The following is a 55,462-nucleotide window of genomic DNA, read 5'->3' on the forward strand; positions in this document are numbered from 1 at the left end:
CATGCGTGGCTGGCAGCGTTTGGCAAGCTGCGCGTCCGATTCGAGCGCCAAGTTGAGACGCACGTTGCCTTGCTCAGCCTGGCTTGTTGCGTCATCTGCCTGCGCACGCTGATTCGGTTTTGTTAGTTGCTCTTAGATCACGCGTTCGCGCCGGGTCCGCACCAGGCACAGGCGGGCATCGCTCAATTTCCGCAGATTTTCTCCGATCTCCCCGGCGGGATGTTCCGGGGGGAGCCTCCTGCCGTTTCCGGGCTGCTCAGCCCGTCGAGCCCCGATCGGGGCAGGGAGGTACGACACATGAGCACTGGTGCATCCGGTGGCGTTCAAGCCGCCTCGCACACGCTCTACATCACCGCCGGCGCTGGCACGCCTGCGGGGCACGGCCATCCGGTCGTTCTGCAGCCGCTGGCCTGAGCGGGGAGTGCGCCGATGCAGGCTCTGACCCTCGAGTCCGCGCTGGTCGACGCGGCAGCGCTGCTCGACCGGCTCGATCATCCGGTGTGGATCTTCGACATCGACCGCGGCCGGGTGCACTGGGCCAATGCCGAGGCGGTGCGGATGTGGCAGGCCGGCAGCCTCGAGGACCTGCGCGCCCGCGACATGGGCCGGACCATGTCGGTGGCGGTGGCGCGGCGGCTGCGCCAGTACCAGGCCGACTTCCAGGCCGGCGAGCGCTTCGGCGAGCAGTGGACGCTGTATCCGGCCGGCGTGCCGGTCACGCTGTGGGTCGACTTCAGCGGCTGGCGGCTCGACGACGGCCGCATGGCGATGCTGTGCGACGCCCGGCGTGCCGAGACGGCTGCGTCGCCGGACTCGCTGCGCAGCGTCGACGCGCTGCTGCACACCGAGGTGATGACCACGCTGTACAGCCGTGCCGGCCGTGCGCTCTACCGCAATCCAGCCTCGCGCGCCAGCGTGGTCGAGGGTGCGGAGCGGCTGTCGTCCCGGCTGGTCGACCGCGAGGACCTGCGTGATCTGGTCACCGCGCTGCAGGTCCGCGGCGAAGGCAAGATCATCGCGCGGGTGCGCACCGCGGCGGGCGAGCGCTGGCACGATCTGTCGGCGCGGCTGTGCAGCGATCCGGTGACCGGACGGCGCGCGCTGCTGATCACCGAGATCGACATCAGCGGCCTGAAGCAGGCCCAGGCCCAGGCGCAGTACCTCGCCGACCATGATCAGCTCACCGGCCTGCCCAACCGCAACCAGGTCATCAAGGACTTCTCGCTGACGCTGCGTGCCTGCCGGCTGCGTGGCGACGAGGCCGCGCTGATCTTCATCGACCTGGACCATTTCAAGCGGGTCAACGATTCGCTCGGCCATGCGGTCGGCGACGAGCTGCTGGTGCAGCTGGCACGGCGCCTGAACGATGCGCTCGAGCCGGGCGAGCGGGTGGCGCGGCTGGGGGGCGACGAGTTCCTGCTGCTGCTGCCGCACCGCGAGGCCGCCGCGCGGGCAGAGCGGCGTGCCGCCGGGCTGGTGACGCTGATCTCCCAGCCGGTGGTGCTGCCGCAGACCGAACTGCGGGTCACGCCTTCGATCGGCATCAGCGTCTTCCCGCACGACGGCGAGGACATCGACACGCTGATGCGCCACGCCGATCTGGCGATGTATGGCGCCAAGGCGGCCGGGCGCGGCAGCGCGATGCGCTTCCGTCCCGAGATGACCGCCTCGGCGCAGTCGCGCCTGGAGCTGGAGGTGGAGCTGCGCCGGGCGCTGGCGCAGGGGCAGATCAGCGTCCATTACCAGCCGCGGGTCGATGTGGCCAGCGGCCGCATCGTCGGTGCCGAGGCCCTGGTGCGCTGGCACCATCCCGAGCGCGGCATGGTCCCGCCGGATGTCTTCATCTCGGTCTGCGAGGACTGCGGCCTGATCTGCGAGCTGGGCGCGCTGGTGCTGGAGAAGGCCTGCGCGCAGCAGGTCGCCTGGGCGGCGGCCGGGCGCGAGCTGACCGTGTCGGTCAACCTGTCGCCGCGCCAGTTCTTCCACGCCGGCCTGATCGACGAGATCGACGCGATCCTGAAGCGCACCGGCTGCGATCCGCGCCGCATCGAGCTGGAGATCACCGAATCGGTGCTGCTCGGCCATGACGACCGCACGGTGGCGGCGCTGGAGGCGCTCGGCCGCATGGGCCTGCGCATCGCCATCGACGACTTCGGGACCGGCTACTCCAACCTGGCCTATCTGCACCGCTACCCGGTCGACACGCTGAAGATCGACCGATCCTTCATCCGCGCGCTCTCCGACCGGCCCGCGATCACCGAGATGATCGTCACCATGTGCCGCATGCTCGGGGTGACGATGGTGGCCGAGGGCGTCGAGCTGGCCAGGCAGCTCGACTGGCTGCGCGACCATGGCGTGCACGAGTATCAGGGCTGGCTGTTCGGGCCGGCGGTGCCGCCGGACGCGTTCGACAAGCGCTGGCCGATCCCCGCCCTCACAGCTGCGTGCGCAGTGCCCACAGCTCCGGGAACAGTTCCGTGTCCAGCATCCGGCGCAGGTAGCTGACGCCGCCGGTGCCGCCGGTGCCGCGCTTGAAGCCGATGACCCGCTCCACCGTGGTCAGGTGACGGAAGCGCCAGAGCCGGAAGGCGTCCTCCAGGTCGGTCAGCTCCTCGCCGAGCTGATAGAGATCCCAGTGGCGCTGGGGATCGCGGTAGACGGTGAGCCAGGCCTGCTCGACCGCGGCGTCGGGCGTGTAGGGCTGCGTCCAGTCGCGCTCCAGATGGCTGGCGGGCACCGCGATGCCGCGCCGCGCCAGCAGGCGCAGCGCCTCGTCGTACAGGCCGGGCGCCCGCCAGGCCGCCTCCACCGTGGCCAGCAGGTCCGGCCGATGCGCATGGGGCTGCAGCATCGCCGCGTTCTTGTTGCCCAGGCTGAACTCGATGCAGCGGTACTGCCAGCTCTGGAAGCCGCTCGAGTGGCCCAGATAGGGCCGGATCGCCGAGTACTCGGGCGGCGTCATCGTGGCCAGCACATCCCAGGCGTGCACCAGCTGCTCCATGATCTTCGAGACCCGCGCCAGCATCTTGAAGGCTGGCTGCAGCTGGTCCCGGGCGACTGCGCCCACCGCGGCGCCCAGCTCGTGCAGCATCAGCTTCATCCACAGCTCGGACGTCTGGTGCTGCACGATGAAGAGCAGCTCGTTGTGGTCGGGCGAGAGCGGCTTCTGCGCGTTCAGGATCCGGTCGAGCTGCAGATAGTCGCCGTAGCTCATGTCGCCCGAGAAGTCGAGCTGCGCGCCCTCGTCGCGCACGATGTGCTCGCCGCGCGGGGCGGCGTGGGGGCAGGTCATGGTCTGGTCTCCGTTCGGGGGGCAGGATGTCAGGTCACCGCGGACTTGCGGGTGAAGCGCTCCTCGCGCCACTCGCCGCGGGCCAGCACCTCGGCCAGCGCCTCGACCGCGTCGAAGACATCCTGGAAGCGGGTGTAGAGCGGCGTGAAGCCGAAGCGCAGCAGATGCGGCTCGGCGGCGCTGCCGTCGCCGGCGCGGTAGTCGCCGATCACGCCGCGCGCGATCAGCGCCTGCACCACCGCATAGCCGTCGACCGAGCCGTCGGCCGGCACGCCCAGCGAGACCTGGCTGCCGCGCCGCGCCGCGTCCAGCGGCGTGTGGATCGTCAGGCCGCTGCCGGCCAGATGCCGGCGCACCAGGGCGATGAACAGCTCGGACAGCGCCACCGACTTGGCGCGCAGCGCCGCCATGCCGCCCAGCGGTTCGGCCGCCAGCACGGTGTCGACGCCGCATTCGAGCGCCGACATGCCGATGACCTGCGGCGTTCCGCACAGATAGCGCCCGATGCCCGGCGCCGGCCGGTAGCCCGGCTCGAAGACGAAGGGCGCGGCATGGCCCATCCAGCCCGACAGCGGCTGCCAGAAGCGCTCGGCATGGCGCGGATGCGCCCAGCAGAAGGCCGGCGCGCCGGGGCCGCCGTTCAGGTACTTGTAGCCGCAGCCCACCGCGAAGTCGGCGTCGGCGCCGTTCAGGTCCACCGGCACCGCGCCGGCCGAGTGCGCCAGATCCCACAGCATCAGCGCGCCGGCGTCATGGGCCAGCGCGGTGACGGCCGCCATGTCGGCCATGCGACCGCTGCGGTAGTTCACCTGCGTGAGCATCAGCACCGCCACATCGGCGCCGGCCCCCGGCGCCAGCCGGGCCGGGATCGCGTCGATGTCGAGCAGCTCCAGCGTCATGCCGTGCTGCGCGGCCACCGACTCGGCGATGTAGAGGTCGGTCGGAAAGTTGCTGCGCTCCGAGACGATCACCCGGCGCGCCGCATCGTCGGCCTGCGCGATGCGGGCGGCCGCGCTCAGCACCTTGAAGAGGTTGACCGAGGTGGAGTCGGCCACCACCAGCTCGCCCGGCGCCGCGCCGACCAGCCGGCCGATCTTGTCGCCGACGCGGCGCGGCAGCTCGATCCAGCCGGCGCTGTTCCAGCTGCGGATCAGGCCCTGGCCCCATTCCCGGGTCACCACGTCGTGCACGCGTGCGGCGGTGGCACGCGGCAGCACGCCCAGCGAATTGCCGTCGAGGTAGTTCACGCCCGGCGGCAGCTCGAACTGCTCGCGCAGCGCGGCCAGCGGGTCGGCGGCATCCCGGGCGGCGCAGGCGGCGCGGCTCAGGTCCTGGGGGTCGAGAGCGGTCATGGATCGGATCTCCACGGAGTCGGGTTCAGAGGGTTCGCAGCACCGCGCGCACCGGCGAGGCGCAGGCGCCGGCCAGCTTCAGCGGCAGCGCGATCAGTTCGTAGTCGCCGGCCGGCACCGCATCGAGCACCAGGTTCTCCAGCACCCGCAGCTCGCGCTGGCGCAGCACCTGGTGCGCGTCGAGCGTCTTGCTGTCGCCGGGATCGACGCTGGGCGTGTCGATGCCGACCAGCCGCACGCCCTGATCGGCCAGCCAGGCCAGGGTCTCGGGTGCGCAGGCGCTGAAGTCCGGGTTCCATGCGGTGTCGGCGCGCTCGCAGGTGCGCAGCAGCACGCGCGGCGGCAGGTCCTGCGCGGCATGGCGCAGATGCTCGACGCGCACCAGCGGTCCGCAGCCGATCACATGGATCACCCGGCACGGGCCGAGGTAGGCGTGCAGGTCTACCGCATCGATCGAGGCGGCGCCGTCGGCGTAGTGCAGCGGCGCATCCGCATGCGCGCCCACATGCGGCGACATCGTCACCGCGCTCAGGTTGACCGGGCAGCCGGGGCCCAGCCGCGCGGTCCAGCGCAGTGCGTAGGGCTCGTCACCGGGAAAGATCGGCGCCGCCGCGCTGACCAGCGGCGAGATGTCGTGCAGGGTGGGCGGGTTCATGGCGGCGGCACGTTAAGGGCGTTCCGCAGGCCGTGGTGTCGGTTGTTTGCAACGGGGAGGGGAAATACGGGGTGGCGGGCGCGGCCTGCCATGACCGTCGTCGACATGACGGTGCTGTACGCCGTGGCCGTGGCGCTGCGGCAGATCCGCGCCCGCGGCTATGCCGACAAGTACCGCGATCGCGGCGAGCCGAGCCACCTGATCGGGGTGGAATTCGGCCGTGCTGTGCCGGGCGGAATGTGGGACGGATGGTGTGAACTGATCTGATGCACCACCTCGATGAAGTGGTGTAGTTTAGGTTTGAGATCGTCTCTAGTGCTGAGCGTGTGAACGGCTAGAGGGGTTTGCCGAGGTCGTGGTAACAGGCACCGGTGGCACAAAACGAACTTCCACACGGCGATTCTTGCCATCGCTGCTTGTGATGTGCGGCAACGGTTGTGAGTCACCATACCCGGCTACCACCACACGCCGGGCGGTGTCTGTGTCCAATGCTCCAATTAGCAGCTTGCGAGCTTCGCGTGCTCGTGCTGCGGATAGCGTGTAGTTGTCGTCATAGACAGTACAGAAGCGGCTGAAATCAGTGACAGGGTTTCCAACTGGCAGATTATCAGTGTGCCCTTCCACAAAAATCTGCCCCCCCTTGACTTCGGTCATGAAGGCGGCAATCTTTTGTTCGACACTGACGAACGCTGATTTCGCCTGTGGGGTGATGCAGGCACTCCCCCGGCCAAAGATGTTGTCACGCAACGTGATCTTGCCTGCTTCGATATCGAACGATGCAAAACCATCCGCACCTTGCTGCGTGATGGAGGTTTTTAGTTCTGTCATGATTCGCGCTACTACCTGCCGTTGTGACGCCGCACCTTGCTCCATTTCCTTTTTATGTTTGGCATCAGAAAACATCTTCTGTAGAACCGACATGACTAGCAGTAGCATCACTACCGCCATCACGCCAGCCATCAGGTCTGCGATGGAGACCCATTCGTTTGACTTTTCTTTCATTGTCAGAAGCCGCCACTAAATACGCGACTTGTTGCCGTCTCTGTTGTTGCTGACGGTACTGCCACTGATGCTTCGATATTGTTGTTCGATGCGGAATCCTTCGAGTTGATATTTTTTTTCCTGACGGAGTTTAAAGACAACTCTGTCTTCATCGCCGTTACGGTTGACAAGAGCTGATGCAGACTTCCAACCATTGCCCGTCGATCGTTGTCGGCGTCTGTGTTGGGGTTTGCTCCTGTCTTGAGCTGATGGGTCAAGTCATTGACGGCCAATGCTGTCTTGTCCGCGTTAATCTGAATGCGATTGACCAACTCGGAGATAGACTTGGCTGAAACTTCTGCGCTTTCGCTAATCGTCTTGTAGCGGTTGTCAAGTTGCACCATGCGACGACCGCTATCAGATACTGCCGCCAGCCCTGCAGTGATATCGTCACTGAGTTTCATCACGAGATTGGTCATTTCCGTGACTTGGGTGTTCAGCGTGTCACTGGTCAACAAGAATTCAGCGTGAGCCTTTTGCTGGATGTCCACTGATCCTTTAATGGATTTTTCGACCTGTCCCATGGTGTCCCCGACATTCCGAGACAACGTGTTCACAGCCACACTGATGTCGGTCGTGGCACCCGAAAGCTTCACGGCGATCTGTCCCATGTTCTCGCCGAAACTTTCGTTCATGTCCTGGATAGTGCGGCCGAGATCCTCCTTCATGATCGTCATGACCTCGGCTACGTTTTCCTTGAAAATTTGGATGGCAGACTGCAGATTGATTGCCGAATGCCCCATGTCGCTGGCGGCTGTCGCCATCTGCGATGCCGATTCCTGCATGGCGGATATATTGGATTGATTTGCCTCGACGAAACTCTCCAATGCAGCCTTAGTAGCTCGATTGCTGGACTCAATGGCAATTGACTGCTGTAGCTGATTTTCCATCAAAACCGAGGCGGATCGAATTTCTGCCTGGGTGGCCTGATGGCCGTCTAGACTGCGCTGCAGGAGCTGTTGGATTACATCGAAAGCGTTTTCCAGCGTCGATTTTGTTGCAAGACTGCTGGTTGCAATGGCTGAGGAAATGGCCTCAGATTTTTGAATCTGTGCGGTCAAAAGCGTCGATGCGTTGCGAAGACCCGCCTCGGTCGCCGCGTGTCCAGCTAGGCCGCGCTCTTGCAGTTGATGACTAACAGAAAAAGATTTGTCTAGTGCGCTGCATATTTCGATGCCAACACTTTGCAGACCTTGAAGCATCTGAGTATGGACTGTCTTCGCATCGTTCTGTTCTGCCTGCTTAGCCGCGTCGATGTCTTGCTTCATGCGCTTGATGCACCAGCGCAGGCGCCGCTCTTCATATCCATTGGCCGCCGACCATGATTTCAGCGCTAGAAAAGCCAAGATGCCCCAAGTCGATGTTTTAAACTTGGTGCCTAGCCCCTGCATCATGCCCATCAGGTTGACCATGGCGTCATCCATGCCTGAGCCCCCATTGGCCTCGACCAAAATGGTAGAAGCCTTGTTTAGTGCCAAACCCAACCCTAAGAATGTACCCAGCAATCCGATGATAAGCAGGATTCCGGGCATGATTTCCGCTATCTGCTCAGATTTGGTGGCCACGACATGGCAGATATCCGTGACTGAACCATGCCCGGCATCAAGATCATCCGATTTGTCGTTCTGATTACTTCCGGTCCAATGATTTTCCCATCGGGTTGGATTCGCATCACGGCGAACCATGAAAATGGTGACAAAAAGCGGACCGAAGATCAATAAACCGAAAGTGATCTGAATGGCATCGATCTGCGGGATGAGGAAAATTGCGGCATCGATAATCATGCGCCAACCTCGACTTCAACCAGTTGCGCGGCGCGAGCCTTGCTCGCCTTCTCGAAAATATTGGCGTAGTCCGTGATGAGACTGCGATCTTCCGGCGTCAGGTCTGTCCAGCGTTTGCCATTCTGTGCGCAGTCAATAATTATCATCCCCACACGGCTACCTTCGTCAGCAAGATATTCTTGACCGTCCGCCTCGAGTTCTTGGGCGGTTTTTTCCAGTGTCTGCAGAAAACCTTCTGCTGCATGGACATAGTTTCGTTGCTCTCGACACTTCTGGCCCAGTGATTCGAGCTTGGCTTTGTTTTTAGGCAGTAGCGTTATATACTCCTGCAGAATGGCGTCTTCCTCCGGCGGAAGTTCAGATAGCCGTTTCGTGACTTCCAGGCGTCGCTTCAGAACCTCATCCTTTGATAGCTTGGCATTGTATGCTTTCCATTCGCTCTCCATCTGCTGGAGATTTTGTCCCCAAGCCATTACCATTTCTTCAAATACGAATGGAATGAGTTTTTTGCCGAAACGCTGATATATAATATGGTCCAGCTTGATCGCATCAGCATTTGACAACTCAGGATTGGGTGCAAGTAAAGATGACCCGACCTGCAGCAGGAAAATATCATCTGCAGTGATTTCTTCGATGCTGGTTGCCGTCGCAAGAATTTTCTCAGTTCCCTTGAGCAACTTCTGGCTGGCTTGCAGACGCAGGTAGTGCTCAAAATCCTTGACCGTGTTCGACTCCATGATATCTGCGATGGCGGTTTGAACCATGGCGTAATCATTTATGAGTGCAGCCAAGTCAATCGAGTGACGATCGGCTTCCGGGACAACTGCGGCCGCCTTTTTCAAATCACGCTTACGTTGCTCGGCTTCTTCCATCTCGTCGGCAGACAGATAGGTTTCTTTGAGTTTTCTTGCGGTTTTGATAGCCCATTTGACGGCGTTATCTAGCTTCTTTGCAAGACTGCTATCTTCGAATTTCTCTATGAAATCAAGTGCCTTTTCGAAAGATAGGATGGCGATCTTCAACCACGGCCATGGAGCCACTGTTGCCGCCATTTTCAAATATGGGCGAACATGCTTCTCGATGAACGGGCGGACTTTTTTCCAGACTTCTTTTACCTCGCCCACAAAGCTTTCTGCTTTGTCTGCCATCCAGGTCACGGCATTTTTTGCAACATCCTTGGCTTTTTCCCAAACACTGCTGGCTACTGATGAAATGGCTGAGCCTACTGATGAAACTGCACTACTGACAGCACTGCTAACAGAGCTGCAAAAACTGGAAAACCAACCCATGATCGCTCCAAAAGTCGTTATTAATTCAATCCCAGCAGATTTTTTGCGGTCTGCGCATCCCGATTTGTTGTGGACTCATGTCCCGATGATGTAGCTACTTCGCGGTGTGCCAGCCTGATGTCCGCGATCGCAGAAGCGATATGCTCGAATTTCAGCTTGGCGTCCTCGCCTTGGGCGGCTATCACTGCTTTTGGCAGAGCTAGGCGCATCCCTGTTCTTATTTCTCGGCCAGACATACCAGCAGATGCTTCCGCGCATTGCTGTAGCATAAAATCTCGGTCTTCGCCAAGGGGGATTTCGTGCACCATCATCCGATCCCACAACTTGATCCTTGTCTCCATGTCAGGTAACTCGAATCGAACGTGATACCCGATACGACTGCGAAATGCTTCATCAAAATTTCGCGCAAAATTGGTCGCAAAAATGACGATGCCGTCAAAACGCTCTAACTCAATCAGCATGGTCGAGCGCATTGCATTGACCTCGTTGTCAACACCCTGTGTCACGGATGAAAGCCGTTTCCCAAGCAGGGTGTCGGCCTCATCAAAGAACAGTACTGCCCCGTTCTCGCGTGCTGCAGAAAATGCGGCCTGAATATTCTTTGCTGTTTCTCCCATGAATTTGCTTTCAAGCTCCGCGATACCAAGGGAGATGATTGTCATACCCAAGGTTCCTGCCAATGCTTGGGCGGTGAGTGTTTTTCCGGTTCCTGGTGCGCCAAAAAAGTTGAGTACAGCACTCATCCCCATCGGATCGACGGAGCGGAAATTCCAGTCTACATAAATTTTTCGGTGATACTTGAGTCGGGCTAGGCATTCATCAATTTGATTTCTTGTGGATTTTGGGAGAATGACGTGGGTATCTAGTGTTAAATTTGGTTGGTGGGCATCAAAATGACTTGGTGTTGCTGATTTGCTTGTTGTTTTTTCTTGTGATTTGTGCGTCGGGTGCGCCATTTGATTTATTTGGTTGAGTCTTAAGTGAATTAAATATTTTTATTGATTGGATGCCGCTATGCCAATCAACCCGCCTAAAATGGCTCCAAAAATAGCCCATCCTGTCCCGCCCACGCTCCCGATGGCGAAGCCAATACCGCCTGCTATCATGGCGGCAATGAGACGACCAAGTCCGATTTGTGAAAGCAGTACAATTCCAAAGAAGATGCCGATTACACCTAAAAATATTCCCATGATGACCCGGTGTTAGAAGTGAAAAAACTTGATAAGCGATTTTATGAAAATCACTCATTCGCTTGGGGCGTGTTATGAAATTGCTGGCGCCGCCAGCACTGCTGCGGCTTGGCTGTGTTGCACTTTAAGTTTGACGTCGCTAACCTTTCTGATTGACTGGTCAAGAGCGTTGCAATTAAGGTCTGAGACCGCCCACACCAATGAGAATTTGCGTTTTGGAGGGTGAGGTTTTGTGGTTAACGGCGTGCAAGGTAATTTTGCAGCTGCGCTTCTAATTCCTCCTGCCACCCCTCCGGACTCACGATCCGCACATTCGGCACCCAGTACCGCACGATCGGCAGGATCTGGTTCGGGTGGGCGACACGGGACGACACCAGCAGGCTGCCGTCCTCGAGATGGCGAACGGTCTCCTGGGCGGGCACGAGCTTGCGGCGCAGGAAATAGGGCGCGGCGTCGCGCGAGACCTTCAGGACCACCTCGGTCTTGGTCTCGTTGAGCCAGATGCCGTCCTCGGCGTCGAGCCGCGCGTTCTGCGCCGGATCGAGCTCGAAGCGCTCGGGCGAGACCAGCAGCGCGCTGATCCGGCCGAAGGCGAAGCTCTTGAGCGTGCTGCCGTCGAGCGCCATCAGGTACCAGATGCCGGTGTGGTTGACCAGCCGGTAGGGGTGCAGCGCCTCGTAGGTCTTCTCGCCCTCGGGCTTGCGGTAGCGAAAGCCGATGAGCTGGCGCTCGCGGGCGGCCGCCTCGATCTGCCGGAAGCGCTGCTGCTGTTCGGTGTCGAGCGCCTCGTGGTTGTGGCCGCGCACCTGCAGCACCGACTCCAGCCGGCTGTCGAGCAGTTCGCGCACGAAGGCGTCGTCGAAGACCGGGTAGAGGCCGCTCAGGCCGGTGAGGGCTGCAAACCGCTCCAGATCGGTCAGCGTCAGCTTGCCGAAGTACTGCGGCGCCATCCGGTAGCCGCCGTCCTCGGTGCGATCGATCAGGTCGCCCAGCTGGCCGAGGCGCTGGGACAGATCGCGCTGGATGGTGCGCCGGCTCACGGCGAACTCCTCCGCGAGATCGGCCGGATGCAGCGTGTGACCCTGGTTGAGCTTGAAAAGGATGCGCGTCAGCCGGTCGGCCAGCGTGTCGCAGTCGGCACTACTTCTTGTCATGAAGTCGGATCGTTGACAGTCGATCGGACGGCTGATGCTTGTTCTTGTTTGCCTATCAGCCGGGTGTTGTTGTTTGTTTTCTCAGGATCAAGAGAGTAGGGTGCGAGGTAAAAGACCCCGCACTTTCGGGTGGGGCTGGCTGTGAAGTTTTTCTGGTTCTGCGCGGTTTTCCTGGGTGAGCGTGGCATCGGCACCATGGGTCAGCCGGGCCACGGCCAGCAGCAGCAGGTAGAGCAGCGTCAGGAGGAACATCAGTGATTTCATGACGCGCAAGCCTAGACACCGCCCGCGACAGGTGGTGTCGCGGTCGCTCTGGAAATGAACGATCTGGAAGGCGTGGCGGCCAGCGCGGGAAGACCGCGCCGCGCGCTCGCGCGTCAGTAGCTCCGCCCGCCCCGGTACAGCGCGTGCTGCCGGCGTGCCAGCGGCGTGGCCTGGGCCAGCGCGGCGAAGCTGCGGCTGGCGTGGGCGTGCGTGATGGCGATGCCCAGCGCGTCGGCGGCGTCCTTGCCGGGCTGGCCGGGCAGCTTGAGCAGGTGCTGCACCATCGCCTGGATCTGCGCCTTGGCGGCGCCGCCGTGGCCGGTGACGGCCTGCTTCATCTGCACCGCGGTGTATTCGCCCACCGGCAGCGGCGGGCTGCCTGCCACCAGCGCGGCCAGCGCCGCGCCGCGCGCCTGCCCGAGCAGCAGCGTGCTCTGCGGGTTGACGTTGACGAAGACGATCTCGAGCGCGGCCGCGTCGGGCTGGTAGGTCGAGACGACCTCGCGCACGCCGTCGAAGATCAGCCGGATGCGCGCGGGCAGGTCGCCGCGCGGCGCCTCGGCGGTGCGGATGGTGCCGCTGGCGACATAGCTCAGCTGCGGCCCGTCGACATCGATCAGGCCGAAGCCGGTGATCTGCAGGCCGGGGTCGATGCCGAGAATGCGCATGGCGGGCCTGCGGGCCGGCGTCGTCGTGGCGCTCAGTGGCGGAAGTGGCGCGTGCCGGTGAAGACCATCGCGATGCCGCGCTCGTTCGCGGCGTCGATGACTTCCTGGTCGCGCATCGAGCCGCCCGGATGGATCACGCAGGTGGCGCCGGCGTCGACGACCACGTCCAGACCGTCACGGAACGGGAAGAAGGCGTCGCTGGCCACGGCCGTGCCGTCCAGGCTCAGGCCGGCCGCCTTCGCCTTGATCGAGGCGATGCGGGCGGAATCCAGGCGGCTCATCTGGCCGGCGCCGACGCCGTAGGTCATGCCGTCCTTGCAGAAGACGATCGCGTTGCTCTTGACGAAGCGGCCGACCTTCCAGGCGAACAGCAGGTCCTGCATCTGCTGCTCGGTCGGCGCCAGCTTCGTCACCACCTTGATCTCGCCGACGATGTCGACGTTGTCGGCCGACTGCAGCAGCATGCCGCCGCCGACGCGCTTGAAGTCGAGCGCGTTCACGGCCTGGCTCACCGGCACTTCCAGCAGGCGCACATTGACCTTGCTGGCGTAGGCGGCGCGGGCGGCCGGCGTGATGACCGGCGCGATCGCCACTTCGACGAAGTGCTTGTTGGCGTTGATCTTCTCGACCACGTCGGCGTCGAGCGGGCGGTTGAAGGCGATGATGCCGCCGAAGGCCGAGGTCGGGTCGGTCTTCAGCGCCTTCTCGTAGGCTTCCAGCAGGGTCGCGCCCACGGCCACGCCGCAGGGGTTGGCGTGCTTGACGATCACGCAGGCCGGCACGTCGAAGGCCTTCACGCATTCCCACGCCGCGTCGGCGTCGGCGATGTTGTTGAAGCTCAGCTCCTTGCCCTGGATCTGCGTCCAGCCGGCCAGCAGGCCGTCAGCGACCTTCGCTTCCTTGTAGAACGCCGCCGACTGGTGCGGGTTCTCGCCGTAGCGCATGCCCTGCACCTTGTGCAGCTGCAGGTTGAAGACGCTCGGGTATTCCTCGCGCGCGGGCACATCGGCGGTCTTGTCTTCCGCGCCGGCTTCCAGCGAGGTCAGGTAGTTGCTGATCATGCCGTCATAGGCGGCGGTGTGCGAGAACACCTTCTTGGCGAAGCCGAACTTGGTCTTGCGGGTCAGGCCTTCGCCGTCGAGCTCGGCCAGCACCTGGGCGTAGTCGCTCGGGTCGATGACCACCGCCACGTCCTGCCAGTTCTTGGCCGCCGCGCGCAGCATCGCCGGGCCGCCGATGTCGATGTTCTCGATCGCGTCTTCCAGCGTGCAGTCGGCCTTGGCCGTGGCCTGCGCGAAGGGGTAGAGGTTGATGATCAGCAGGTCGATCGTGTCGATGCCGTGCTCTTTCAGCGCGGCCATGTGCTCGGGGACGTCGCGGCGGGCCAGCAGGCCGCCGTGCACGCGCGGGTGCAGCGTCTTGACGCGGCCGTCGAGCATCTCGGGGAAGCCGGTGATCTCGCTCACTTCGGTGACCGGCAGGTCGTTCTGGGCCAGCAGCTTGGCGGTGCCGCCGGTGGAGAGCAGGCGGATGCCGCGCGCGTGCAGCGCCTGGGCGAATTCGACGATGCCGGTCTTGTCGGAGACGGAAAGGAGGGCGGTGGTCATGGTGGGATGACGATCGGTGGGGAATCGGGAAGGGGCAGGGGCGGCCGGGCGGATCAGTCGATCAGCCGGTGCTCGACCAGCTTGCGGCGCAGCGTGTTGCGGTTGATGCCGAGCCATTCGGCGGCGCGACTCTGGTTGCCATCGGCGCGTGCCATCACCACATCGAGCAGCGGGCGCTCGACCGCCTTGATGACCATGTCGTACAGGCCGTGCGGCGTGGTGCCGTCGAGGTCGTCGAAATAGGTGCCGAGGGTGCTGCGGATCGACTGGTCGATCGGGCTGCCGGAGGGCGGGGCGTCGGCGGTCTCGTCCACCAGGTCGGCCGGCAGGGAGGTCAGGGCGCTGATGCTCATGTCGTTCATGGATGTCATGCCGCCAGGGCGTCGACGGGTTCTGCGGGAAGCGGGGCGGCCTCGGGCCAGAGCGGATGCGCGCCGGCGAGTTCGCCCAGGAAGTCATGCACCGCGCGGGACTGCTCGGCGGTGGTCTCGATCCGGTTCATGCGGCGGCGGAAGTCCTCGCCGCCCGGCAGGGCATGCACCGCCCAGCCGATGTGCTTGCGTGCGGTGCGCACGCCGGCCAGCTCGCCGTAGAGGCCGTAGTGGTCCTCGAGGTGTTCGAGCAGCCACTCGCGCACCTGCAGCGTGGCCGGCGGCGCGGCGTGCTCGCCGGTGGCCAGGAAATGCGCGATCTCCTGGAAGATCCACGGTCGCCCCTGCGCGGCACGGCCGATCATGATCGCGTCGGCGCCGGTGGCTGCCAGCACGTCGCGGGCCTTTTCCGGGCGGTCGATGTCGCCGTTGGCGCACACCGGAATCGACAGCGCCGCCTTGACCGCGGCGATCGTCTCGTACTCGGCCCGGCCGCTGTAGCCCTGCTCGCGGGTGCGGCCGTGCACCGTGACCATCGCGACGCCACGCGCCTCGGCACCGCGCGCGATCGTCACCGCATTGCGGGCCTGCTGGCACCAGCCGGTGCGCATCTTCAAGGTCACCGGTACGCCGTGCGGCGCGCTGGCCTCGACCACCGCCGCGACGATGTCCAGCGCCAGCGCCTCGTCCTGCATCAGCGCCGAGCCGGCCCACTTGTTGCAGACCTTCTTGGCCGGGCAGCCCATGTTGATGTCGATGATCTGCGCGCCGCGATCGATGTTGTAGCGCGCAGCCTCGGCCATCATCTCGGCGTCGGTGCCGGCGATCTGCACCGCGATCGGCGCGGACTCGCCGTCGTGGTTCAGCCGGCGCGAGGTCTTCAGGCTGTCGCGCAGATCGGCGCGCGAAGTCACCATCTCGCTGACGGCATGGCCTGCGCCCAGCCGCTTGCACAGCTGGCGGAAAGGCCGGTCGGTCACGCCGGCCATCGGCGCGACGAACAGGCGATTGGGCAACTCGTGGGGACCGATGCGCATCGGGAAAGACAGGGAAGGAATCGGGGCCGGACGTGAGGCACGAAGGCGTGCGAGGCCGGAAACTGCTGAAAAAGGAGGCAGAGTATAGCGGGGCGGCCGCCCGGCCCGGCCGTGCCGGGGCGGCCGGGCTCGCGCAGAATCCGGGCCATGGAAATCTGGATCGAGTCCCTGCTGGCCGCACTGGCCCTGCCGAAGTTCGGGCTGAGCACCGTCTTCATCGTCTCGCTGATCTCGGCCACGCTGCTGCCGCTGGGCTCGGAGCCGGCGGTCTTCGGGCTGGTCAAGCTCGACCCGACGCTGTTCTGGCCTGCGGTGGGCGTGGCCACCGTCGGCAACACGCTCGGCGGGGCGATTTCCTGGTGGATGGGCTTCGGCGCCGAGAAGGCCTGGGAGCAGGTCGCGCACCGGCCCGCCACCGAGCACCGCGCGCTGGCGATGCTGCGCCGCTTCGGCCCGAAGGCCTGCCTGCTGAGCTGGCTGCCGGGCGTGGGCGATCCGCTGTGTGCGGTCGCCGGCTGGCTGCGCCTGCCTTTCTGGCCCTGCGTCTTCTACATGGCGATCGGCAAGTTCGGCCGCTATCTGGTGATGACGGCGGCGCTGCTGTGGGTGTTTCCGGGGCAGTTCACGCCCTGAGATCCTCGGGCGTGTTGGCGTTGAAGAAGGCGCGGTCGTCCTCGAACAGCACGTTCGCGCAGCGGTGCTGGCCGGTCCAGCGGTCGATGCGGCGCTGCCCGCCGGCCATGAAGGCCACCAGGCTGTCCATCAGCGAGGCCCGCATCAGGCAGAAGACCGGATGCGGCTGCTCGCGCCCGTCGGCCTCGCGGGTCACCGCCATCGCCAGATCGGCCTGCTGCGCATGCATCGCCTCGGCCAGCCGCGCCACCAGGTCGAGCGGAAAGCGCGGCGAGTCGCACGGCACCGTCATCAGGTAGGGCGTCTCGCAGCGCTCCAGCCCGGCCAGGAAGCCGGCCAGCGGGCCGGGAAAGTCGCTGTCGGCATCCGGCCAGACCGGCACGCCGAAGGATTCGTAGGCGCCCAGGTTGCGGTTGGCATTGACCATCACGCTGCCGACCTGCGGCTGCAGCCGCATCAGCGCGTGCAGCGCCAGCGGCAGGCCCTGGTAGTTCTGCAGCCCCTTGTCGACGCCGCCCATGCGGCTGCCGCGCCCGCCGGCCAGGATCAGGCCGGTGATGTCCTGCGGATCGATCATCGTGCCGGCTCCCTTCACAGTTCCAGCAGGTCGAAGCCCTGGGCCTCGACCTGCACGAAGGCGCGCGTCATCGCGCCGACATGGCGCCACAGCAGCGCCTGCGGATGGGCCTCGACCACGTCGCACAGGCGCTCGACCCAGGTCTGCACATGGGCGCGGAAGAAGCGGCGCTGCTGCTCGAGGTTGCACACCGCGATGTCGTCGCCGGCGATCAGGAAGCGCATCACCTCGAAGACGCCGGCGATGTGGTCCTCGGTCTCGCCGCGCGTCTCGTCGCGGGCCAGGCCGAGCGCGGCCAGGTCGCCGCGCAGCGCCGCCAGCGGCTTCTCGTTGAGGAAGCCCGCCAGGTAGAAGGAGCCGTAGACAAACACCTCCGGCTTGCCGACGCCGCCGAACAGCGCGTCGAACTCGGCGGCGGCGGCCTGCGGCGTGGTCGCGCGCATCGCGGCCACCAGCGCCTGCCACGGCGCCTCCAGGAAGCCGCCGGCCTCGGGCGCCTCGGTGACGGCGACGCGGAACTGCTGCAGCAGCGCCGCATCCGGCGGCGCGAACCACAGCCGGGCCAGCAGGCCGTACAGCTCGGCGCGGGCCAGTTCCTCGGCGTCGTCGGCGCTGGCGAAGCTCAGCGCGCGGATCTCGTGGGCTTTCATGGGGAAACGGACCTCGGGTCTCAGCGGGGCAGATCGGTGATGCGGACCTCGTCGGTCCGGCTGTGCAGGTCGATGACGCGGCAGTCGCCGCACATCTTCAGCCGCTCGGCGCCGGCACCCTGGAAGGCCGGGTGGCCGGCGAGCTTGCCGATCATCGTCTCGATGGCCTTCAGCGTGCCGAAGGGCTTGCTGCAGCGGATGCAGCGGTAGGGTTCGACCTCGTGCAGCACGCGGGGCTGGCGCCGCGCGCGGCCCTCGTCGGCCAGCCACAGGCGCGGCACCAGCGTGATCGCCTGCTCCGGGCAGGTGGTGGCGCACAGGCCGCACTGCACGCAGGCGCGCTCGGTGAAGCGCAGCTGCGGCTTCTCGGGGTTGTCGCCCAGCGCGTTCTCCGGGCAGGCGCCGACGCAGCTCAGGCACAGCGTGCACTTGTCGGCATCGACCACCACCGCACCGAAGGCGCTGCCCGCCGCCGGCAGCGCGATCGGCTTGGCCTGCGCCGCCGCGCGCTCGGCGCGGTGCGGCGCTTGCGCCAGCAGGTGGTCGAGCATCACGTCGAGCGTGGCGCGCTTGTCGGCCTGCGCGATCACGGCGGTCGGCTGCGCCACGCCCTGCGCCGGCGCCACCCGCAGCGCCGCGTCCAGCGCGGCCAGGTCGCGGGCGTCGCGGGCCTCGATCAGGCCGAGGTGCTCGCCGGCATAACCCAGGCCGTGCAGGATGGCCTGCGCCTGCGCCATCTGCGCGGCCAGCGCGTCGCGGTATTCGGGCGCCTCCTCGGCGGTCAGCAGCACGCGGACCTGGCTGGCGCCCTGCGCGATCGCGGCCAGCCACAGGTCGATGCCGACGCTGGCGGTGTGCCACAGCGCCAGCGGGATCACGCGTGCCGGCACGCCCTGGATGTCGCGGTCGACCCGCGCGGCGCGGCCCAGCTCGTCGATCAGCGTCGCGCCCGCGCCTTCGCTGTGGAACAGCAGCATCGCATCGCGGCCGCCGGCCTTGGCATAGGTCGCCAGCAGGCGCTGCAGCCGCCGGCCCTGATCGACCGGGCCGGGATAGGCGAAGGACAGCGCGCCGCTCGGGCAGACGGTGGTGCAGGCACCGCAGCCGGCGCACAGATGCGGCTCGACGACGATGCCGCCGGCCGCCTCGGTCTTCGCCTTGCCCTTGCGCGAGGCGTCGCTGCGGATCGCGCTCGTGGAGCACACGTCGATGCAGGCGCTGCAGCCGATTTGCTCGTTGCGGCTGTGCGCGCACAGCCGCTGCTCGTAGCGGAAGAACTTCGGCTTGTCGAACTCGCCCACCAGCTCGCGCAGCTTCAGCACCGCCTCGCCCAGCGCGGCGGCCTGCCGACTGCCCGGCGGCACATGGAAGTAGCCCTGCGGCGGCTGGTGCTGGCTGAAGGCGGGCGTGGCGCGGAGGTCCAGGATCAGGTCGAAGCGCTCGTCGGTGTGCAGCGGCGCGCGCTCGAAGTCGATCGCCGCCGCCGCGTCGCAGACGCGCACGCAGTCGCGGTGGCCGCCGCAGCGTGACAGGTCGATCTGGTAGCTGAAGTCGATCGCGCCCTCGGGGCAGGCGTCCAGGCAGGCGTTGCAGCGGGTGCAGAGGTCGAGGTCGATCGGGTTGGCGGACGACCACTGCACCTCGAAGGCACCGAGCCAGCCGGTCACCCGGGTGAGCCGGCCGGCGAACAGCGGCAGGTCGCGGCGCTGCGCCAGCGCGCCGGAGCCCATGCCCGTGCCCGCCGCGCCGTCGATCAGCAGCGTGACCTCGAGCCGATCGGCCAGCAGCGCGCCGGCGCGCTGCGCGCCGTCAGCATCGCCCACCACCAGGCAGCGCCCGGCCGAGCGGTAGCCCACGCCCGGCACCGGCGCCGGATCGGGCAATTGCGCCGCCGCGATCAGCGCCGCCATCTTCGGCGTGGCCGCCTTCGCGTCGCGCGACCAGCCGCCGGTCTCGCGCAGATTGACGAAGCGGATCGGCCGCTCGACCACCGGCGTGGCACCGGCGGTGGCGTCGTTCAGCTCGGTGAACAGCCGCGCCTCCTGCGTGCAGGCGACGATCAGCCGGTCGCCCGGGCCGACCGCCTTGGCCGCGCGCTGGAAGGCCGGCGCCTCACGCCGGCACAGCAGGCTGTGCGTCGTCTCCAGGCCCTCGGAGCGGGCGCCCGGGGTCGTCGCCAGCGCGCGGGCGATCGCCGCCGTGTCCAGCGGCATCGTTCGGTTGCAGTCGCAGATCAGGGTTTTCATCGGGCAGGGCGCCGGGCGTGGCGTCGGCAAGGGATTCGGGGGCGGTGGCGGGCCTGTCCTCCTCGAACAGGCCCAGGAAGCGCGACTGCGCCATCTGGCGCAGCATCGCCGCCGGCAGCGGGTCGGGCCGGCCGTAGTCGTCGATGTAGATGTCCAGACCGTCCATCACATTGAAATGCGGATCTGCGAAGAGCTTCTTCAGCGCGGCGTTCTTCACCGACGGATCGACGCCGCGGGCGACGAAGCGCGCGACCTCCGCGCCTTCGGGCAGGCGCGCGACCTCGTCGAGCGTCGGCGGTGGCAGCGCGGGTTCGGCCGGGGCCGGGACGGACGCGGCGGTCGCCGGAGCGGGCGGCTGCGCAGGTGCCGGCGCGGGCACGGCTGCGTGGACCGGCTCGGGCGGCGCCTCGCCCTGGCGCACCTGCACCTTGCGCTGCGACCAGCGCGAGAAGAAGCCTTCGCCGGTGCTCATGCGCATCCCGGCGTGTCGCCGCCAGGCCCGCGCCGCGCCGGATCGACGAAGGAGGCTGGCCGGCGGCGCTTCTTCGGCTCGGGCCGGTAGTTGGCGTCGGTCCAGGCCTGCAGCCAGGCGCGCACCGCTTCGGGCAGCGGCAGGTTGTCGACCCGCTCCTGCGCGTCGAGCAGCCGCCCGGCCTCGTTGTAGGACAGCGTCACGGTTTCCGGCGCCGCCTGCGACGCATTCTCGTCATCGATGCGCCACATCACGAACCAGACCGGCGCGCCCGAGCTCAGGTTCAGGTAATAACCCTCGCCCTCGTCGCGGTGCAGGCGCACCGGGAAACCCGGGTACAGGAAACTCGCGCGCTGGCCGTCGTCGCGCAGGCAGCGGGGCTGGTTTCCCCACTGGCCCTCGTCGATCAGCACCTCGGCCAGCGAGAATCTCCATTCCTCCCAGACGCTGGGGCGTGCATGGCGCTCGATCACCACCGCGACCCGGATCTCGGGCGGCGCGGGCGGGCTGTCATCGGTGGGCTGGGTCATGGCGGAGGGTCGGCAAAGGCGGGCAGTCTAGCGCCGGCCACCCGGTCTTGCTGCGGATCAAGGGTTTGTATCGATTCGACGACAGCGGGCCCCGATGTTTTTTCGTGCCTTCGGATGCTGCCCTGCGACGAATTGCCAGCGGCGCGGCGACATTCTGCGCAACCGGTTTCGGCAGGAAAATCCCAGAGGCCTGGCAGGCTGCAGCAAACTGATGCGACAGATTGTCGCGACACCAGCGACAAAATGTCGCGATTGCCCTGGCACGCGCTGCGTGACAACCCTTATTGCCGCGCTTGCATAGGCTCCGCCCAATACGGTTCAATCCTTCGCTCGCAGGCTCGGCCAATCCCTGATCGCGCCGGCATCGACCTGCCTGAATCCCTTTTTCCCCCTTCCATCCGACCTGTCCGGAGTTCCGTGATGAGCCCTTCCGACCGCCCCGCGCCGACCCGCCGCCGTGTCTTCGCCGCTGCCGGCACCGTTGGCGCGCTGGCCGCCGTGGCGGCGGTGCTGCCGGGCACGTCCCGCCCGGTGGCCGCACCGGCCGAGCCCGCCGCACCGGCGCCCTCGAGCGGCGGCGGCTACCAGCTGTCGGAGCATGTGCAGCGCTACTACCGCACTGCCCGCGTCTGAGCGGCCGAGCCTGAGTCTGAGGATCCCGGAGACATCGACATGCTGCTGACCCGCCGTTCGACGCCGACTGCCGCCCCCGCGGCCGGCGCCGCCCCTTCTTCTCTCGTCTCCAGCCTGGCCCGCGGTCTGCAGCGTGCGATTCCGACGCTGGACCGCCGCAGCTTCCTGCGCCGCTCCGGCCTGGGCGTGGGCGCCGGCCTGGCCGCCTCGCAGCTGACGCTGGTCAAGCGCGCCGACGCCTCCGAGTCGGCGCGCACCGCGCTGACCGGCACCGGCAAGGTCGAGGTCAGGCGCACCGTCTGCGGCCACTGCTCGGTGGGCTGCGCGGTCGACGCGGTGGTCGAGAACGGCGTCTGGGTGCGCCAGGAGCCGGTGTTCGACTCGCCGATCAACATGGGCGCGCACTGCGCCAAGGGCGCGGCGCTGCGCGAGCACGGCCACGGCGAGTACCGCCTCAAATACCCGATGAAGCTGGTCGACGGCAAGTACCAGCGCATCTCCTGGGACCAGGCGCTCGGCGAGATCAGCGCGCGCCTGCTCGAGCTGAAGAAGCAGAGCGGCCCGGACTCGCTGTTCGTCGTGGGCTCGAGCAAGCACAACAACGAGCAGGCCTACCTGCTGCGCAAGTGGATCAGCTTCTGGGGCTCGAACAACACCGACCACCAGGCCCGCATCTGCCACTCGACCACCGTCGCCGGCGTCGCCAACACCTGGGGCTACGGCGCGATGACGAACTCGTACAACGACATGCAGAACGCCCGTGCGGCGATCTACATCGGGTCGAACGCGGCGGAAGCGCACCCGGTGTCGATGCTGCACATGCTCCATGCCAAGGAGCGCGGCTGCAAGATGATCGTGGTCGATCCGCGCTTCACCCGCACCGCGGCCAAGGCGGACGAGTATGTGCGCATCCGCTCGGGCTCGGACATTCCCTTCCTGTTCGGGGTGATGCACCACATCTTCAAGAACGGCTGGGAAGACAAGAAATACCTGGAGGACCGTGTCTGGGGCATGGACAAGGTCCGCGAGGAGGTGCTGACCAAGTGGACGCCGGACAAGGTGCAGGAGGCCTGCGGCGTCGACGAGGCCACCACCTACAAGGTCGCGAAGATCCTGGCCGAGAACCGCCCCGGCACCATCGTCTGGTGCATGGGCCAGACGCAGCACACCATCGGCAACGCGATCGTGCGGGCGTCGTGCCTGCTGCAGCTGGCGCTGGGCAATGTCGGCAAGTCGGGCGGTGGCACCAACATCTTCCGCGGCCACGACAATGTGCAGGGCGCCACCGACGTCGGTCCCAACCCCGACTCGCTGCCGGGCTACTACGGCCTGGCCGAGGGCGCGTGGAAGCACTTCGCCAAGGTCTGGGGCGTCGACTTCGAGTGGATCAAGAAGCAGTACGCGCCGGGCATGATGACCAAGTCCGGCATGACGGTCTCGCGCTGGATCGACGGCGTGCTCGAGAAGAACGAGCTGATCGATCAGGACAGCAATCTGCGCGGCCTGATCTTCTGGGGCCATGCGCCGAACTCGCAGACCCGCGGTCTCGAGATGAAGAAGGCGATGGACAAGCTGGACCTGCTGGTCGTCATCGATCCCTTCCCGAGCGCCACCGCGGCGATGGCGGCGATGCCGCCGATGAACAAGGACGACCTGAACCCGAACCGCGCGGTCTATCTGCTGCCGGCGTGTACGCAGTTCGAGACTTCGGGTTCGTGTACCGCGTCGAATCGCTCGGTGCAGTGGCGCGAGAAGGTCATCGAGCCGCTGTGGGAGTCGCGCACCGATCACATGATCATGGTGCAGCTCGCCGACAAGCTCGGCTTCGGCAAGGAGCTGGTGCAGAACTACAAGATGGTGCCGGGCAAGGGCGGCATGCTCGAGCCCGAGACCGAGTCCATCCTGCGCGAGATCAACCGCTCGGTCTGGACCATCGGCTACACCGGCCACAGCCCGGAGCGGCTGAAGGCGCACATGCGCAACATGCATGTCTTCGACGTGCGCACGCTCAAGGCCAAGGGCGGCATCGACAAGGAAAGCGGCTATTCGCTGGACGGCGACTATTTCGGCCTGCCCTGGCCGTGCTTCGGCACGCCGGAGATGAAGCACCCCGGCTCGCCCAACCTCTACGACACCAGCAAGCACGTCATGGACGGCGGCGGCAACTTCCGCGCCAACTTCGGCGTCGAGCGCGACGGCCAGTCGCTGCTCGCCGGCGACGGCTCGCATTCGCTGGGCGCCGACCTCACCACCGGCTATCCCGAGTTCGATCACCTGCTGCTGAAGAAGCTCGGCTGGTGGGATGACCTGACCGAGACCGAGAAGGCCGCGGCCGAAGGCAAGAACTGGAAGACCGATCCGTCGGGCGGCATCATCCGCGTCGCGATGAAGGTGCATGGCTGCCACCCGTTCGGCAATGCCCGGGCCCGTGCGGTGGTCTGGAACTTCCCCGATCCGATTCCGCAGCACCGCGAGCCGCTGTTCTCGACCCGTCCGGACCTGATCGACAAGTACCCGACGCACGACGACAAGAAGGCCTTCTGGCGCCTGCCCACGCTCTACAGGTCGGTGCAGGAGAAGAACCGCGACGTGGGCAAGAGCTTCCCGCTGATCATGTCCAGCGGCCGTCTGGTCGAGTACGAGGGCGGCGGCGAGGAGACCCGCTCCAACCCCTGGCTGGCCGAGCTGCAGCAGGAGATGTTCGTCGAGATCAACCCGAAGGCGGCCAACGACCGCGGCATCCGCAACGGCGACTGGGTCTGGGTGAAGACCCCGCCGATGGCGGCGCTGCCCGACTTCAAGGGCCTGCGCGTCAAGGCGCTGGTGACCGAGCGGGTGGATGCCGACACCGTCTGGCTGCCCTTCCACTTCTCGGGCCGCTGGGGCGGCATCGACATGGCGCCCTACTACCCCGAGGGCGCGATGCCGGTGGTGCGCGGCGAGGCGATCAACACCGCCACCACCTACGGCTACGACAGCGTCACGATGATGCAGGAAACCAAGACGACGGTCTGCCAGATCGAGAAGGCAGCCTGAGGAGCACCCATGGCCCGAATGAAATTCATCTGCGACTCGGAGCGCTGCATCGAGTGCAACGGCTGCGTCACCGCCTGCAAGGCCGAGCATGACGTGCCCTGGGGCGTGAACCGCCGCCGCGTCGTCACCCTCAACGACGGCCTGCCGGGCGAGAAGTCGATCTCGGTGGCCTGCATGCACTGCTCGGACGCGCCGTGCATGGCGGTCTGCCCGGTCGACTGCTTCTACCGCACCGACGAGGGCGTGGTGCTGCACGACAAGGACGTCTGCATCGGCTGCGGCTACTGCAGCTACGCCTGCCCGTTCGGCGCGCCGCAGTTCCCGAGCAACGGCACCTTCGGCCTGCGCGGCAAGATGGACAAGTGCACCTTCTGCGCCGGCGGCCCCGAGGAGAACGGCTCGGCCGCCGAGAACGAGAAGTACGGCCGCAACCGCCTGAGCGAGGGCAAGCTGCCCGCCTGCGCCGAGATGTGCTCGACCAAGGCGCTGCTGGGCGGCGACGGCGACGTGGTGGCCGACATCTTCCGCACCCGCGTGATCCAGCGCGGCAAGGGCAGCGAGGTCTGGGGCTGGGGCACCGCCTACGGCCAGCCCAAGGCGGAGGTGAAGTCGTGAGCGCGCATCGCCATCCCGCTGCGCGTCGTGCGCTGGGCGCGGTGCTGCTGGCCGGTCTGGGCCTGCTGCTGGGCGGCTGCGGCGAGCGTGCCCAGGAGCTGCAGGTCAAGGCCCCTGACGCCTCTCCCTGGAGCGGCAAGCCGGGCGGCTTCGGCGCCAGTGGCTGGCAGGGCGGCGACCAGAGCGCCTGGCAGGAGCAGATCCGCCAGCGCGGTCAGCGCCAGAACGAATACGCCCGCACCGGCGTGTCCGGCCCCGGTGCTGCCGGCAATGCGACGCTGCCGGCGCCGGCCGCCAGCCAGCCCTGAGGCCGACGCCGCGAGGAGCCCCGCCATGTCCCGCCTGATTTCCTCCCTGCTGCTGGCGGCCGCGGCGCTGCTGGCGCAGCCGGCCGCGCTGGCCGCCGAGCCGGCTGCACCCGCCGCTGCGGCATCGGCCGCAGCCGATGCCGCTCCCGTACCGCGCCCGGACGACACCCAGGCCGAGCGCGCCCGCGCCCAGCCCGGCAACAACGCGCCGTTCTGGCGCGGCGTGCGCGACTCCGGCCAGCAGGCCGGCTACAGCTCGCTGCCCGGCGCCGAGAAGGGCGTGCTGATCCAGTCGCAGGTGCAGTATCCCGGCTCGCGCCTGACCACCGCCGGCGAGGCCTGGCGCCAGGTGCGCAACCAGTGGATCCTGCCCTATGGCGGCTCGCTGCTGCTGATCGTCAGTCTGGCCATCGGCCTGTTCTACTGGCGCAAGGGCGCGCTGGGCGGCCACCAGCCCGACACCGGCCGCATGATCGAGCGCTTCACCCCGCTGGAGCGTGCGGCGCACTGGGTCAATGCCGCCGCCTTCGTCGCGCTGGCGCTGTCGGGCATCGTGATGGCCTTCGGCAAGTTCTTCCTGCTGCCGCTGGTCGGGCACACGGTCTTCGGGGCGCTGACCTTCGTGCTGAAGAATGTCCACAACTTCGCCGGCCCGCTGTTCGCGGTGTCGCTGCTGGTGGTGATCCTGGTCTTCGTGCGCGACAACATCGCCAACCGCGCCGACTTCGTCTGGCTGTCGAAGGCCGGCGGCATGTTCGGCGACCAGGAGGTGCCCTCGCACCGCTTCAATGCCGGCGAGAAGGGCATGTTCTGGTGGGGCGTGACGGTGCCGGGCGTGGTGGTCGTGGCCTCCGGCCTGGTGCTCGACCACCTGGTGCCCGGCTGGGGCGAGCTGCGCAGCGAGATGCAGGTCGCGCACATGGTCCATGCGGTCGCCGCGATCCTGATGATGGCGGTCCTGCTCGGCCACATCTACATGGGCACCATCGGCATGAAGGGCGCCTATGCCGCGATGAAGACCGGCTATGTCGACGAGGGCTGGGCGCGCGAGCACCACGAGCTCTGGTACGACGACATCAAGGCGGGCAAGATCCCGGCCGTGCGCTCGAAGCCGGTCGCCAGCTCCGCCGCTCCCCGCTCACCTCAGACGAGTCCCTCCGCATGAAGCGCACCCCTTCCTCCGCGGTTTCCCTCGCGGTCTCCCTGGCTGCCCTGCCGCTGATGCTCTCGGTGCTGGCCGCGCCGGCCCTGGCCAAGCTGCCGCCGCTGTCCGAGGAGGCCAAGGCCAAGGCCGAGGAGACCAAGGCCCGCGGCGCGCACGGCGACAAGGTCGCTGCCTACAAGCTCTGCCTGGCGATGGACAAGGTCGCCGCGGACTACCGCGCCCGCGCCCGGAGCGCCGGCAAGGAGGTCCGCCCGGCCACCGAGACGCCGCCCTGCACCGATCCGGGCGCCTTCGTGCCCGCGCCGGCGGCAGCCGCCTCGGCGCCGGCCGTGCCGGTGGCAGCGGCAGCGGTGGCTGCTCCGGCTGCGCCGGTGGCCGCTGCCAGCAAGCCCTGATCCCGCGTCCTTCGCTGTCCGGAGCCCTCTGCCATGCCCGCCCTGTCGCACGCGCTGCCTGATCCTGCCGGGGTGCAGCCGGCCGTTCCCTCGGCCCCGGTTCCGGTCGCGCCGCGCATGACCGACGCGCGGCTGCCGCTGCTGCGCGAGATCGAGGTGATGGACGAATACGGCGTGCGTCGCACGATCGCGATTCCGGCCGAGCAGGCGCTGACCGTCTTCGTCGACCGCCGCGAGCTGGTCACGCTGATGACGCTGGGCGCGATGCCCGAGCTGCTGGTGCTGGGCTGGCTGCGCAACCAGCGCCTGATCGCCTCGCCCGACGAGATCGAGTCGATCACCGTCGACTGGGAGGTCGGCGCGGCGGCGGTGCGCACCCGCGCCGGCATCGCCGATCTGGACGCGCGCACCGGCCGCCGGGTGGTCACCACCGGCTGCGGGCAGGGCACCGTCTTCGGCGACCTGATGGCGCAGGTCGACGGCATCCGGCTGCCGGCGCCCGAGCAGGCGCGCCTGCGCCAGGGCGCGCTGGTGGCGATGCTCGAGACGATGCGCCAGACCGACAGCATCCACCGCCGCGCCGGCTCGGTGCACGGCTGCGCGCTGTTCTCGGCCGACGGCCGCGAGCGGCTGATGTTCGTCGAGGATGTCGGCCGCCACAACGCGATCGACACCATTTCCGGCTGGATGGCGCTGCACGGCATCGACGGCGGCGACAAGGTCTTCTACACCACCGGCCGGCTGACCAGCGAGATGGTGATGAAGTCGGCGCACATGGGCGTGCCGATCATCGTCTCGCGCAACGGCGTGACCCAGATGGGCCACGACCTGGCCGCGCGCCTGGGCATGACGCTGTTCGGTCGCGCCGCCAACCGGCATTTCCTCTGCTACACCGGCTTCGATCGCTTCGACTCCGAGCCGGAGCCGCAGCGCGCGCCGGTGCGGGTCGTTGCCGGCTGATCCGGTCGCCGGCCTGCGCTACAGTGCGGCGGCCCACGCGCTGCCTGCTGTCTGCCGCCCATGTCCGATTCCGCCGACCTCCTGTCCCCCGCTGCCGAACCGGCCTGGCCCCATGCGGCGGTGCTGATCGTCGATGACGAGCAGGGCATGCGCCATTTCCTGTCGCGTGCGCTGGCGCCGCGCTTCGGCCGGGTCGATGCGGTCGACAGCGCCGAGGCCGGGCGCGACCTGGTGGCCGCGCACCGCTATGACCTGGTCATCTTGGACATCACGCTGCCGGGCCTGAGCGGCCTGGCCTGGCTGCGCGAGCTGCGCGCGCAGGGCCATGCCGGCGAGGTGATCCTGATCACCGCGTTCGCCGATCTCGACACCGCGATCGAGGCGCTGCGGGCCGGTGCCTCCGACTTCCTGCTCAAGCCCTTCCGGGTCGCGCAGATCCTCAACGCGGTCCAGCAGGGCATGAGCCGCTCGCAGCTGGCGCGCGAGAACTGGCTGCTGCGCCACCGCCTGGCCCAGCAGCCGCGCGAGCTGCCCGAGTTCGTCGGCCGCTCGCCGGCGATGCGTGCGCTGATCGATGCGCTGGCGCGGGTCGCGCCGGTCAATGCGCCGGTGCTGCTGCGCGGCGAGTCCGGCACCGGCAAGGAGCTGGCCGCGCAGACCCTGCACCGCGGCAGCGCCCGGTCCGGCGCGCCCTTCGTGCGGCTGCACTGCACCGGCCTGTCGGCCGAGGCGCTCGAGAGCGAGCTGTTCGGCCATGCGCCCGGCGCCTTCGCCGATGCCGTTCCCGGCGCCGACCAGGCCCGCGACGGTCTCTTCCACTACGCCCAGGGCGGCACGCTCTTTCTCGACGAGATTTCCGAGCTGCCGCTGCCGGTGCAGGCCAGCCTGCTGCGGGTGATCGAGGAGCGCCAGATGCGCCCGGCCGGCAGCCGGCAGAAGATTCCGGTCGATGTGCGGCTGGTGGCCGCCAGCGAGCGTGATCTGGCCGCCGAGGTGGCCGCCGGGCGCTTCCGCAAGGATCTGTACTACCGGCTGCAGGTGGTGGAGATCGCGCTGCCGCCGCTGCGCGAGCACCGCGGCGATCTCGGCCTGCTGTTCGAGCATTTCGTCGCGCTGCTGGCGCCGCAGCTCGGCGCCGCGCCGCTGCGGCTCGATGCCGACGAGCTGCGCTACCTGCAGCAGTACGACTGGCCCGGCAATGTGCGCGAGCTGCGCAACTTCGTCGAGCGCTCGCTGATCCTCGGGCGCATCAACGTGACCGCGCTCTATCCGGCGCCGGCCGCCTCGGGTCCGGAGCCGGCCGAGGTGCATGCGCCGGGCGCCGCCGGCGGGCCGACCGACCTGCAGACGCTGGAGCGGCGCCACATCCTGGGCGTGCTGGCCTCGGTGCAGGGCGACAAGGGCCGGGCGGCGCAGCTGCTGGGCATCTCGCGGCGCACGCTGGAGCGGCGCGTCGCCGAATGGGCCGCCGAGGCGCAGTGACGGCCGTGCGCGCGGCCGGCGCCGGCTCGATCCGCACCCGGCTGCTGGCGCTGACGCTGGTGCCGCTGCTGGGCGTGCTGCCGCTGCTCGGGCTGATCCTGCTGCTGTGGGGCAACCAGGCCATCGACCTGCTGCTCTCGGGCCGGGTGCGCGCCGACCTGGCGGTCGCGCAGGGCTATTTCGACCGGGTGCAGGCGGAGGTCGGCAGCGGCACGCAGGCGGTGGCCAGCTCGCATCGGCTGGTGCGCACGCTGGCGCTGACGCTGCCGGCCGAGCGCGAGACGGCGCTGGCCGCGCTGCTGGCGCGCGAGCAGGTCCGGCACCGGCTCGATTTCCTGCGCATGCTGCCGCCGCAGGCGCCCGAGGCGGTGGCCGCGGCCGGTGCTGCCTCGGGCGCCGCGGCCGCCGAGGCGGTGGTGGCGGTGATGGAGGCTGCGCAGCTCGAGGCGCTGGCGCCGGGTCTGGCCGAGCGTGCGCACATCGCGCTGGTCGACTCCGACGGTGCGGTCCCGAGCGACCGGGTCACCGAATCGCGCGGCCTGGTGCTGATCGCGCAGGCGCGCATCGAGAACGCCGCCGGCGCCACGATCGGCTGGCTGCAGGGCGGCGTGCTGCTCAACCGCAATCTGGGCGTCATCGACCACATCAACCGGATCGTCTATCCGGACGGCGCGCTGGCCTTCGGCAGCCAGGGCACCGCGACGCTCTTCCTCGACGACGTGCGCATCAGCACCAATGTGCGGCTGTTCGGCGACCCGCAGGCCGAGCGTGCGGTCGGCACCCGGGTGTCGGCGGCGGTGCGCGAGGCGGTGCTCGGGCGCGGCGAGACCTGGCTGGGGCGCGCCTTCGTCGTCAAGGACTGGTATGTCTCGGGCTATCTGCCGCTGGCGGACGCCAGCGGCCGGCGGGTCGGCATGCTGTATGTCGGCTTTCTCGAGCGGCCCTTCGTGGTGGTGAAGTACGCGGTGCTGGCCGGCATCGGGCTGCTGTTCTTCGTGGTGATGCTGCTGGCGGCCTGGTGGTCGCTGCGCTCGGCCGCGCGCATCTTCCGCCCGCTCGAGCGCATGACCGAGACGATGCAGCGGGTCGAGTCCGGCCAGGCGGCGCGGGTCGGGCCGCTGCAGGCCGACGGCGAGATCGACCGGCTCGGCGCCACGCTCGACCATCTGCTCGACACGGTCGACGACAAGACCCGCGCGCTGCAGCGCTGGGGCGAGGAGCTTGATGCCAAGGTGGCCGAGCGCACCGCGGCGCTGCAGGCCGCGCAGCAGCAGCTGGTGCGCAGCGAGCGCCTGGCCACGATCGGCCAGCTCGCGGCCAGCATCGCGCACGAGATCAACAATCCGATCGCGGTCATCCAGGGCAATCTCGACCTGCTGCAGATGACGCTGGGCGAGGCCGCCGCGCCCGCCCGCGACGAGATCCGGCTGATCGACGGCCAGGTCGAGCGCATGCGCCTGATCGTCGCGCAGCTGCTGCAGCAGGCCCGGCCGAACGAGTACGCCGGCTATGCCGAGGCGCTCGATCCGGCCGAGGTGCTGCAGGCCAGCCTGGTGCTGGTGCGCCATCTGCTCGAGCGGGCGCAGGTGAGGCTGTTGCTGCGTGCGTCGCCCGGCGCGACCCCGCCGGTCATGATCAACCGCCAGGAGCTGCAGCAGGTGCTGATCAACCTGATCGTCAACGCCACCCAGGCGATGCAGGAGCAGGGCGAGACCGGACCGGCGCGCGAGCTGGACATCGCGGTGCGCCACGAGGCCGGCCGGGTGCTGCTGGAGGTGAGCGACTCCGGCCCCGGCCTGAGCGAGGCGGTGCGCGCGACGCTGTTCCAGCCCTTCTTCACCACCCGGCGCGACGGCAACGGCCTGGGCCTGTGGATCAGCCGCGGCCTGCTCGAGCGCTACGGCGGCGAGCTGCGTGCCGCCAACCGGCCCGAGGGACAGGATGCCGCCCGCGGCGCGGTGTTCACCATCGATCTGCCCGCAGCCGAGGTGTGAGGTCGCGGATGGAAGTGGAAAAATCGCTCAGGTACCATGGCGGCAGTGGCAGGATGATGTCCGTCGATTCGGGCCGCCGTGTCCGATGTTCCATCTGCAGGGAAAAAGACCGATGAGCCGTTCCATCCATCCCGCCGGTGCGCCGGCCTATGCCGATCTCGAGGCGCGTTTCCAGCGCCTGTACCGTCTCGAGCATCTCGGCGCGATCGCCGGCTGGGACCAGGCCGCCAACATGCCCCCGAAGGGCAACGAGGCCCGCGCGGCCGCGATGGCCGAGCTCGAGACGCTGATGCATGCCCAGCGCACCGACCCGGCGCTGCGCGATCTGCTGGCGCGCGCCGAGGACGAGCCGCTCTCGGACGACCAGCGCGCCAACCTGCGCGAGATGCGCCGCGACTGGCTCGCCGCCAACGCGCTGCCCTCCGCGCTGGTCGAGCGCCGCGCGCTGGCCACCGCGCGCTGCGAGCATGCCTGGCGCACGCAGCGTCCGGCCAACGACTGGGCCGGCTTCGTCGAGAACTTCCGTCCGGTGGTGCAGGTCGCCCGCGAGGAGGCGATGCATCTGGCCGAGGCCACCGGTCTCGCGCCCTACGACGCGCTGCTCGACCGCTTCGAGCCGGGCATGACCGGTGCTGAGGTCGAGCGCGTCTTCGGCGACCTGCGCGCCTGGCTGCCGGGCCTGATCCGCCAGGTGCGCGAGCGCCAGCAGGCCGAGCCGCCGGTGATCCGGCCGGTCGGCCCCTTTCCGCTCGCGCAGCAGAAGGCGATCAGCCTGGCGGTGATGCGCCGCCTCGACTTCGACTTCGAGGGCGGCCGGCTCGACGAGAGCACACATCCCTTTTCCGGCGGCGTGCCCGAGGATGTGCGGCTGACCACCCGCTACCGCCTCGACGACCTGATGCAGAGCCTGATGGGCACGGTCCACGAGACCGGCCATGCCCGCTACGAACAGAACCTGCCGCGCGAGTGGCTGGGCCAGCCGCTCGCGCGTGCGCGCTCCTACGGCCTGCACGAGAGCCAGAGCCTGTCCTTCGAGATGCAGCTGGGGGCCCATCCCGGCTTCGTCGCGCAGCTGGTGCCGCTGCTGGTCGAGCATTTCGGCGCGCAGCCGGCCTTCGAGGCCGAGAACCTGGCGCGCATGGTCACGCGGGTCGAGCCCGGCCTGATCCGGGTCGATGCCGACGAGGTGACCTATCCGGCGCATGTCATCCTGCGCTTCGAGATCGAGCGCGCGCTGATCGAGGGCGTGATCGACATCGACGACATCCCGGCGCTGTGGGACGAGAAGATGATGCTCTGGCTGGGCCGCGATACCCGCGGCGATTTCCGCGACGGCCCGATGCAGGACGTGCACTGGCCCTCGGGTCTGTTCGGCTACTTTCCCTGCTACACGCTGGGCGCGATGTATGCGGCGCAGTGGTTCGCGACGATGCGCCGCCAGATGCCCGACCTGGACGCGCGCATCGCGGCGGGCGACCTCGCGCCGGTCTTCGACTGGCTGCACGATCATGTCTGGCGCCAGGGCGCACGCTGGACGACGCCCGAACTCACCCGGCGCGCCAGCGGCGAGACGCTGAACCCGGCGCATTTCCGCGCGCATCTCGAGCGGCGCTACTTGGGCTGACGCTGCTCTGACGGGTTTCTGACGAAGGGCTGACATCGGGCTGGAATCGCCGATCTTGACGCCAGATGATGTCGAGATAGGTGTTTACCCTGGGTTTGTAGCGTGGCCGGGATTGTGACGAATCCTTGCAGCACCGCCACCTATCATCCGCCGCGACGCTCTCGTTCCAACCTTTCGGACACCGCCCGGCAACGGCAGCGGTCGGCCCTTCCCATGTCTTCCGATGTCTACCGGCGCATCCAGCGCCATCCCAAGTTCCAGGAGCTGGTGCAGCGGCGCAGCAGCTTTTCCTGGCAGCTGTCCTTCCTCGTTCTGGGCCTGTTCTACGGCTTCATCCTGCTGGTTGCCTTCAACCCGGGGCTGATGGCGATGCGCCTGGGCGGGGAGAACTCGGTCATCACCTTCGGGCCGGTGGCCATCCTGTCGATGTTCGTGCTGTTCTGGGCGCTGACCGCGGTCTACGTCCGGCGCGCCAACGGCGAGTTCGACGACCTGACCCGCGAGCTGATCGAAGACGCCACCCAGGGAGGCCGCAAGTGATGCTCCGCATGACGAAGTCCTCGCTGGCCCGTCTGGGCCTGGCCCTGCCGGCGCTGCTGCTGTCGGGGGCCGCGCTGGCCGCCGGCGATCCGATCGCCGCCGCCGAGAAGCAGCCGCTGAACCTGCATGCCATCGGCATGTTCCTGGTCTTCGTGGCGTTCACGATGGGCGTCACCTTCTGGGCCTCGAACCGCACCAAGTCGGCCTCGGACTTCTACACCGCCGGTGGCGGCATCACCGGCTTCCAGAACGGCCTGGCGATCGCCGGCGACTACATGTCGGCGGCCACGCTGCTGGGCCTGACCGCGCTGGTCTACGGCTCGGGTCTGGACGGCTACATCTACGCGCTGTGCTTCTTTGCCGGCTGGCCGATCATCCTGTTCCTGATGGCCGAGCGGCTGCGCAACCTGGGTCGCTTCACCTTCGCCGACATCACCTCCTACCGGCTCGACCAGGGCAAGGTGCGCACGATGGCGGCGATCGGCTCGCTGACCGTGGTCTGCTTCTACCTGATCGCGCAGATGGTGGGCGCGGGCCAGCTGATCAAGCTGCTGTTCGGCCTGGACTACAACATCGCGGTGGTGGCGGTCGGCGCGCTGATGATCGTCTACGTCATCAAGGGCGGCATGCTGGCCACCACCTGGGTGCAGATCATCAAGGCCTGCCTGCTGATGGCGGGCGGCACGCTGGTGATGCTGCTGGCGATGAGCCAGTTCGGCTTCAGCTACACCACCGTGGTCGAGAAGGCCGTGGCCGCGCACAAGAGCGGCTGGTCGATGATGAGTCCGGGCAAGCTGATTCCCGATCCGGTGACCGCGGTGTCGCTGGCGCTGGGCCTGATGTTCGGCACCGCCGGCCTGCCGCACATCCTGATGCGCTTCTTCACCGTGACGAACGCCAAGGAGGCGCGCAAGTCGGTGCTGTACGCCTCGGGCTTCATCGCCTACTTCTTCAACGTCATCTTCCTGATGGGCCTGTGCGCCATCCTGATCGTCGGCCAGAACCCCGAGTTCTTCGAGGGCGGCCAGGTCGGCGGCAAGCTGGTGGGCGGCGGCAACATGGTGGCGATGCACCTGGCCAAGGCGGTCGGCGGCAACCTGCTGCTGGGCTTCCTGGCGGCGGTGGCCTTCGCGACCATCCTGGCGGTGGTGGCCGGCCTGGCGCTGGCCGGTGCCTCCTCGATCTCGCATGACCTGTATGCCCGCGTCATCATGAAGGGCCAGGCCAAGGAAGAGGACGAGATGCGTGTCTCGCGCTTCGCCACCCTGGCGCTGGGCGTGATCGCGGTGGTCCTGGGCATCGCCTTCGAGAAGCAGAACGTTGCCTTCATGGTGGGCCTGGCCTTCGGCATCGCCGCGTCGAGCAACTTCCCCGTGCTGATCCTGTCGATGTACTGGAAGGGCCTGACCACCCGCGGCGCGCTGGCCGGCGGCTACATCGGCCTGGCGCTGGCGGTCACGCTGGTCGTGCTGTCGAAGTCGGTGTGGGTCACGGTGCTGGGCAATCCGGCTCCGCTGTTCCCGTACGAGCAGCCGGCGCTGTTCTCGATGCCGGTCGCCTTCCTGATCTGCATCGTCGTCTCGAAGCTGGACCGCAGCGCGGCCGCGAAGAAGGAACTCGCTGCCTTCGACGACCAGTTCGTCCGGGCCCAGACCGGCTACGGCGCCGCGGCGGCCTCGAACCACTGATTTCTGTACTGTGACCACAGTCTCCGGCGTCCCCTGACCGAGGACGCTTTCGAAACGCCTCCGGCTCCTGCGGGCCGGGGGCGTCTTTTTTGGGGTGCTCCGTACGTGGTGGATCAGGTCGGCAGCGCGATGCTCCGCACCAGCCAGGCCAGCAGGCCCAGACAGGTCAGCAGGCCGGTGCCGCCGAGCAGCCCGATCCAGCGCTGACGCTGCCCGAGCGCATCGAGGTGTCGTTCGACGCGTGTCAGGGTGTCCGCCTGCTGCTTTTCCAAGGCGGCGAGCCGTTCGCCATGTCGGGAAAGATCGCTTTCGATGCGCGTGCAGGACTCGGTCATCTGGCGAGCCAGGGTCAGGCAGTCCGCCAGATCCTGCCCCGACTGCGTGGATTGCCGGTTCAGCGTGGCCAGTGCTCCGTTGGCCTGCTCCAGTGCGGCAGGTGTGCGGCCCAGTCCGGCTTCGACCAGATCGCCGAGCTGTTCGCTGGTCGAGCCGACGCTTTGCCGGACGCGGCGCAGCGCATCGTCGAAGGAGCGGCTGATTCCGGCCTGCACGGCTGGCAGATCCTCGTCCGCGGTGCGGCGGCACATGTCCTCCACCGCCTCGAGCCGGGCATCGATGCGCTCGACATGCTGGCGCAGCGGTGCCAGCGGCAGGTCCATGACACGACCCATGAGGTCGCGCAGTTCCTGTTCGCAGGATTCGATCGTCTGGAGGTCGGCGGAGGCAGGCAAGGGCGTGTTCATCGAGCAGGGTCGCAAGGGGGAAGGCGGGCGTTCAGGCATTCAGATACTCAGCAGCACCTGGCGGCGCGCTGAAGACAGATCGATCATGGCCAGCAGCTCGAGCAGCTTTTCCGGTGCAGGCCGCTCCGGTGTGCGCAGCATCTCGCGGCGCTGCTGCAGCTCCTGCGCGTAGGCCGTCAGAAGAAAGGCGCGGATCTGGCGGCTGCGCTCCAGGTCTTCATCCAGCGTGCGGCTGGCGGCGGCGCGGCGGGTCGACAGCGCTGCCAGGGCGGAGTCGATCTCCTGGCGTTCGTCCCGGAGCTGCTCGACGGCCAGTCTCAGGCGAACCTCATCGGCCTGCAGCTGCTCGCATTCATGGTGCAGGGCCTGGCGACGCAGCTCGGCCTGGGCGGCCCAGGCCTCGCGTGCGAACCGGGCCGCCGCCGCGACTCCGCTGCGCATCGTGTCGATCATCTGGCGGCAGTCGTTCGCGAAATCGTTTGACAGCCGCGGGAAATACTCGGCCAGTCGGTAGCCCGACAGGCGTTCTCGCAGGGGCTGCTGCGTGTCGTCCAGGGCGCTGCGCAGTGCCGGGATCCGGGTCTCGAGACGTGGCTGAACGCCTTTCCAGAAGGCGGCGTCCAGGTGCGAGTCCTGACCGGGGCGCAGTCTCAGCACCTGTCGCACCAGATCCGAGGTGAACTCGTCCAGCAGCTCGCGCAGGTGCCGCGTGTGGGTTCCCAGGCCATCGACGTCGCGGATCGCGCTCGAGGCATCGAGCTGGTCCGTCATCTTGCCCAGCACGGAGAGGATGCTGACGGGCTCGTTGCGTGCCAGCATTCCCTCCAGCGCTCGTCGCGTGTCGACCAGATCGTCGTGCCGGGCTTCGGCCGCGTCGATGCGCGCCAGCAGCTGTGCCAGCCGCTCCTGCAGCTCAAGGCTCTCGCGCTCCATGCCGGCCAGACGAGCCTGGCGAATCCGCTGCACGGCAGCCTGGGTGTCGATGGCGCTGCGCAGTCGTGCGACCGGACTGATGGCCGCCTGGATGTCGGCCAGCAGTTCCCGACGCAGGCCGGACACCACCGGCACCAGGGCCTGCCACAGCGGGTCGTGGTCGGCGCGTTCGCCAGCCTCTGCCCAGGATTGCCCGAATTCCAGCGGAAAGCATCGATGCTGCCGGGCTGCATCGGCCGAGAGATCCGGGATGAAGGTGCGAAGCTCCTGCAGCAGTCGCTCTCGGAAGAAGGCGGCGGTCAGCGCCGCTCCCTTGCCTGCGGCCAGATGTCCGCGTGCCGCCTCGCGTACCGACTGGGCCGTGTAGGTGTAGGTCGTCACGATGCGGAAGCGCTCGGGCATGAGCTGCCAGTCCTCGATGTCCGGCAGGCACAGCCCCTGCGGACGAAGGAAGGAGAGGTCGTCGCCCCGTCCGACCAGAAGGATGAGATCGGCATGAGGCAGGTAGCGTCGCGCGGTTGCGGTGACGTGCTCGGCCTCGACTTCGTCCCGTGGCTGGTCCCCCGGCAGGTCGAGCAGCCGGACCCGCGGGCCTTGGGCGACGCCGCTCTCGAAGCAGTCCGACGGAATCGCCACGCTCACCGGGCGGTCGGCCTGAAGATCGCGACGGCCCATGCGCTCGCGCAGCGCGCCCAGAGCCTCGGTCATCGCCTGATCGCTGTCGATCCGCTGTTCGCTGGCGGGGTGGTCGCGCTGCGGCACGCGCAGCCGCCAGCCGTGATCCGGCGAGCGCCGATACTCCATCGCGGTGGCGGTGGCCGACTGGCCCTGGGCCCGGCCTCCGCGCAGCACTTGCGAGACCCGAGCCAGCGCCTCGCCCCGCACGCCCATCAGATCCAGCAGCAGCGTGGTCTTGCCCACCTGCGTGCGGCCGAACACCGCCACGTAAGCCTCGCCTTGCTCGTCACCCCGGGACAGGCGGGTGCGCATGTCCTCGCTCAGGGTGTCGAGAAAGGCTCGGTGCCCGCGCAGTGCCCAGTCGAGCCGTTGCCGGTGCAGCGCGTCCCAGTGCGCGCTCATGCCCGGCGCGACCGGTCGGACGGCTGACCGAAGGGATCGAGATCTCGACCCGAGCGGCCCAGCGCATCGAGCAGGTCGCGCTGGAAGCGGCTGGTGTCCGCCAGCGCGCAGGCGAGCCGGTCATGCTCCATCAGCCGTTCGTCGAGGCGGTAGCGCCTGCGCAGGCTCTGCTGCAGATGACGCCGCAGCGCCTGCATCATCCGATCGAAGTGCAGCATGAAGTGCGTCAGATGGTGCTCCTGGACGTTGCGCAGCAGCGCATGGCTCACGTCCCGCATCGCCTGATCTCGGCGGCGCACCTCTGTCCGCGCCGAGTGGACCAGGAATCCGATGGCGATCACGCCGGTGATGGCCGCGGCCATGCTGCCGGCCGACGCCGCGGAGGCGACAGGCGTGACGGTCGCGCTGGTGTCGGCGACTGTGCTGGCCAGTGTGCTGGCCGCGCTTCCCCCGCCATCGGCGAGCTGCGCGGCTTCACCCAGTCCCAGCAGGGACAGCAGAGATCCGACGGTGTCGATGTGTCCGTCTGCGGAGAAGTCGATGGCCAGCATGACGGCCAGGCCCTGCAGCAAGGGCACGGCAACCTCGGAGAACTGCTGGAGCTGGGCTTGCAGCGGTCCGCCTGCCGCCTGCTTGTCCATGTCCTCCAGCGGCGTCAGCGTTTCGGCGCTGACGCCCGCCAGCGCCGGAAGCGCGGCGGCAATCCGGGTGTATTCCAGGGCCATCGCCGGCAGCAGTCGCACGGTGCGCTCCAGCGCCTCGCTGCTGCGGTCGGGGGGCATCTGGCCGGGCGCGGCCAGCAGCGCCCGCAGGTTCTGCTGCGTCTGCGGATCGGTCAGCCGAGAGGGCACCGGCTGATTGTCGGCATCCAGATAGCCCAGGCGGTGCAGCGCGCTGGCGCTTTCCGGCAGGGCCACCGCCGGACGCGGGCCGGACAGCACGCGGGTGGTCAGGCCGCTCATGCGCTCGACATACTGCGGCAGCAGCTCGCCCGGACCCTGCCAGGCCTCGGTGATCGTCTCGCGGATCCGGATGTGGCTGTCACTCACCGTGTCGAAGACACCGACGATCTTGTTGAGTAGGCCTTCGTGGCGCTTCACCAGGATCGTCTCGAGCTGCCGGCGCGCGCGTTCGCCGTGCTGGTCGAGCATGTCCTCGACCGATTGCTGATAGAGCTCGCGCAGTTCGGCGGCCGCATCGTCGAACAGGCCCAGGCAGTCGGTCATCACCTGCGCCGCGCTGCCCCCTCCGTGGCCAGCCAGGCTCTGCTGGTGCAGTGCGGCACGGCTGTGAACCAGATTGATGGCGCGGCCGAGATCACGGTCGATCGTCTCTCTGAGCCGGGCCAGCTGCGTCCGGCGCTGTGCGCCACTTCCGGCCGAGGTGTCGCGCAGCATGGCACTGGCCACGGGCAGCCACTCATCCCGGTAGGTGGCATCGTCCGCACCGACGCACAGCACCCGATCCATCGCGGCATCGACCGGCTCGTCGGGAAAGAAGACCTGTGCTGCGCTGCGGCGCAGCGCGGCACGACGTTCCGGATCGCGTGCCAGTCCCTCGGTCTTGCTGATCATCACCCAGGGCCTGCTGGCCTGCAGCTCCGGCGGCAGCAGGTCGCGCTGGATTTCCTGCTGCTGCTGATTGGCCAGACGGGTCTGGTCGGTCACCAGGATGCAGCCTGATGCACCGATCAGTGTCAATCGCATCGATTCCTGCCAGTCCCGGTTGTCGCGCTGGACCGCCTCGTAGCCCGGCAGCAGGATCAGTGCCTGCCGGTCACTCTGAAAGTGGCGGCGAGGCACCTTCAGCACGGGCAGCATGACCTCGGGCATGTCGCCGCGCGCGGCTCTGCAGAACTGCTGCGCATCGGTGGCGGGCACGTCGCGCAGCACCATGTGGCTGCCATCGTCGCTCGGGCAGAGCTGGCGCAGCAGGCCATGAGGGCGCGTGCAGCTGCTGTCCTCCTGGATCAGGATGGGCAGCTGCTCCCCCCGACCTTCATTGGGAGTCAGCCACTGGGCATCTTCCCCCCGCAGGTCATAGAGCGCGCGCACCAGCGTGGTCTTGCCTGCTCCCTGAGAGCCGCCTACAGCCAGAAGCCACTGGCTGCCGACCACTTCGGCAAGCATCAGCCGGCGCATGACGGGAAGGAGCGCCGCATCGATGCGGTCCCGGTCGTTCTGGAGAATGAATGCGGCAGCGCGCAGGTCGCGCAGCGCGCGATTCAGGGGTTCTAGCAGCAGTTCTGGGTTTTCCATCGGCAAGCACATGACCGGAACAGGAGCGTGAGGATGTGCAAGCCTAAGGACAGCGCGCGACAGGGCGTGTCGCGCGCCGGATTTTCTCGTGACTTAAATCACAGTGGTACCATTGGGTGCTCAGCGCACCGGCGCCAGCTTGGTCACTGTGTACTGCCCGCCCACCTTGTCCGCATCGAATTTCACCTTGTCGCCGACCTTGACGGCGTCGAGCATCGCGGGATCCTGGGCGCGGAAGACCATCGTCATCGGGGGCATGTCAAGGTTCTTGATCTCGCCGTGCCGGAGCGTGATCTTCTGCTGGGCCTTGTCGATCTTCATGACCTCGGCGTCGGTGCTCTGGGCGTGTGCGGTCGGGCCCAGCAGCAGGGCGGCGGCCGTCAGGCCGAGAGCCGCCAGGCGGCGGGACAGGGGGATCGTCTGGATGTTCATCAAGGGCTCCTTCGAGACTTCGAGAGATTCAACGGTTCAGGGATAGGGCTGGTAGACACGCGTGCTGCCGTCCGCGGCGACCAGCAGCACCTCGTAGGGCTGGCGGCGGCCGCCGTATTCCGGGCCGTCCATGCCGGGCGAGCCGATCGGCATGCCCGGCACGGTCAGCCCGAGCGCCTTCGGGCGCTCGCGCAGCAGGCGGTGGATTTCGCGGGCCGGCACATGGCCCTCGATCACATAGCCGCCGACCTGGGCGGTGTGACAGGAGCCGAGGCGGCGCGGCATGCCGAGCCGGTCGCGCGCCTGGAGATTGCCGGTGTCATGCACGCGGGTGCGCAGCCCGCTGGCCTCGACATGGCGGATCCAGTCGTTGCAGCAGCCGCAGTCCGGGTCTTTCCAGACCTCGAGCAGCGGCGGGGGCGCGGCCTCTCGGCTGCCTGCGTGCGCTGTGCCCGCCAGCAGGCTGACCAGCAGCGCCGAGCCGGCGCTCAGCAGGGTGCGGCGCGCAGGCAGCTGCTCGGGGCGGAGGGTGTTCTCTGGCATCGTCATGATCGGTGTGCTCCTCAGTGATGGCCGTGCCCGCTCGGCTTGCGGGCCTTCACCGCGGCCTCGCCCGAGGGGGTGGCGGCCCGCACCGGTTCGGCCAGCGGCGCGCCGGTCCACTCATGGGCGACGGTGCCCTTCGGGTGCGCGAACCCGCCGGGGTCGCGGTAGTCGCCCGGCTTCTGGTCGCGGCGGACCTTCAGGATGCTGAACATGCCGCCCATCTCGACGCCGCCGAACGGCCCCTGGCCGGTCATCATCGGCGCGGTGTTGTCGGGCAGCGGCATCTCCATCTCGGCCATGTCGGCCATGCCGCGCTCGCCCATGGCCATGTAGCCGGGAATGAGCTTCGTGATCTTGCGGGCGACGTCGGTGTGGTCGACGCCGATCATCGTCGGCACGTCGTGGCCCATCGCGTTCATCGTGTGGTGGCTCTTGTGGCAGTGGAAGGCCCAGTCGCCTTCCTCGCTGGCGATGAACTCCACCTGGCGCATCTGGCCGACCGCGATGTCGGTCGTCACCTCCGGCCAGCGCGCCGACTTCGGCACCGGGCCGCCATCGGTGCCGGTGACCTCGAACTCGTGGCCGTGCAGGTGGATCGGGTGATTGGTCATCGTCAGGTTGCCGACGCGGATGCGCACCCGGTCGTTCAGTCGCACGTTCAGCGTGTCGATGCCGGGAAAGATGCGGCTGTTCCAGGCCCAGAGGTTGAAGTCGAGCATGGTCATCACCTTGGGCGTCGCGCTGCCGGGCTCGATGTCGAAGGCGTTCAGCAGGAAGCAGAAGTCGCGGTCGACATCGGCGATCAGCGGGTGCTTCGCCTTCGGGTGCGTGATCCACATCCCGTACATGCCCATCGCCATCTGCACCATCTCGTCGGCATGCGGGTGGTACATGAAGGTGCCGGGGCGGCGGGCCTCGAATTCGTAGACGAAGGTCTTGCCCGGCGGGATCGGGGGCTGGGTCAGGCCCGAGACGCCGTCCATGCCGTTGGGCAGGCGCTGGCCGTGCCAGTGCACCGCGTGGTGCTCGGGCAGGCGGTTGGTGACGAAGATGCGCACCCGGTCGCCCTCGACCACCTCGAGGGTCGGGCCGGGCGACTGGCCGTTGTAGCCCCAGAGGTTGGCGTTGAAGCCGGGCGTCATCTCGCGCACCACCGGCTCGGCGACCAGGTGGAACTCCTTGACGCCGTTGTTCATGCGCCAGGGCAGGCTCCAGCCGTTGAGCGTCACCACCGGGCGGTAGGGGCGGCCGGTGGCGGGCTGCAGCGGCGGCGCGGTGGCCGCCGAGGTCTGGATGACCGGTTCGGGCAGCGCGGCCATCGCCACGCGGCTGACCGAGGCGGCGGCGACCGCGGCCCCGGCAGAGAAGAGGGAACGTCGGGAAATCATGGCGGAAGATCCGTGTGGGGTTCGCGGTGCGCTCAGTGGCCGCCGGCGTCGGCGGCGGCATTGGCGGCGGCGGCCGGGCCGCTGCCGGCATCGAGCCGGGGGCGGCCGAGCAGGGCCTGCTGCAGGTCGGCGTCGGCGCGCCAGAACTCGCGCCGGGCGTCGATCGCGGCGTTGACCGCGCCGATCTGCGCGCGTGCGTCGGCCAGCAGCTCGAACACGCCGATCAGCATGCCGTTGTAGCGCAGCAGGTTTTCCTCGCTGATGCGCTGCTTCAGCGGCACGATCACCTGCTGCGCATGGCGTGCGATGTCCCAGGCGTGGCGCCAGTGGCGCCAGGCCTCGCGGGTTTCGGAGCGGGCATCGATGGCGATGGCGGCGGTGCGATGCAGGCTGGCGGTGTAGATCGCCTCGGCGCGTGCGACCCGGGCGTCGCCCCAGTCGAAGAGCGGCAGCTCCAGACCGACCTCCCAGGCGCGGCTGCGGTGGCCGTCGCTGGTCTTCGAGCGCGAGACGCCGATCTCGAAGGCGTCGACGAAGCGTGTGGTGCGGGTCAGGCCCAGGCTGCGCGCGGTCTGCGCGGTGGCGGTGCGCGCGGCCTGCACATCCAGGCGCTGCGCCAGCGCGCGGGCCTCGATGTCGGTCTGCACGAGCGGCTGCGCGGGCAGATCCGGCAGGCGCTCGGGCAGCGCGAGCCGCTCGGCCTGCTCGCCCCACAGGCCGAGCGCGCGAACCAGGCGCTCGCGCGCGGCGTCGCGGCTGCGCTCGCCGCGCGCCAGGTTCAGCAGCGCGTCGGCCTCGAAGGACTGCTCGCGCGCCAGCGCCAGGCGGTTGAAGTTGCCCGCCTGCGCCATGCGCCGCGCCAGCTCGGCGCCGGCCTCGGCGGCCTGGTGGACCTGGCGCAGATAGGCCAGGCTTTCCTCGGCCGCCACCGCCTCGACCCAGGCGCGGCGCACCTCGGCGATGCGCTCGACGATGCCGATCGTCACCTGCGCCTGCTGCTGCGCGAGCTGCTGCGTGGCCATCGTGCGCGCCAGCGGCATCAGCAGCAGCCGGCCCAGGCCGAGGTGCAGGCCGATCTCGCGCTCGATCTCGTCGCCGCTGGTGGTGCGGCCGTAGCTCAGACCGGGATTGGGCAGACGGCTGACCTGCGCCAGTTCGGCCTGCGCGATGCCGAGCCCGGCCAGGTCGGCCTGCAGGCCGCGGTGGTTCAGCAGCGCCAGCTCGACCGCGCCGTCCTGCGACAGCGGCGCGGCCAGCAGCGCGTCGAGGCGTGCGCGTGCCTCGGCCGACGGGGCCTGCGCATCGGGCCAGCGCGCGATGTCGGCGCCAGTGGCCGCGCGCAGCTGCTCGCGCACCGGCGCGATCGCCGCGTCGGGCGAGGTCGTGGTGCAGCCGGCCAGCGCCGCGGCCGCCAGCAGGGCCAGCGTCAGCTTCAGCGCGGCCGGGGGTGTCCGGACAGCGCGGCTCATCGGGCACCTCCGGGGACGGAGGCCGCGGCCGCAGGCTCGGGCGCGTGGGCCTGCTTCAGATAGACGCGCCAGCCGCCGACGGCGTGCACCCGCGCGTTGGCGGCGCGCCAGTCACCGGGGGCGGTCTCGGGCGGGGCGGACGCGGCGCGTGCGGCCAGCGTCGAGCGGTGGGCGAGCGGGCGCACCGCGGCGCCGGGGTCGGCCGGATCGCCGGAGCGGGCGAGTGCCGGCCCGGCCGCACCGGCCAGGGCCAGCGCGGCGGCAAGAAAACGGAACATGAATGAACCTCGTCAGACGGAAAGAGGCCGAACGGACCGGATCGCGCCAGCACCGGGGCGGGCGACGGATCGACGGACGACGGATCGGGTCAGGTCTGGCGACGAGGGGGGCGGAACAGCGCGTCCGGCGGGGCGTCGGCGGCGCCGGTGACCGGCACCAGGGCCGGCGTGGCCTGCGGCAGTCGCGGCAGGCTCAGGGAAGGCGGTGCCGGCAGTCCCAGGCTGGCATGGCAGGTCTCGCACAGCGAGCAGCCGGAGTGGGCCGGCGTGGCCTGCGGGTCGGCATCGGTCGGCGCGGCATGGCAAGGCGGCAGGGCCTCGGCTGTGGCGTGGGGCGTCATGTCCTGCGGCGACACGGCCATCATGACCGCACCGGGCAGGGCGGTCATGGCCGCCATCTCGGCCAGCGCCCAGCCGCGCAGCGGCAGCAGCGCGATCACCAGCCAGAGCAGCCAGCGCAGGACAGGGCGGGCAGGACGGAACATGCCCGGCAGTATAGGCCGCGACCCTAGAATCCGGTCTTTCCGATCCTTCGTCCCGGAGCTTCCCGCATGAGCCACACGCCCGCCGACCAGGCCCAGATCCTCGCCCAGGCGCTGCCCTACATCCGCAAGTTCCATGGCAAGACCATGGTCATCAAGTACGGCGGCAACGCGATGACCGATCCGGCGCTGCAGAAGGCCTTCGCCGAAGACGTGGTGCTGCTGAAGCTGGTCGGCATCAACCCGATCGTCGTGCACGGCGGCGGCCCGCAGATCGATGCGGCGCTGACCAAGATCGGCAAGAAGGGCCAGTTCATCCAGGGCATGCGCGTGACCGATGCCGAGACGATGGATGTCGTCGAGTGGGTGCTCGGCGGCGAGGTGCAGCAGGACATCGTCGGCCTGATCAACGCCGCCGGCGGCAAGGCGGTGGGCCTGACCGGCCGCGACGGCGCGATGATCCGCGCGCGCAAGCTCAAGATGCTCGACCTCAACGACCCGAGCGTCGAGCATGATGTCGGCCAGGTCGGCGAGATCGAGTCGATCGACCCGAGCATCCTGCGCGCGCTGCAGGACGACCAGTTCATTCCGGTGGTCAGCCCGATCGGCTTCGGCCCCGACAACGAGAGCTACAACATCAACGCCGATCTGGTGGCGTCGAAGCTGGCCGAGATCCTCAAGGCCGAGAAGCTGATGATGCTGACCAACATCCGCGGCGTGCTCGACAAGCAGGGCGAGCTGCTGACCGAGCTGACCTCGCGCCGCATCGACGAGCTGGTCGAGGACGGCACGATCTCCGGCGGCATGCTGCCCAAGATCGCCGGCGCGATCGACGCGGCCAAGTGCGGCGTGAACGCGGTGCACATCATCGACGGGCGCGTGCCGCATGTGCTGCTGCTGGAGATCCTGACCGACCAGGCCTTCGGCACGATGATCCGCTCGCACTGAGCCGGTCTGCCGCGATGAAGCGCGCCCCGGTCTGGCTCTTCGACCTCGACGACACGCTGCACGACGCCAGCCACGCGGCCTTCGGGCCGATCGCCGAGGCGATGACCGTCTACATCGAGCGCGAGCTGGCGCTGGGCCGCCGCGAGGCCGAGGCCCTGCGCCGCCACTACTGGGACCGCTACGGCGCGACGCTGCTGGGGCTGATGCGCCACCACGGCGTGCGCGCCGCGCATTTCCTGCACGACACGCACCGGCTGCCCGGCCTGGAGCACCGGCTGCGCGCCAGCGCGCACGATCTGGCGGCGCTCGAGCGCCTGCCGGGCCGGCGCTTCATCCTGACCAACGCGCCGCGCGCCTACGCCGAGCGGGTGCTGGCGGCCCTTGGCATGACGCGGCTCTTCCACGGCGTCATCCCGATCGAGCGCATGACGATGTTCGGCGACCTGCGCCCCAAGCCCGACGCGCGCATGCTGCGAAGCATCGCGGTGATGCTGAAGGTGCCGCCCTCGCGCTGCATCCTGGTCGAGGACACGCTGGCGCACCAGAAGTCGGCGCGCCGGGTGGGCATGAAGACGGTGTGGATGCAGCGCTGGATGCGCCGCGCCGGCTCGCCCGCGCCGGTGTCGGCCGGACTGCCGGCGCGCCCGCGACGCTGCCGGCGACCGACTTATGTGTGTGCCAGAATCCGCAGCCTTCAGGCGCTGTCCCGCTCCGCCTGGTGAAGGGGCCGGGACCCGGCGCCCTGTCGACCCGTTTCAGCGCGCCTGCCGCCCCGTTCCCGATGCCCGATACCTCCGACGCCCCGGCCGCTTCCGCGCCCGACCACGAGACGGCTGCCGCCGAGCCGGCGCGTCGTCGCCCCAAGCCCGGCGAGCGCCGCCTGCAGATCCTGCGCACGCTGGCGCAGATGCTCGAGCGCCCCGGCGCCGAGCGCATCACCACCTCCGCGCTGGCCGCGCAGCTCGAGCTGAGCGAGGCGGCGCTGTACCGGCATTTCCGCAGCAAGGCCCAGATGTTCGAGGCGCTGATCGAGTTCATCGAGAGCAGCATCTTCGGTCTGGTCAACCAGATCTGCGAGCGCGAGGAGGATCCCCGCGTGCAGGCCGCGCACAGCGTCATCGTGCTGCTGCAGTTCGCCGAGCGCAATCCCGGCATGACCCGGGTGATGGTGGGCGACGCGCTGGTGCTCGAGGACCCGCGGCTCGCGCAGCGCATGAACCAGTTCTTCGACCGCATCGAGTCGCAGCTGCGCCAGCTGATGCGCCGAGCGGCCGATGCACGCGGCTCGGCCGAGCCGACCGTCGAGGCGGCCGCGCAGGCCTCGGCGCTGACCTGCTTCTGCATCGGGCGGCTGCAGCGCTTCGCCCGCACCGATTTCCGCCGCAGCCCGGTCGAGCAGATCGACCTGGCGCTGCAGATGATGATCCACTGAGCCCCTCCTGCCGAACGATGAGCGACTTCTCCACCCTGATCGCCCGCGCCGAGGCGCTGCTGGCCCGGCTCGAGGCGGTGCTGCCGCAGCCGCCGGCCGCGCCCGACTGGTCGGCCTCGATCGCCTTCCGCTACCGCCGCCGCGGCACGGGCGGCGGCGTGCTCGAGCCGGTGCGCCAGGTCGCGCCGCTGCGCCTGGCCGACCTGAAGGAGGTCGACGGCCAGAAGGAGCGCCTGGTGCGCAACACCGCGCAGTTCGTCGCCGGCCGCCCGGCCAACAATGTGCTGCTGACCGGCGCGCGCGGCACGGGCAAGAGCTCGCTGATCAAGGCCTGCCTGAACGAGTTCGCCGACCGCGGCCTGCGCCTGATCGAGGTCGACAAGGACGACCTGACCGATCTGCCCGACCTGGTGGCCCTGGTGGGCGAGCGGCCCGAGCGCTTCATCATCTACTGCGACGACCTGAGCTTCGACGAGGGCGAGTCGGGCTACAAGGCGCTGAAGTCCATCCTGGACGGCACCATCGCGCAGGCCTCCGACAATGTGCTGATCTGCGCCACCAGCAACCGCCGCCACCTGCTGCCCGAGCAGATGAAGGACAACCTGGGCGCGCGCCACGACGACAACGGCGAGCTGCACCCCGGCGAGGCGATCGAGGAGAAGATCTCGCTGTCCGAGCGCTTCGGGCTGTGGATCAGCTTCTATCCGTTCAGCCAGCGCGAGTACCTGGCCATCGTCGGCCAGTGGCTGCGCCATTTCGGCATCGACGAGGCCACGATCGAGGCGGCGCGCCAGCCCGCGCTGGTCTGGGCGCTGGAGCGCGGCTCGCGCTCGGGCCGGGTGGCCTGGCAGTTCGCGCGCGACTTTGCCGGCCGCGCCGAGGCGCCGGCCGCCGCGCCCGCACCGATCCAGGGCGACGGCCCGGAAGGGCTGGACCATGTCTGAGCCGATCGTCGTCGACGGCGCGGAGAACCTGCCCGAGCGGGTGCCGGTCGAGGTCGCGGTGGGCGTGCTGGTCGAGCGCGACGCCGACGGGCGCGAGGGCCGTTTCCTGCTGACCTCGCGCCCGGCGGGCAAGGTCTACGCCGGCTTCTGGGAGTTCCCCGGCGGCAAGCTCGAGTCCGGCGAGACGGTCGAGCAGGCGCTGCGCCGCGAGCTGATCGAGGAGATCGGCATCACCATCGGCGCGGTCCAGCCGTGGCGCGAGCTGGTGATGGACTATCCGCATGCGCGGGTGCGGCTGAACTTCTGCAAGGTCTTCGACTGGACCGGCGAGTTCGAGATGCGCGAGGCGCAGGCCATGGCCTGGCAGACGCTGCCGGTCGAGGTGGAGCCGGTGCTGCCCGGCACGATCCCGGTGCTGCGCTGGTTCGCCGAGGAGCGCGGCCACGCCGGGCTGACGCACCGCGAGACGCCGGCGGACTGAACCGCCCGGCCGCGCCCGGCGCCGTCGTCAGGCGCCGGCGTCGAAGTCGTCGGGCGGCTCGACCGCGCCGACGCGGTAGTCGCCGCTGGCCCAGGCGCCCAGGTCATGCTCGCGGCAGCGCAGGCTGCAGAAGGGCCGGTACGGATTCAGGTCCTTCGCGAAGGGCGCGGGCGTGCCGCAGGCCGGGCAGGGCACCAGGCGCGGTGCGGGCGAGTCGGGGGAAGAAATCATCGTCATCGCCCCCGAGTCTAGGCCAGCCGCGGCGCTCCTCGCCTCAGGCGCACAGCGTCAGCGGCAGCTGCACGCTGTCGTTCATCGGGCGCAGCCGGCCCTCGGCGTCGGCGCGGCTCAGCCGGATGGCCAGCAGCACCCGGTTGCCGCTGATCTCGGGAATCAGCTGCGAGGCCGGGTCCACCTCCAGGCGCACCAGCTGCAGCGCGCGGCTGCCGTTCAGGTTGAGCTGGAACAGGCTGTTGCGGAAGCCCGCCATCTGCTGGACGCCCGATTCGCGCAGCAGGCCCAGATTGACCTCGAGCGCCTCGGCCAGCGGATCGAGCACGCCGACCCAGCGCAGCAGATCATGGCGCCGCTTGGGCGCCGGCTCCTGCTGCCAGGCGAAATAGCCGGGCAGGTCGAACTCGCAGGTGCCGCCGGGAATGTGGATGCGGCTGCGCACCGCCATCAGCCATTCGTTGCCGGCCAGGGTCTGCTCGGGCCGGCCGGGCGTGGCCGCGAGCCGGCGGTGCGCGCCGACGATGCGGTCGACCGCCAGGTCCAGCGCCGCCTCCGAGATCGAAGGAATGCCCCGGTAGCTCTCGAAGACCTTGTTCTGCCGGTCCAGCTCGCGCAGCAGGTCGGCCTTGAAGTCGGTGCGCGAGGTCACGTCCATGATCTCGAACAGCGTCGCCAGCGCGTAGTGGTGGTCGGTCGCGGTCTCGCGCGGCACCAGCAGGGCCAGCCGGGTGAAGAGCCGCTCGAGCCGAAGCATCGTGCGGATGCTCTCGTTGAAGGGATATTCGTAGTGGGTCAAGGCCTTGTTCTCCCCGATCCGGCCGGCCGGACGATCGGTTTCGATTGTTTCACAGCCAGCTTTTCCAGACATGGTCCACCGCACGGGCGAGCTGGTCGTGGTCGATTCCGTCGTTGAGGATCACCGCATCGGCGACCGCGCGGCGCTGCTCGCGGCCGGCCTGCTGCGCGATGACCCGTTCGACCGCCTCGGGCGCCCAGCCGTTGCGGGCGACCACCCGCGCGATCTGCGTGGCGGGCGTGCAGTCGACGACCAGGATGCGGTCGACCCGCTCGCGCCAGCGCCGGCCCGACTCGACCAGCAGCGGCACATCGAAGACCACCGGTGCGCCGGGCGGGGCGGCGGCGGCCTCGGCCTCGGTGTCCTCGGCGATCAGCGGATGCAGGATGGCCTCGAGCCGCTGGCGCTCGGCCGGGTCGGCGAAGACGCGCTCGCGCATGCGGGCACGGTCCATCGCGCCCTGGGCATCGATGGACTCGGGCCCGAAGGCGGCGGCGATGGCGGCGATCGCCCGGCCGCCCGGCGCGGTCAGCCGGTGCGCGATCGCGTCGGTGTCGACGATGTGTGCGCCCTGCGCGCGCAGCAGGCCGGCGACGGTGCTCTTGCCGCTGCCGATGCCGCCGGTCAGGCCGATGCGCAGCGCGCGGCTCATGCCCAGCCCATCCAGCCCAGCACCCGCTCGCTGCCGGCGAGCATCACCACCAGCGCGCCGCCCGCCAGGAAGGGGCCGAAGGGCACATAGCGACCCTCGCGCAGCGTCGCGGCCAGCTTCATGCCGATGCCGACGATCGCGCCGATCACCGAGGCGCCCAGCACGATCGGCAGCAGCATCGCCGGGCCCAGCCAGGCGCCCAGCGCCGCCAGCAGCTTGAAGTCGCCGGCGCCCATGCCCTCCCTGCCGGTCACCAGGCGGAACAGCTGCGAGATGCTCCACAGGCTCATGTAGCCGCCGACGGCGCCCCACAGCGCCTGTTCGGGCGACAGCGGCAGCCAGCCCAGCAGCGCGCCGAGCAGGCCCGCCCAGGCCAGCGGCTGCGTCATGCTGTCGGGCAGCAGCGTGGTGTCCCAGTCGATCAGCGAGGCCGCCAGCAGCGTCGCGGCGAAGCCGCACCACAGCAGTGTCTGCGGCTCGGCGCCGAAGCGCCAGCCGATGGCGGCGAACAGCAGCGCGCAGCCCAGCTCGACCAGCGGATAGCGCGGCGAGATCGGCGTGCGGCAGGCCGAGCAGCGCCCGCCCAGGCGCAGCCAGCCCAGCAGCGGGATGTTCTCGTGCCAGCGCAGCACATGGCCGCATTTCGGGCAGCGCGAGCGCGGGCGCGCCAGGCCGAGCGGGCGGCCGTCGTCGCCCGGCGCCGGCGGCACCGGATCGATGCCGAGCATCTCGGCGCTGTCCTGGCGCCACTGGCGCTCCATCATGACCGGCAGCCGGTGCACGACCACGTTCAGGAAGCTGCCGATGCACAGGCCGAACAGCGCCAGCGCTGCCGGGGAGAGCAGCCATTCCAGGGTTTGGGAATTCATCGGAAAACGGGAACGCCCCGACGCTCAGGTGCGGGGCGACAGGGCAAGCCAAGGAATGCCCATTCTGCGACATTCATGCGGCAGTCCCGCGGCTCAGGCCGCGTCGAGCACCTCGGCGAGCTCACGGTCGATGCCGGGGCCGGCGGTCGCGCCGACCAGCGCCTGCAGCGGCACCGAGGTGCCGGCCGGCAGCAGCTGCTCCTGCGGCGGCACTGCGTCTTCGGGCAGGTGGCAGTCGCTGGTCATGCGCCGCGCCAGCGTGCGTTCGCGTGGGGTGGTGGCGATCTTGCGCAGGCGCAGCAGGCCCGGGGCCTCGCCGTCCGCATCGGCCAGGATCTCGAGGCGGTGCTCGAACCAGCCCAGCTGCCAGAAGCGGTCGGCGCAGGCGCTCCAGATGTCGGCGCGCGCGCCGGCGTCATGCTCGATCAGCAGCAGGCCGTCCTCGCGCAGCAGGGCCAGGCAGTTGCTCAGCAGCACCGGCAGATCGGCGCCGCGGGTGAGCGTGGCGGGCAGCAGGATCTCGTCGATCTGTCCGGCCTCCAGCCGCAGCGGTCCGCACAGCGGCGAGACGGTCGACAGCGGCAGGGCCAGCGGCTGCGCCGGATCGAGCACCAGATCGGGCTCGCTGCGTGCGCAGGCCTCGATGTTGAGCCAGCCGCTGCGGTAGCCGGTGCCGGCGCCCAGGTGCAGCCGGGTCGGCTGCCAGGGCTTCGGGTCGCGCCGGTGCAGGTGCGTCAGGCCGACCGCGCAGGCGTGGACCAGGATGTCGGCCATCGCCTGTGCCGGATCGAGCTGCTCGAAGTGCGCATGCTGCTGGCGGGTGCGCTCGACCCAGGCGGGCGTGCCGAACTCGCGCGAGAAGAACTCGCCCAGCGTGGCCTCGTCGACCCAGCTGACCGCCTGCTCGATGTAGCCCGGCACCCGGGTCGCGGCGGTGCGCTGCAGCACGACCGGCGTGCCCAGGCTCAGGCAGTGCGCCAGCAGCACCGGATCGACATGGCCGCTGCCATGCGCGTCGCACAGCAGCACCGCACGCGCCTGGCGCACGAAGGCATCGCGCTCGGCGCCGTACAGCGGCTGGTCCAGCACGCTGACCGGCACGCCGCAGGCCTCGATGCGGGCGACGAAGTCCTGTGCGGCGGCGCTGAACTCGCCCAGATGCAGCAGCTCGATCGGGCGGCCGTCGATCGGCAGCGGCACGCCCTCGGCATCCTCGGCCAGATAGGGCGCATGCACGAAGGGCACCAGCGGCACGCGGTCGGGCTGGGCGGCATAGACCGGCAGATTGGTCGGATCGCCGTCGACGACCGCCGAGCGCGACAGCAGCGCGACATAGTCGGTGAAGTCGGCGGGCAGCGCGTCCTGGCCGTCGGCGCCGAACTGCAGCAGGTTGACGAGCACGCAGGGATGGCGCTCGAGCTGGCGCTCGTCGAAGCCCAGATGCGCGCCGAAGACGAAGTTGACCGCGTCATGGCGCAGCCGGTTCTTCGACAGGCTGACCCGTGCGCCCAGCCGCCGGAAGTGGTAGCGGAAATAGCGTGCCGGGTCGAGCAGCCCGAGCGCCTGCTCGTGGCCGGCGGGCTGGACGATGCAGAGATGGATGTCCGGCAGGGTCATGATCGGTCTGGCGCGGTCGGGCCGGCAGGAAGTTTCATTTCCCGGCCAGTCTAGGCAAGGCCGCGGCCTCGCGTCGGCCTGATCAGCCCGGTCAAGACCGCGCAAATCAGGGGCCGCGGGCTGTTGCGGCCGCTCAGCCCGGCTGGGCCGCCGGGGCCAGCTCGGCCCGCAGCGAATGCAGCAGCGCGAGGTTGTGCCGGGCCAGCTCGCCGCCGCGGCCGTGCACCGCGCCGTCGAGCTCCGGGCGCTCGCCGATCTCCAGGCAGCGGGTCCAGGCGCCCTCGATCATCGGCAGCAGCTCGCCGGCGCGGCGCGGCTCGCGTGCGGCCCAGTCGAGCATCAGGTCGCCGAGCGCGAAGAAGAAGTCGGGCGAGTCGGACCACAGCGCCATCTGCGCCGAGGCCAGCTCGATGCCCTCGGCATGGCGGCCGGCGCATTTCAGCGCATGCAGCCGGCGCACGCTGAGGTCGTGGGTCCAGCCCGGCGCCTCCGGGCCGCAGGGCTGCAGCGTCTCGGCGCGCGCGAAGCAGTCGAGCGCGGCGGCCGCACGGCCGTGCACGTCATGGTCCTTGCCGAGCTGGTACCAGAGGTAGGCGTCGTCGGGCCGGTCGGCGATCTCGCGCTGCAGCAGCCGGGCGTTGCGGTCGGCCTTGCGCGCCAGCGCCTCGGGCAGGTAGCCGCTGTGGCCGATCGTCACCGGCAGCCGGCGCACCGGCAGGGCGTGCTGCGGCTGCTCGTGGACCCGGCCGCGGTAGCGCACCGTGCCGGGCAGCAGACGGCTGATCCAGCTCGAGGCGATTGCCTCGCCGCCGGGCTCGCCGCCCTCGAGCGCATGGCGGCTGTCGACACGCAGCGCGCCGACGAAGTCGGGCTTGCAGGTGCGCAGCGCCGCCAGCACCTGCGCGCCGTCGCTCAGCCACTCGTCGCCGTCGAGCACCAGATGCCAGTCGGCGCCGGCCAGGTCGAGCGCGGCGTTGCGCGCCGCGGCAAAGTCGTCGCACCAGGCGAAGTCGGCGACCCGGGCGCCGGCGGCGCGGGCGATCTCGCGGGTGCGGTCGCTCGAGCCGGTGTCGAGCACCACCATCCGGTCGACATGGCGGCGCACGCTGTCGAGCGTGCGCTTCAGGCCGGCGGCCTCGTTGCGGACGATCATCACCAAGGCGATGCGGTAGAGGCGGGCGGGTTTCGGTCGCATGAGGATCGGAATGAAGGAGGGAGGGAGTCAGGGTGCGGGCAGCGCGGCCAGCGGCACCGGCGGCAGGCCGGCGTCGAGGCGGTCGACCATGCGGCGCACCAGCGCGGCGAAATCGCGCGCCAGTCCGGCGGGGTCATGCAGCGGATCGGCCTGCAGGCGCTGGTGCAGCTGCTCGCGCAGCGCCGCCCGCCGGGCGGCATCGCGGCCCAGGCGCACCGCCTCGATGTGCAGCCGCTCCGGCCCGTCGCAGACCAGCTCGGGCAGGCCGACCGCCTGCAGCAGCGCCCCCGCCCGGCGCGAGCCGGGGCTGCGTCCGCGCCGGCTCAGCACCGGCACGCCCTGCTGCAGGGCCTCGAGGCAGCGCCGTTCGCCGCTGTCGGGAAAGGTGTCGAGCACCAGATCGGCCAGCGGCAGCCGGGCCGCATGGCGGGCGGGCTCGAGTTCGGCGGCGAAGATCAGCCGGTGCGGGTCGATGCCCAGGCTGGCGGCGGCCTGCTGCAGCCGCGCACGCACCACCGGGGTGGCGCCGCGCAGCCACAGCACCGCGCCTGCGGTGTCGGCCAGGATGCGGCACCAGGCGGCGAACTGCTCGGGCAGGATCGCGCCGGGCCGGGCAAAGCAGGCGTAGACCATCGCCGTCCCGGGCAGGCCGCAGTCGGCGCGGCTGGGCCGCTCGCAGGGCTCGGGTACGGCGGCGGGCGGCTCGGACGGCCGATGGCGCGAGGGCATCTGGGCGATCGCCTCGACCGTGTCGGCGGCCAGCTCGATCGGCGTGCGCTCGCGGTCGCCGACCAGGTAGTCGATGAAGGGCGCGCCGGTGCTGCCGGCGCCGTCGGCCCAGGCGATCTGCAAGGCGGCAGGGTGATGCGCCAGCGTGGCCAGCCGTCGGGCGTCGGCCCGCGCGTCGAGCACGGCCAGCAGATCGAGTGCGTCGGCGCTGATCGTCAGCGCCAGGGTGTCCTCGTCGCTGTCGGCACAGTCGTGCCAGCGGCTGTTGCCGGTGCGCTCGCGCAGCTGCTGCAGTCGCGCATCGTTCCGGGCCGGCGACTCCTCGGGCAGGTCGGCATAGACCGTCAGATCGAACTGCGCCGGGTCGAGCGCCATCAGCATCTCGACGATCGGCCAGGGCGAGGGCGCGCCGGCGGGCATCGTGCCCAGCAGCAGGCCCAGGCGCAGCCGGCTGCCGGGCGCCCGTGCGGCGCGGCGCCGTGCCGGGCTGCGCTCGACGCGCCGACCCAGGTGCGCCTGCACCGCCTGTTCGGCCGCCTGGCGCAGTCGTGCCGGATCGTCGGTGAAGGCGGCGAGCAGCGCCGGATCGGGGGCGGTCCGGATCTCCGGCCGCGTCGGGGCTGCAGCGGGTGCGGGTGCCGGTGCGGGCTGCAGCGTCTGCTCGAGCCGGCTCAGGTCCTGCGCCAGGGCTGGCCAGTCGGCCT

The 55,462-nt window shown here is 68.9% G+C and carries 54 protein-coding genes and 1 pseudogene (1 of these 55 cut by a window edge); 21 read left to right on the top strand and 34 right to left on the bottom strand.

The annotated features are described in order from the left end of the window. Both HZU84_RS09860 and HZU84_RS09865 read left to right on the top strand, forming a co-directional pair. Positions 1-126, top strand: a pseudogene (locus HZU84_RS09860) (IS5/IS1182 family transposase); the annotation flags it as partial. Positions 127-429: 303 nt separating this feature from the next. Then, complete coding sequence (locus HZU84_RS09865; protein WP_149504553.1) at positions 430-2,505, top strand: putative bifunctional diguanylate cyclase/phosphodiesterase; 2,076 nt, start codon at positions 430-432, stop codon at positions 2,503-2,505. Here the strand turns inward: HZU84_RS09865 and kynA are convergent. The 3 genes from kynA to kynB are packed head-to-tail and all read right to left on the bottom strand — an operon-like array spanning position 2,435 to position 5,299. Further along, the gene (gene kynA, locus HZU84_RS09870; protein WP_149504552.1) at positions 2,435-3,292 is read right to left on the bottom strand and encodes a tryptophan 2,3-dioxygenase; all 858 of its coding nucleotides are present in this window, start codon (positions 3,290-3,292) and stop codon (positions 2,435-2,437) included. The genes HZU84_RS09865 and kynA overlap by 71 nt on opposite strands. Before the next feature lie 29 nt (positions 3,293-3,321). Then, positions 3,322-4,644: a kynureninase gene (gene kynU, locus HZU84_RS09875; RefSeq protein WP_149504551.1), complete on the bottom strand. Its 1,323-nt coding sequence runs from the start codon at positions 4,642-4,644 to the stop codon at positions 3,322-3,324. Between the two features lie 25 nt (positions 4,645-4,669). Next, a complete protein-coding gene (gene kynB, locus HZU84_RS09880) occupies positions 4,670-5,299 on the bottom strand; it encodes an arylformamidase (RefSeq protein ID WP_149504550.1) in 630 nt (209 codons plus the stop codon). Between the two features lie 90 nt (positions 5,300-5,389). On the opposite strand from kynB, the gene HZU84_RS09885 reads away from it, so the two are divergent. Beyond that, on the top strand, positions 5,390-5,566 hold the full coding sequence (locus HZU84_RS09885; RefSeq protein WP_180692879.1) for a hypothetical protein: 177 nt from the start codon (positions 5,390-5,392) through the stop codon (positions 5,564-5,566). A gap of 45 nt (positions 5,567-5,611) precedes the next feature. Here the strand turns inward: HZU84_RS09885 and HZU84_RS09890 are convergent, their stop codons facing one another. The 10 genes from HZU84_RS09890 to dusB form a co-directional block, all read right to left on the bottom strand. Next, positions 5,612-6,301: an OmpA/MotB family protein gene (locus HZU84_RS09890; RefSeq protein WP_149504549.1), complete on the bottom strand. Its 690-nt coding sequence runs from the start codon at positions 6,299-6,301 to the stop codon at positions 5,612-5,614. A gap of 2 nt (positions 6,302-6,303) precedes the next feature. Next, positions 6,304-8,124, bottom strand: a complete 1,821-nt coding sequence (locus HZU84_RS09895; RefSeq protein WP_149504548.1) for a methyl-accepting chemotaxis protein — start codon at positions 8,122-8,124, stop codon at positions 6,304-6,306. After that, positions 8,121-9,413 carry a hypothetical protein gene (locus HZU84_RS09900; protein ID WP_149504547.1) on the bottom strand — a complete coding sequence of 431 codons (1,293 nt, stop codon included), beginning with the start codon at positions 9,411-9,413 and terminating at the stop codon, positions 8,121-8,123. The genes HZU84_RS09895 and HZU84_RS09900 overlap by 4 nt, the downstream gene beginning before the upstream one ends. 20 nt (positions 9,414-9,433) lie before the next feature. Beyond that, a complete protein-coding gene (locus tag HZU84_RS09905) occupies positions 9,434-10,369 on the bottom strand; it encodes an ATP-binding protein (protein ID WP_149504546.1) in 936 nt (311 codons plus the stop codon). Between the two features lie 470 nt (positions 10,370-10,839). Beyond that, positions 10,840-11,757, bottom strand: coding sequence for a helix-turn-helix transcriptional regulator (locus HZU84_RS09910; protein ID WP_149504545.1), 918 nt, complete (start codon positions 11,755-11,757; stop codon positions 10,840-10,842). A gap of 87 nt (positions 11,758-11,844) precedes the next feature. Beyond that, positions 11,845-12,021, bottom strand: a complete 177-nt coding sequence (locus HZU84_RS09915; protein ID WP_180692880.1) for a hypothetical protein — start codon at positions 12,019-12,021, stop codon at positions 11,845-11,847. A 113-nt stretch (positions 12,022-12,134) separates the two neighbouring features. Beyond that, positions 12,135-12,689, bottom strand: a complete 555-nt coding sequence (gene ruvC / locus HZU84_RS09920) for a crossover junction endodeoxyribonuclease RuvC (protein ID WP_149504544.1) — start codon at positions 12,687-12,689, stop codon at positions 12,135-12,137. Positions 12,690-12,721: 32 nt separating this feature from the next. After that, positions 12,722-14,296: a bifunctional phosphoribosylaminoimidazolecarboxamide formyltransferase/IMP cyclohydrolase gene (gene purH, locus HZU84_RS09925; protein ID WP_149504543.1), complete on the bottom strand. Its 1,575-nt coding sequence runs from the start codon at positions 14,294-14,296 to the stop codon at positions 12,722-12,724. 53 nt (positions 14,297-14,349) lie between these two features. Next, complete coding sequence (locus HZU84_RS09930; protein WP_037480358.1) at positions 14,350-14,571, bottom strand: helix-turn-helix domain-containing protein; 222 nt, start codon at positions 14,569-14,571, stop codon at positions 14,350-14,352. A gap of 92 nt (positions 14,572-14,663) precedes the next feature. Continuing rightward, entirely contained in the window at positions 14,664-15,704 is a 1,041-nt protein-coding gene (gene dusB, locus HZU84_RS09935; protein ID WP_149504541.1) for a tRNA dihydrouridine synthase DusB, read from the bottom strand. Positions 15,705-15,851: 147 nt separating this feature from the next. Between dusB and HZU84_RS09940 the strand changes: the two genes are divergently transcribed. Then, positions 15,852-16,337: a YqaA family protein gene (locus HZU84_RS09940; RefSeq protein WP_149504540.1), complete on the top strand. Its 486-nt coding sequence runs from the start codon at positions 15,852-15,854 to the stop codon at positions 16,335-16,337. Here the strand turns inward: HZU84_RS09940 and mobA are convergent. Genes mobA through HZU84_RS09965 form a run of 5 tightly spaced genes read right to left on the bottom strand, consistent with a single transcriptional unit; the run spans position 16,327 to position 20,812 of the window. Continuing rightward, entirely contained in the window at positions 16,327-16,914 is a 588-nt protein-coding gene (gene mobA, locus HZU84_RS09945; RefSeq protein ID WP_149504539.1) for a molybdenum cofactor guanylyltransferase MobA, read from the bottom strand. The genes HZU84_RS09940 and mobA overlap by 11 nt on opposite strands. A 14-nt stretch (positions 16,915-16,928) precedes the next feature. Further along, entirely contained in the window at positions 16,929-17,564 is a 636-nt protein-coding gene (locus HZU84_RS09950; protein ID WP_149504538.1) for a TorD/DmsD family molecular chaperone, read from the bottom strand. Positions 17,565-17,584: 20 nt separating this feature from the next. Next, positions 17,585-19,777 carry a 4Fe-4S dicluster domain-containing protein gene (locus tag HZU84_RS09955; protein WP_149504537.1) on the bottom strand — a complete coding sequence of 731 codons (2,193 nt, stop codon included), beginning with the start codon at positions 19,775-19,777 and terminating at the stop codon, positions 17,585-17,587. Then, positions 19,677-20,282: a DUF3306 domain-containing protein gene (locus tag HZU84_RS09960; RefSeq protein WP_149504536.1), complete on the bottom strand. Its 606-nt coding sequence runs from the start codon at positions 20,280-20,282 to the stop codon at positions 19,677-19,679. The genes HZU84_RS09955 and HZU84_RS09960 overlap by 101 nt, the downstream gene beginning before the upstream one ends. Further along, positions 20,279-20,812 (bottom strand): DUF3305 domain-containing protein, encoded by a 534-nt coding sequence (locus HZU84_RS09965; protein ID WP_149504535.1) that lies wholly within the window; start codon positions 20,810-20,812, stop codon positions 20,279-20,281. Before HZU84_RS09965 ends, HZU84_RS09960 begins: the two co-directional genes overlap by 4 nt. 420 nt (positions 20,813-21,232) lie before the next feature. On the opposite strand from HZU84_RS09965, the gene HZU84_RS09970 reads away from it, so the two are divergent. The 12 genes from HZU84_RS09970 to HZU84_RS10025 all read left to right on the top strand — a co-directional run bounded on the left by HZU84_RS09970 (position 21,233) and on the right by HZU84_RS10025 (position 35,252). Next, positions 21,233-21,445 (top strand): formate dehydrogenase, encoded by a 213-nt coding sequence (locus HZU84_RS09970; RefSeq protein ID WP_149504534.1) that lies wholly within the window; start codon positions 21,233-21,235, stop codon positions 21,443-21,445. 39 nt (positions 21,446-21,484) lie between these two features. Beyond that, positions 21,485-24,481, top strand: coding sequence for a formate dehydrogenase subunit alpha (locus tag HZU84_RS09975; protein ID WP_149504533.1), 2,997 nt, complete (start codon positions 21,485-21,487; stop codon positions 24,479-24,481). Positions 24,482-24,490: 9 nt separating this feature from the next. Then, entirely contained in the window at positions 24,491-25,096 is a 606-nt protein-coding gene (fdh3B, locus tag HZU84_RS09980) for a formate dehydrogenase FDH3 subunit beta (protein ID WP_037480250.1), read from the top strand. Then, positions 25,093-25,404 (top strand): hypothetical protein, encoded by a 312-nt coding sequence (locus tag HZU84_RS09985; protein ID WP_180692882.1) that lies wholly within the window; start codon positions 25,093-25,095, stop codon positions 25,402-25,404. The genes fdh3B and HZU84_RS09985 overlap by 4 nt, the downstream gene beginning before the upstream one ends. Before the next feature lie 25 nt (positions 25,405-25,429). Next, positions 25,430-26,569: a formate dehydrogenase subunit gamma gene (locus HZU84_RS09990; RefSeq protein WP_149504532.1), complete on the top strand. Its 1,140-nt coding sequence runs from the start codon at positions 25,430-25,432 to the stop codon at positions 26,567-26,569. Next, positions 26,566-26,964 (top strand): hypothetical protein, encoded by a 399-nt coding sequence (locus HZU84_RS09995; protein WP_244954324.1) that lies wholly within the window; start codon positions 26,566-26,568, stop codon positions 26,962-26,964. The genes HZU84_RS09990 and HZU84_RS09995 overlap by 4 nt, the downstream gene beginning before the upstream one ends. A gap of 33 nt (positions 26,965-26,997) precedes the next feature. Next, on the top strand, positions 26,998-27,924 hold the full coding sequence (locus tag HZU84_RS10000; RefSeq protein WP_149504531.1) for a formate dehydrogenase accessory sulfurtransferase FdhD: 927 nt from the start codon (positions 26,998-27,000) through the stop codon (positions 27,922-27,924). 60 nt (positions 27,925-27,984) lie between these two features. Further along, positions 27,985-29,406: a sigma-54-dependent transcriptional regulator gene (locus HZU84_RS10005; RefSeq protein WP_149504530.1), complete on the top strand. Its 1,422-nt coding sequence runs from the start codon at positions 27,985-27,987 to the stop codon at positions 29,404-29,406. After that, on the top strand, positions 29,403-31,400 hold the full coding sequence (locus HZU84_RS10010) for a sensor histidine kinase (RefSeq protein ID WP_244954323.1): 1,998 nt from the start codon (positions 29,403-29,405) through the stop codon (positions 31,398-31,400). Before HZU84_RS10005 ends, HZU84_RS10010 begins: the two co-directional genes overlap by 4 nt. A 112-nt stretch (positions 31,401-31,512) precedes the next feature. Then, a complete protein-coding gene (locus HZU84_RS10015) occupies positions 31,513-33,024 on the top strand; it encodes a carboxypeptidase M32 (RefSeq protein ID WP_149504528.1) in 1,512 nt (503 codons plus the stop codon). Positions 33,025-33,237: 213 nt separating this feature from the next. Then, positions 33,238-33,564 carry a DUF485 domain-containing protein gene (locus tag HZU84_RS10020; protein WP_149504527.1) on the top strand — a complete coding sequence of 109 codons (327 nt, stop codon included), beginning with the start codon at positions 33,238-33,240 and terminating at the stop codon, positions 33,562-33,564. An 8-nt stretch (positions 33,565-33,572) separates the two neighbouring features. Beyond that, positions 33,573-35,252 carry a cation acetate symporter gene (locus tag HZU84_RS10025; RefSeq protein WP_149504526.1) on the top strand — a complete coding sequence of 560 codons (1,680 nt, stop codon included), beginning with the start codon at positions 33,573-33,575 and terminating at the stop codon, positions 35,250-35,252. A gap of 113 nt (positions 35,253-35,365) precedes the next feature. Here HZU84_RS10025 and HZU84_RS10030 read toward each other — a convergent pair whose 3' ends face one another. The 9 genes from HZU84_RS10030 to HZU84_RS10070 all read right to left on the bottom strand — a co-directional run bounded on the left by HZU84_RS10030 (position 35,366) and on the right by HZU84_RS10070 (position 44,864). After that, on the bottom strand, positions 35,366-35,995 hold the full coding sequence (locus tag HZU84_RS10030; protein WP_149504525.1) for a hypothetical protein: 630 nt from the start codon (positions 35,993-35,995) through the stop codon (positions 35,366-35,368). A gap of 39 nt (positions 35,996-36,034) precedes the next feature. After that, positions 36,035-38,008, bottom strand: coding sequence for a hypothetical protein (locus tag HZU84_RS10035; protein ID WP_149504524.1), 1,974 nt, complete (start codon positions 38,006-38,008; stop codon positions 36,035-36,037). Beyond that, complete coding sequence (locus HZU84_RS10040) at positions 38,005-40,266, bottom strand: hypothetical protein (RefSeq protein WP_149504523.1); 2,262 nt, start codon at positions 40,264-40,266, stop codon at positions 38,005-38,007. The genes HZU84_RS10035 and HZU84_RS10040 overlap by 4 nt, the downstream gene beginning before the upstream one ends. Before the next feature lie 120 nt (positions 40,267-40,386). After that, positions 40,387-40,698, bottom strand: a complete 312-nt coding sequence (locus HZU84_RS10045; RefSeq protein ID WP_149505338.1) for a copper-binding protein — start codon at positions 40,696-40,698, stop codon at positions 40,387-40,389. Positions 40,699-40,734: 36 nt separating this feature from the next. Next, the gene (locus HZU84_RS10050; RefSeq protein WP_244954322.1) at positions 40,735-41,247 is read right to left on the bottom strand and encodes a DUF411 domain-containing protein; all 513 of its coding nucleotides are present in this window, start codon (positions 41,245-41,247) and stop codon (positions 40,735-40,737) included. A gap of 14 nt (positions 41,248-41,261) precedes the next feature. Continuing rightward, the gene (locus HZU84_RS10055; protein WP_149504522.1) at positions 41,262-42,632 is read right to left on the bottom strand and encodes a multicopper oxidase family protein; all 1,371 of its coding nucleotides are present in this window, start codon (positions 42,630-42,632) and stop codon (positions 41,262-41,264) included. 32 nt (positions 42,633-42,664) lie between these two features. Next, positions 42,665-44,101 (bottom strand): TolC family protein, encoded by a 1,437-nt coding sequence (locus tag HZU84_RS10060; RefSeq protein ID WP_149504521.1) that lies wholly within the window; start codon positions 44,099-44,101, stop codon positions 42,665-42,667. Further along, positions 44,098-44,379, bottom strand: a complete 282-nt coding sequence (locus HZU84_RS10065; RefSeq protein ID WP_149504520.1) for a hypothetical protein — start codon at positions 44,377-44,379, stop codon at positions 44,098-44,100. The genes HZU84_RS10060 and HZU84_RS10065 overlap by 4 nt, the downstream gene beginning before the upstream one ends. A gap of 89 nt (positions 44,380-44,468) precedes the next feature. Beyond that, positions 44,469-44,864 (bottom strand): hypothetical protein, encoded by a 396-nt coding sequence (locus HZU84_RS10070; protein ID WP_149504519.1) that lies wholly within the window; start codon positions 44,862-44,864, stop codon positions 44,469-44,471. A gap of 66 nt (positions 44,865-44,930) precedes the next feature. Here HZU84_RS10070 and argB point away from each other — a divergent pair, with 66 nt between their 5' ends. From argB to HZU84_RS10095, 5 genes are read left to right on the top strand one after another with little or no spacing between them, the layout of a single operon-like run. Further along, complete coding sequence (gene argB / locus HZU84_RS10075; RefSeq protein ID WP_149504518.1) at positions 44,931-45,809, top strand: acetylglutamate kinase; 879 nt, start codon at positions 44,931-44,933, stop codon at positions 45,807-45,809. A gap of 14 nt (positions 45,810-45,823) precedes the next feature. After that, positions 45,824-46,531, top strand: coding sequence for an HAD-IA family hydrolase (locus HZU84_RS10080; protein ID WP_149504517.1), 708 nt, complete (start codon positions 45,824-45,826; stop codon positions 46,529-46,531). A gap of 59 nt (positions 46,532-46,590) precedes the next feature. Next, a complete protein-coding gene (slmA, locus tag HZU84_RS10085; RefSeq protein WP_149504516.1) occupies positions 46,591-47,241 on the top strand; it encodes a nucleoid occlusion factor SlmA in 651 nt (216 codons plus the stop codon). A gap of 17 nt (positions 47,242-47,258) precedes the next feature. Next, complete coding sequence (locus HZU84_RS10090; RefSeq protein WP_149504515.1) at positions 47,259-48,185, top strand: ATP-binding protein; 927 nt, start codon at positions 47,259-47,261, stop codon at positions 48,183-48,185. Beyond that, positions 48,178-48,666, top strand: a complete 489-nt coding sequence (locus HZU84_RS10095; RefSeq protein ID WP_149504514.1) for an NUDIX domain-containing protein — start codon at positions 48,178-48,180, stop codon at positions 48,664-48,666. The genes HZU84_RS10090 and HZU84_RS10095 overlap by 8 nt, the downstream gene beginning before the upstream one ends. A gap of 27 nt (positions 48,667-48,693) precedes the next feature. Here HZU84_RS10095 and HZU84_RS10100 read toward each other — a convergent pair whose 3' ends face one another. The 7 genes from HZU84_RS10100 to HZU84_RS10130 form a co-directional block, all read right to left on the bottom strand. Continuing rightward, the gene (locus tag HZU84_RS10100) at positions 48,694-48,897 is read right to left on the bottom strand and encodes a DNA gyrase inhibitor YacG (protein WP_149505336.1); all 204 of its coding nucleotides are present in this window, start codon (positions 48,895-48,897) and stop codon (positions 48,694-48,696) included. Positions 48,898-48,940: 43 nt separating this feature from the next. Next, positions 48,941-49,696 (bottom strand): cell division protein ZapD, encoded by a 756-nt coding sequence (zapD, locus tag HZU84_RS10105; protein WP_149504513.1) that lies wholly within the window; start codon positions 49,694-49,696, stop codon positions 48,941-48,943. Positions 49,697-49,745: 49 nt separating this feature from the next. Further along, positions 49,746-50,348, bottom strand: coding sequence for a dephospho-CoA kinase (coaE, locus tag HZU84_RS10110; RefSeq protein ID WP_180692883.1), 603 nt, complete (start codon positions 50,346-50,348; stop codon positions 49,746-49,748). Further along, on the bottom strand, positions 50,345-51,217 hold the full coding sequence (locus HZU84_RS10115; protein WP_149504512.1) for a prepilin peptidase: 873 nt from the start codon (positions 51,215-51,217) through the stop codon (positions 50,345-50,347). Before HZU84_RS10115 ends, coaE begins: the two co-directional genes overlap by 4 nt. A 93-nt stretch (positions 51,218-51,310) precedes the next feature. Further along, the gene (locus HZU84_RS10120) at positions 51,311-52,834 is read right to left on the bottom strand and encodes a hypothetical protein (RefSeq protein ID WP_180692884.1); all 1,524 of its coding nucleotides are present in this window, start codon (positions 52,832-52,834) and stop codon (positions 51,311-51,313) included. Between the two features lie 133 nt (positions 52,835-52,967). After that, the gene (locus HZU84_RS10125; protein WP_149504511.1) at positions 52,968-54,029 is read right to left on the bottom strand and encodes a glycosyltransferase family 2 protein; all 1,062 of its coding nucleotides are present in this window, start codon (positions 54,027-54,029) and stop codon (positions 52,968-52,970) included. Positions 54,030-54,056: 27 nt separating this feature from the next. Further along, positions 54,057-55,462, bottom strand: partial view of an O-linked N-acetylglucosamine transferase family protein gene (locus HZU84_RS10130; RefSeq protein WP_180692885.1) — the 3' portion only. 853 nt of this gene lie beyond the right edge of the window; only the last 1,406 of its 2,259 coding nucleotides appear in the window; its start codon lies off the right edge, out of view — the gene reads right to left on this strand; it ends in the stop codon at positions 54,057-54,059.

Origin of the sequence: Sphaerotilus sulfidivorans (assembly GCF_013426975.1) — a bacterium.
In the GTDB taxonomy this organism is placed as follows: domain Bacteria; phylum Pseudomonadota; class Gammaproteobacteria; order Burkholderiales; family Burkholderiaceae_C; genus Sphaerotilus; species Sphaerotilus sulfidivorans.

Coding starts and splice junctions, on each gene's coding strand:
- HZU84_RS09865 (WP_149504553.1), top strand. CDS start 430: ATGCAGGCTCTGACCCTCGAGTCCGCGCTGGTCGACGCGGCAGCGCTG.
- kynA (WP_149504552.1), bottom strand. CDS start 3,292: ATGACCTGCCCCCACGCCGCCCCGCGCGGCGAGCACATCGTGCGCGAC.
- kynU (WP_149504551.1), bottom strand. CDS start 4,644: ATGACCGCTCTCGACCCCCAGGACCTGAGCCGCGCCGCCTGCGCCGCC.
- kynB (WP_149504550.1), bottom strand. CDS start 5,299: ATGAACCCGCCCACCCTGCACGACATCTCGCCGCTGGTCAGCGCGGCG.
- HZU84_RS09885 (WP_180692879.1), top strand. CDS start 5,390: ATGACCGTCGTCGACATGACGGTGCTGTACGCCGTGGCCGTGGCGCTG.
- HZU84_RS09890 (WP_149504549.1), bottom strand. CDS start 6,301: ATGAAAGAAAAGTCAAACGAATGGGTCTCCATCGCAGACCTGATGGCT.
- HZU84_RS09895 (WP_149504548.1), bottom strand. CDS start 8,124: ATGATTATCGATGCCGCAATTTTCCTCATCCCGCAGATCGATGCCATT.
- HZU84_RS09900 (WP_149504547.1), bottom strand. CDS start 9,413: ATGGGTTGGTTTTCCAGTTTTTGCAGCTCTGTTAGCAGTGCTGTCAGT.
- HZU84_RS09905 (WP_149504546.1), bottom strand. CDS start 10,369: ATGGCGCACCCGACGCACAAATCACAAGAAAAAACAACAAGCAAATCA.
- HZU84_RS09910 (WP_149504545.1), bottom strand. CDS start 11,757: ATGACAAGAAGTAGTGCCGACTGCGACACGCTGGCCGACCGGCTGACG.
- HZU84_RS09915 (WP_180692880.1), bottom strand. CDS start 12,021: ATGAAATCACTGATGTTCCTCCTGACGCTGCTCTACCTGCTGCTGCTG.
- ruvC (WP_149504544.1), bottom strand. CDS start 12,689: ATGCGCATTCTCGGCATCGACCCCGGCCTGCAGATCACCGGCTTCGGC.
- purH (WP_149504543.1), bottom strand. CDS start 14,296: ATGACCACCGCCCTCCTTTCCGTCTCCGACAAGACCGGCATCGTCGAA.
- dusB (WP_149504541.1), bottom strand. CDS start 15,704: ATGCGCATCGGTCCCCACGAGTTGCCCAATCGCCTGTTCGTCGCGCCG.
- HZU84_RS09940 (WP_149504540.1), top strand. CDS start 15,852: ATGGAAATCTGGATCGAGTCCCTGCTGGCCGCACTGGCCCTGCCGAAG.
- mobA (WP_149504539.1), bottom strand. CDS start 16,914: ATGATCGATCCGCAGGACATCACCGGCCTGATCCTGGCCGGCGGGCGC.
- HZU84_RS09950 (WP_149504538.1), bottom strand. CDS start 17,564: ATGAAAGCCCACGAGATCCGCGCGCTGAGCTTCGCCAGCGCCGACGAC.
- HZU84_RS09955 (WP_149504537.1), bottom strand. CDS start 19,777: ATGCCGCTGGACACGGCGGCGATCGCCCGCGCGCTGGCGACGACCCCG.
- HZU84_RS09960 (WP_149504536.1), bottom strand. CDS start 20,282: ATGAGCACCGGCGAAGGCTTCTTCTCGCGCTGGTCGCAGCGCAAGGTG.
- HZU84_RS09965 (WP_149504535.1), bottom strand. CDS start 20,812: ATGACCCAGCCCACCGATGACAGCCCGCCCGCGCCGCCCGAGATCCGG.
- HZU84_RS09970 (WP_149504534.1), top strand. CDS start 21,233: ATGAGCCCTTCCGACCGCCCCGCGCCGACCCGCCGCCGTGTCTTCGCC.
- HZU84_RS09975 (WP_149504533.1), top strand. CDS start 21,485: ATGCTGCTGACCCGCCGTTCGACGCCGACTGCCGCCCCCGCGGCCGGC.
- fdh3B (WP_037480250.1), top strand. CDS start 24,491: ATGGCCCGAATGAAATTCATCTGCGACTCGGAGCGCTGCATCGAGTGC.
- HZU84_RS09990 (WP_149504532.1), top strand. CDS start 25,430: ATGTCCCGCCTGATTTCCTCCCTGCTGCTGGCGGCCGCGGCGCTGCTG.
- HZU84_RS09995 (WP_244954324.1), top strand. CDS start 26,566: ATGAAGCGCACCCCTTCCTCCGCGGTTTCCCTCGCGGTCTCCCTGGCT.
- HZU84_RS10000 (WP_149504531.1), top strand. CDS start 26,998: ATGCCCGCCCTGTCGCACGCGCTGCCTGATCCTGCCGGGGTGCAGCCG.
- HZU84_RS10005 (WP_149504530.1), top strand. CDS start 27,985: ATGTCCGATTCCGCCGACCTCCTGTCCCCCGCTGCCGAACCGGCCTGG.
- HZU84_RS10015 (WP_149504528.1), top strand. CDS start 31,513: ATGAGCCGTTCCATCCATCCCGCCGGTGCGCCGGCCTATGCCGATCTC.
- HZU84_RS10020 (WP_149504527.1), top strand. CDS start 33,238: ATGTCTTCCGATGTCTACCGGCGCATCCAGCGCCATCCCAAGTTCCAG.
- HZU84_RS10025 (WP_149504526.1), top strand. CDS start 33,573: ATGACGAAGTCCTCGCTGGCCCGTCTGGGCCTGGCCCTGCCGGCGCTG.
- HZU84_RS10030 (WP_149504525.1), bottom strand. CDS start 35,995: ATGAACACGCCCTTGCCTGCCTCCGCCGACCTCCAGACGATCGAATCC.
- HZU84_RS10035 (WP_149504524.1), bottom strand. CDS start 38,008: ATGAGCGCGCACTGGGACGCGCTGCACCGGCAACGGCTCGACTGGGCA.
- HZU84_RS10040 (WP_149504523.1), bottom strand. CDS start 40,266: ATGGAAAACCCAGAACTGCTGCTAGAACCCCTGAATCGCGCGCTGCGC.
- HZU84_RS10045 (WP_149505338.1), bottom strand. CDS start 40,698: ATGAACATCCAGACGATCCCCCTGTCCCGCCGCCTGGCGGCTCTCGGC.
- HZU84_RS10050 (WP_244954322.1), bottom strand. CDS start 41,247: ATGACGATGCCAGAGAACACCCTCCGCCCCGAGCAGCTGCCTGCGCGC.
- HZU84_RS10055 (WP_149504522.1), bottom strand. CDS start 42,632: ATGATTTCCCGACGTTCCCTCTTCTCTGCCGGGGCCGCGGTCGCCGCC.
- HZU84_RS10060 (WP_149504521.1), bottom strand. CDS start 44,101: ATGAGCCGCGCTGTCCGGACACCCCCGGCCGCGCTGAAGCTGACGCTG.
- HZU84_RS10065 (WP_149504520.1), bottom strand. CDS start 44,379: ATGTTCCGTTTTCTTGCCGCCGCGCTGGCCCTGGCCGGTGCGGCCGGG.
- HZU84_RS10070 (WP_149504519.1), bottom strand. CDS start 44,864: ATGTTCCGTCCTGCCCGCCCTGTCCTGCGCTGGCTGCTCTGGCTGGTG.
- argB (WP_149504518.1), top strand. CDS start 44,931: ATGAGCCACACGCCCGCCGACCAGGCCCAGATCCTCGCCCAGGCGCTG.
- HZU84_RS10080 (WP_149504517.1), top strand. CDS start 45,824: ATGAAGCGCGCCCCGGTCTGGCTCTTCGACCTCGACGACACGCTGCAC.
- slmA (WP_149504516.1), top strand. CDS start 46,591: ATGCCCGATACCTCCGACGCCCCGGCCGCTTCCGCGCCCGACCACGAG.
- HZU84_RS10090 (WP_149504515.1), top strand. CDS start 47,259: ATGAGCGACTTCTCCACCCTGATCGCCCGCGCCGAGGCGCTGCTGGCC.
- HZU84_RS10095 (WP_149504514.1), top strand. CDS start 48,178: ATGTCTGAGCCGATCGTCGTCGACGGCGCGGAGAACCTGCCCGAGCGG.
- HZU84_RS10100 (WP_149505336.1), bottom strand. CDS start 48,897: ATGATTTCTTCCCCCGACTCGCCCGCACCGCGCCTGGTGCCCTGCCCG.
- coaE (WP_180692883.1), bottom strand. CDS start 50,348: ATGAGCCGCGCGCTGCGCATCGGCCTGACCGGCGGCATCGGCAGCGGC.
- HZU84_RS10115 (WP_149504512.1), bottom strand. CDS start 51,217: ATGAATTCCCAAACCCTGGAATGGCTGCTCTCCCCGGCAGCGCTGGCG.
- HZU84_RS10120 (WP_180692884.1), bottom strand. CDS start 52,834: ATGACCCTGCCGGACATCCATCTCTGCATCGTCCAGCCCGCCGGCCAC.
- HZU84_RS10125 (WP_149504511.1), bottom strand. CDS start 54,029: ATGCGACCGAAACCCGCCCGCCTCTACCGCATCGCCTTGGTGATGATC.